The organism is Streptomyces sp. SID8352, from assembly GCF_009862265.1.
GTDB lineage: Bacteria > Actinomycetota > Actinomycetes > Streptomycetales > Streptomycetaceae > Streptomyces.
The window spans coordinates 1-42,207 of the sequence record NZ_WWGX01000053.1 but is presented as its reverse complement, the minus strand read 5'-3'; the positions used below and the strand labels follow the sequence as shown (position 1 = coordinate 42,207).

Genomic DNA, 42,207 nt, shown 5'->3' with positions numbered 1-42,207 from the left:
CGCCGAACTTCTCCGCCACCGCGTCCGCCAGGACCAGCGCCACCATCGCCTCCGCGACGATGCCCGCCGCCGGGACCGCGCACACGTCGGAGCGCTGGTGATGCGCCTGCGCCGGCTCGCCCGTCGCCACGTCCACCGTCCGCAGGGCGCGCGGCACGGTCGCGATGGGCTTCATCGCGGCCCGCACCCGGAGCGGTTCGCCGGTGGACAGGCCGCCCTCGACGCCGCCCGCGCGGGCCGTCGCCCGGCCGATGCCCTCCGGCCCCGGCACGATCTCGTCGTGTGCCTCGGACCCGGGCACCCGGGCCAGCCCGAAGCCGTCGCCGACCTCCACTCCCTTGATCGCCTGAATGCCCATCAGCGCACCCGCCAGCCGGGAGTCCAGCCGCCGGTCCCAGTGCACGTGCGAGCCCAGGCCCACCGGGAGCCCGTAGGCCAGCACCTCGACCACACCGCCCAGGGTGTCGCCGTCCTTGTGGGCCCGGTCGATCTCCTCGACCATCGCCCCCGACGCGTCCGGGTCCAGGCAGCGCACCGGATCGGCGTCCAGCCGCGCCACGTCGGCCGGGACCGGACGGACACCGGGGGGCGCCGCCGCGGCGGCCAGCTCGACCACATGGCTGACGATCTCGACGCCCGCGGTCTCCCGCAGGTACGAGCGGGCCACCGCGCCGAGGGCCACCCGTGCCGCCGTCTCCCGCGCCGAGGCGCGCTCCAGCACCGGACGGGCCTCGTCGAAGCCGTACTTCTGCATCCCGGCGAGGTCGGCGTGGCCGGGGCGGGGCCGGGTGAGCGGGGCGTTGCGGGCCACTCCCGCCAGCACCCCGGGGTCCACCGGGCCGGGTGCCATCACCCGCTCCCATTTCGGCCACTCGGTGTTGCCGATCAGGACCGCCACCGGCGAGCCCAGGGTCAGCCCGTGCCGCACCCCGCCGAGGAAGGACACCTCGTCCCGCTCCAGCCCCATCCGCGCGCCCCGGCCGTGGCCGAGCCGCCGGCGCGCGAGGTGGTCCGCGACGTCCCCGGTGGTGACCGGGACCCCGGCGGGCAGCCCCTCCAGCGTCGCGACCAGTGCGGGGCCGTGGGACTCCCCGGCGGTCAGCCAGCGCAGTCTGCTCACCGGAGCCTGCCGAGACCGCTGTCGGTGAAGCCCCGGTCGCCGTGGAGCCAGGACACCGTGTCGTACATCTCCTCCTGGGTCAGCGCGGAGAGCATGGCGTTGCGGGCCCGCGCCCGCTCGCCCGCCGGGTGGTACAGCTCGCTGCCCATGCGGCGCGCGATCAGCTGGGTGCGGCCCGCGCGCTCCTGGCGCACCGCGTTGAACTTCTCCAGGCGCTGGACGACGTCGTCCTCGCCCATGCCGTCCAGCAGGTCGCCGAGGACCACGGCGTCCTCCAGCGCCTGGCAGGCGCCCTGGGCCGCGTACTGGAGCATCGGGTGGGCCGCGTCGCCGAGCAGGGCGACCCGTCCGTCGGTCCAGTTCCGGACCGGGTCGCGGTCGCAGAGCACCCATTCGCGCCAGCCCTCGCCCAGTTCGAGGAGTTCGCGGGCGGTGGCGCCGACGCCGGGGAACTGCCCGAGGACGTGCGCGGGGTCGGTCTCCCGTCCGGCCACCGGCACGCTCGCGCCGTCGTCGCGGGTCACCGCGAGGTTGAGGTACTTGCCGCCGCCGATGATGTAGTGCACGAAGTGCCACTTCGGCCCGGCCCAGAGGGTGACCGAGTTCCAGCGCAGCGGCTCCGGGACCTTCTCGATCGGGATGACCGAGCGGTAGATGGTGTGCCCCGACACCCGGGGCTCGCCGTCGCCCAGCATCGACGCGCGCACGGTGGAGCGGATGCCGTCCGCGCCGATCAGCGCCGCGCCGCGCACGGTCCGCCCGTCGGCGGTCCGCACCCGCACCTCCCCGTCGCCCTGCTCGTGACCCGTCACCGCGGCCCCGGCGACGAGTTCGACGGCGTCCAGCTCCTGGCAGGCGGTGAGCAGGGCCAGGTACAGGTCGCCGCGGTGCACCACGGCGTACGGGTTGCCGAACCGCTTCCGGTAGGCCCCGGTCAGTTCCATGGCGGCGACCCGCTCGCCGGTGACCCCGTCCATGAACCGCAACTCGTCGATGTACACGGCCTGGCTGCGCACGCTCTCGCCGACCCCGAGTCGGTCCATGGCGTGGAAGGCGTTGGGGCCGAGCTGGATGCCGGCGCCGATCTCCGCGAAGGTGTCGCTGCGCTCCAGCACGGTGACGCGGTGTCCGTGCCGGGCCAGCGACAGTGCCGTGGCGAGTCCGCCGATGCCGCCTCCGGCGACCACTATGTGTGCCATGTTCCATCAAGTCCCTTCTGAGTCAACAGGGTTGGGCCGATGTGCCAGTGCGGTGCCAGTGCCAGTGCCAGTGCCAGTGCCGAGTGCCGAGTGCTCGTGCGTGCTCGTTCGGGAGCCGGGAGCCGGGAGCCGGGAGCCGGGTCGGGACGGTGCGGACGCGGGCGCCCGGCCGGGGGTGAGGGGGCGGCGGCCGGTGCCGGGGCGGGGCGCGGCGGGTCCCCGGCGGTGCCGGGTGGGGACCCGGCACCGCGTCCGGGGGCCGCCCGGAGTCCCGCACGCAGGGAGCCGCACGCGGGGCCCCGCGTCCCGGACCCGCGCGTGGGGCCCCGCCCCGGCCGGTACGGCCCCGCCCCGGCGGGTTCAGGCGCCGTCCGGCTCCAGGGCCAGGCCGCGCCCGGCCAGCGCGGCCAGGGCGAAGGCGCCCTCCACGGTGGCCTCCACGTCGAAGGCGTGCCGCTCGGCCGGCGGGCCGCCGATCAGCGGGGCGGCCAGGTCGGGCAGCACGGCGGCCTCCGCCGCCTCCCGCGACTCCCAGAGCAGGACGGCTCCCCACCGGTCGGTGGCGGCGTCGGAGATCCAGAACTTCAGCCGCAGCCCCTCGATCCCCGAGAAGCGGGGCACCGCCTCGTCGCGCAGGAACTTCCGCAGGGACCCGACGGTCTGCCGGGAGCCGGACAGGTCCCACCACACGATCACCGCGTGCACGCGAGGGCCACCCCCCGGAGCAGCGAGCCGATGATGCCCGGCCCGTCCACGGTCAGCACGGACTCGGCGTGGAACTGCATCGAGGCGAAGGCACCCGCCCGCAGCGCGTGCACCTCGCCCGTCAGCGGGTCCCGGCTCACCTCGACCGTGCCGTACTCGGGATGATCGAGGAAGTCCCCGTCCCACCGGGCGGCGAAGGTGTTGTAGAAGCCGACCCGCGCCTTCCGGCCGAACAGGTCGATCTCGTGCTGGGCGCCCTGGTTGGGCACGGGGCGGCGCACCATCTCCAGGCCGAGCAGGGTGCTCAGCACCTGGTGGCTCAGGCAGACGGCGAGGAAGGGCCTGCGCTCCTCCAGCAACTGGGCCACCGCGGACCGCAGATGGGCGATCTTCGGATGGGCCGTCTCCCGCGGGTCGCCCGGCCCCGGACCCATGACCACGAGGTCGTACGCGTCCAGGTCGTACGGCTCGTCGAAGCGGCGCACCTCCACCTCGCAGCCCAGCGACCGGATCTGGTGGGCGATCATCTCGGTGAAGGTGTCCTCGGCGTCGATCACCAGGAGCCGCCGCCCCGCCAGTGGACCGGCGGTCCGGACCGTGTCGTCGGCCTCCCGCAGCCAGAACCGCGCGATGCCCTCGTTGCGCGAGTCCAGCGCCTCGCGCACCGCCGGGTGCGCGCCGAACCGGGTGGGCTCGCTCCCGCCGAGTGCCGCCAGCAGCCCGGCGGCCTTGGCGCGGGTCTCCTGCACCTCCGAGGCCGGGTCGGAGTGGCGCACCAGCGTGGCGCCCACCCCGATCCGCATCACCCCGGCGGTGTCGATGTCGGCGGTGCGGATCAGGATCGACGAGTCCAGGGTGCGCCCGCCGGCCGCGTCCCGTCCGATCAGCGCGGCCACGCCGCTGTAGTAGCCGCGGCCCGTCGGCTCGTGGCGGGCGATGACGCGGGCGGCGCTCTCCAGTGGGGAGCCGGTCACCGTGGGCGCGAAGAGCGTCTCGCGCAGGATGTCGCGCACGTCGCGCCCGGTGCGGCCCTCGATGAAGTACTCGGTGTGGGCGAGCCGGGCCATCTCCTTGAGGTAGGGGCCCACCACGCGTCCGCCCCCGGGGCAGATCCGGCCCATCATCTTCAGCTCCTCGTCGACGACCATGTACAGCTCGTCGGTCTCCTTGGTGTCGGAGAGGAAGGAGAGGACGCCGTCCAGGTCGGGGCCGGACTCGGGGTAGCGGTAGGTGCCGCTGATCGGGTTCATCACCGCCCGGTCGCCCCGGAGGCTGATGTGGCGCTCGGGAGTCGCCCCGACGAAGGTCCGCTCGCCGGTGTGGATGAGGAAGGTCCAGTACGCGCCCGCCTCGCGCTCGACGAGACGGCGGAAGAACGACAGCGCGGCCCGCGCGTCGAAGTCCGGCAACTGGGCGGTGAAGGACCGCTTGATGACGAAGTTGGCGCCCTCGCCGGTGCCGATCTCGTCGGCGACGACCCGGCGCACGGTCTCGGCGTACTCGTCGTCGCCGACGTCGAAGTGGCCCCCGGTCACCTTCACGGGGTGGTCGGGCAGCAGCGCGAGGCTGTCGCGCAGCGGGACCGCGTACTGCTCGCGCACCCGCATCGCCAGCAGCGGACTGCCGTCGTCCGGGGCGGCGAAGCCCCGTTCGGCCAGTTGCCGGTAGGGGATGAGCACCAGCAGTTCGTGGCCCGCGGCCTGCCGCGCCGCGTCGAGCCGGAGGTCGGCGAGGGTGCCGACCCGGGTCATGTCTCCGGCCAGTGCCTCCAGGGTGTCGTCCCCCGCCGCCTCCGGGCGGTGCAGCAGCGCGAACGCCCCGGCCGTGCCGTCCAGGATGCGTGCCAGTAACCCGGACGCACCGTCCTGCCTGGTCATGGGAATCCCTTCGCCTGGGCGCGTTAGCGCGCCGCCACGGTCGCGGTGTCGAGTTCGTGCAGGGCCGCCCCGGTGGTCAGGACCCTGGCGGCCCGCTCGGCGGCGTAGGTGAGCGCCAGCCGGTGGTAGTCGGCGGAGAAGTCCGCCACGGCGTCGCCCACCAGGAAGGGCTGGACATCGTTGGAGTACGCCTCCACCGCCGTCATCAGGACGCCCACGTGCGCGTACACCCCGCAGACGACGAGCTGGTCGCGGCCCCGGGCGCGCATCCGGTCGAGCAGGTCCGTGCGGTGGAAGGCGCTGTAGCGCCACTTGGTGAACACCCAGTCGCCGTCCTCCGGCTCCAGTGGGGCGACCACCCGGCGGTGCTCGGGGCTGGCCCTCATCCCCGGGCCCCAGAAGTCCTTGAGGAGCCCGCGCTGTTCCGGCGTCATGCTGCCGGGCTGGGCGGTGTAGGCGACGGGGATGCCCAGCGCCCTGGCCCGGTCCCGCAGCCGCGCCGTGTTGTCCACCAGGGCCCGGCCGAGGGCGGTGGTGCGGGGGAAGGGGCGCAGGAAGTACTCCTGCATGTCGTGGAGCAGCAGCACCGCGCGCCGGGGCGAGAGCCGCCAGTCCACGGTGTTCTCGGGGAGCTGGTCCGCGGTGGGCGGAGGATAGGGCTCCACCGGGGGGATACCGGGCATGGGGCGATTCCTTCCGTTCTCAGACACCGAGGGTGGCCCCGCCGTCCACGGTGAGCTCGTGCATCGTGATGTGCCCGGCGTCGTCCGAGAGCAGGAAGGCGACGGTGCGGGCGATGTCCTCGGGGCGGGCGACCTTGCCCAGCGGTATGCCGACCCGGTACTTCTCCGGGCTGCCGGCGATGGACGCCTTGGCCGCGGTGTCACCGGTGTGCATCCCGTGCAGCATCGGGGTGTCGGTGGACCCGGGCGCGACGACGTTGCAGCGGATGCCGCGGTCGGCCACCTCCAGGCCCAGGCACTTGGTGAAGGCCGTCGCGGCGGCCTTGGACGCGGCGTAGGCCGCCATGTCCGCGCGGGCCGTGCCCGCCGCGTTGGAGGCGACGGTCACGATCGCGCCGGCGCCCCGGGTGAGCATGCGGTTGACCACGGCCCGCGAGACGTGGAAGACGCCGGTGGCGTTCACCGCGAAGGTGGCGTTCCAGTCCTGGTCGGTCAGGGAGCAGGCGCGGCCCAGGCGCAGCACGCCGGCGGTGTTCACCAGGTGCCGCACCGGTCCCAGCCGGGTCTCGACCTCGTCGACGAGTCTCTCCACGTCGGCGCTGGAGGTGACGTCGGCGGCGAGGCCGGTCACCTCCAGACCGTCCGCGCGCAGCTTCGCGGCGGTGGCCGCGATCCGGACGGGGTCCAGGTCCACGGCCGCCACGCGTGCTCCGCGCTCGGCGAGCAGCCGGGCCACGGCCTCTCCGATGCCGCCGGCCGCTCCGGTGACCAGGGCGAGTGTTCCTTGCACGTCTCCAACCTCCTTGTGCCGTCGGCCTTGTGCCGACACGCGTCGGGTGATGCGGTGCGAGGGGCGAACGGGTCGGTGCTGCGCGGACGCGGTCAGTTGCCCCAGGCCGAGGCGACCTCCACGGCCTGCTGGGGGTTGAGCCGCGGATCGCAGAAGCTCAGGTACTTGTCGCCGATGCGCTCCAGCTCGACCGCCGCCGAGACGCACTCGGTGACCGCCTCGGGGGTCGTCTCCAGGTGCAGGCCCGCCGCGACGCCGCCGCCGGCCTCCACCGCGTCCCGGAACGCCTGGATCTCGCAGACCACCGTCTCGACCAGGCGGGTCTTGAGGCCCTCCGGTCCCGAGACGGTGTTGCCGTGCATCGGGTCCGACAGCCACAGCACGGGATGTCCGGCCGCGGTCACGGCCTCCACCAGGGCGGGCAGTCTGCGCGCGGCGTTGTCGGCGCCCATCCGGGAGATCAGGGTGAGCCGTCCGGGGCTGCGCTCGGGGTCCAGGCGCTCGCACAGGCCGAGCAGTTCCTCGGGGGTCATGCCCGGCCCGACCTTCACGGCCACCGGGTTGGCGACCGCGGCGAGCAGGGCGATGTGGGCGCCGTCCGGCTGCCGGGTGCGCTCGCCGACCCAGGGCCAGTGGGTGGAGGCCAGCAGCAGGGAGCCGTCGGGTTCGCGGCGCAGCAGGGGCAGTTCGTAGTCGAGGAGCAGCGCCTCGTGGCTGGTCCACACCGGGACGCCGAACTCCGCGCGGTGGCCCGCGGTGCCCCGCCAGCCCAGGTAGTGCATGGTGTCGCTGGCGGCGCGGTAGCCCGAGAGCAGGTGGTCGGGGTCGGGGCTGCGCAGTCCGCCGTCGGGCTCGGGACGGTTGACCAGGTGCCCCCGGTAGACGGGGAGTTCGACGCCGTTCACGGTCTCGGTCGGGTTCGACCGGGGCTTGCCGTACTGCCCGGCGAGGCGGCCCACCCGCAGCACCGGCTTCCCGGCGGCGAGCTTCATCGTCCCGGCGAGCACGTCGAGCAGCGCGGTCTTGCGGGCGACGTCGGCGGGGGTGGCCTCGGCCGGGTCCTCGGCGCAGTCGCCGGCCTGGATGATCTGGAGGTGCCCGGCGGCGGCCTCGGCCAGCAGGGTCCGCAGGCGGCGTACGGCCTCGATGTCCACCAGGGCGGGCATGCGCCGCAGATGGGCGCGGGCCGTGTCCAGCCGGGGGTGGTGGGCCCAGTCGGGTTGTTGGAGGGCGGGCAGGGAGCGGAGGTGGGACTCAATCTCGGTCATCGGATTCCCTAGGCGGGCGTGCCGGAGTGGCTCCGGCTGAAGGCGGGCGTGGCCATGGATGAGTGAGCACGGGCGTGTGCGAGCCGGCGGGGGTGGGCCCCGAGGGACTGCGGTCACGGGCATCCCGTCGTGCGTCCTCCAGTGGGCTCGCATCCGGGCCCGGTGGGGCGAGCACCACGTTGGAGGGGGGCGCGCCGGGCGGCAACGCCCCGCCGTGTAGTCCGTCGCGATGGCGGTCAGTCCGTCGGGTCGGGGCGTAGTCCGTCAACTCGCCTGCCGTCGGGGCCGCTTGAGGCCGTTCCGGAGTCCTCCGGAGCCCGGCCGGGCGCGGTCGGCGCGCTCCCCGGCCCGCCCGGGGAGACCGGTGCGCACCGCCCGGGGAGGGGGAGGGAGAGGGTCCGGATCGCCCCCGCGGGCGGCGACTCCGTCATGTTGGCCCGCCACATGTGACGGATTCCGCGGCGCGTGACAGAGTTCGCGGCCGCTCCGTGCGGCGCCGCCCGCCCCTGTGCCAAGAATTTCCCCGTCCGAACCGCCACCCGCCCCGCAGAGCAGGAGCGTTCCGCGATGACCACCCTCCTCCCCGGCACCGCCGCGCACCACGCGACCGACGACGACGTCGTGACCGCGGTGGCCGTCCGGCCGGTCCCGGGGACGGGGACGGCGGCGACCGACGCACAGCCCGGCACCTCCGGGTCCCGCGCACCGGGCCCCGGCGCCCCCGGGCTCCGAGCGGCCCACGCCCCCGGAGCCCACGCCCCCGAGACCGGCGCACCCGCGGGCCGCACACCGGCGTACGGCCCGCCCGCGAACGGCGGCCCGGCGGCAACCGCCCACCGCGCCACCCCCGCCGTCCGCACCGCCCCCGGGCACCCCGCCCGGCACCCCGCCCCGACCTCACCGCGGCACCGCGCCCCCGTGTGCGGGCACCCGGCGCCGCACCCCGTGCCGTGCCACCGCGTCCCGCACCGGCCCGCACGGCCCCGCCGCCGCGCCGACGGCTGAACCGCACGACGGCGGACCGCCCGCCCCCGGGCCCGCGCCCGCGACCGGACCGGCGGACCACCGGCCGGCCGCCGGGGCGCCGCAGACCGACCGATCCCTCCGGGGCCGCCACCGGCCCCCATCGGACCTGGCCGAAAGGAAGCTCTCCGATGTCCGCAGCAGACCCCCTTCTCGAACTGCCCTACGGCACCGCGCCCGACCCCGGCGAGTTCCTCCGCGCCGCGATCCGCTGGCACTTCTCGAAAGAGACCGGAACGCCGTTCTGGCTCGACCGCGTCGGACGGCTGGACTTCGACCCGGTCGAGGACGTCCGGACCTTCGACGACCTGAGGCTCTTCCCGAACTTCGCCAACGAGCTGCGGGAGGTGCGCGCCGAGGACCTGATCCCGCGCGGCTACGGCGAGCGCCCCGGCATCGTCGGCGTCTTCGACAGCGGCGGCACCACCGGCGCGCCCAAGCGCGTCGTGATGCTCCAGGAGTGGCTGGACATGCTGCTCGCGCACAGCGACGCCCAGCTCGACGCGCACGGCGTGCCCCGCGCCGCCAACTGGCTGCTCGCCATCCCGTCCGGCCCGCACATGGTCGGCGCCTCCTTCCAGCAGCTGGTGGCCCGGCGCGGCGGACTCTCCTTCTCCGTCGACGTCGACCCGCGATGGGTGAAGAAGATCATCGCCCGGGGCGACCAGGCCGAGTCCGACCGCTACACCGAGCACCTCATCGACCAGCTCCAGCACCCGCTCCGGTCCCAGGACATCGGCGTCCTGATGCTGACCCCGCCGGTGCTGGAGCGCCTGTGCCGCCGCGACGAACTCGTCGACCTGGTGCGCGAGAAGGTCCGGGCCATCATGTGGGTCGGCACCCAGCTCGACCCCGACACCCGGCACCTCTACCGCACCGAACTGTTCCCCGACACGGTCCTGTGCAGCGGCTTCGGCAACACCATGACCCTCGGGCACGTCACCGAGCGCCCGGGACTGGGCGACGACGACCCCTGCGTCTACGACCCCTTCTCGCCGTACATGACGTACAACGTGGTCGACCTGGAGAAGCGCCGGCCGGTCGGCTACGGCGAGCGCGGACGCGTGGTCATGCACTACGTCGGCAAGAGCCTGTTCCTGCCCAACAACGTGGAGCGGGACGTCGCCACCCGCATCCGGGCGCTGCCGGGCCACGTCGGCGACGCCGTCGCGGACATCGCCCCGGTGCGCGAGTTCGACGACGAGAAGGTCATCGAGGGGGTCTACTGATGGCCGCCCCCGAGCCGTACACGCTGGACGCGCTGGGCCCCGGCGGCCCCTACCGCGCCCGTCACCGCGAGACCGTCACCGACACCGCCGGGAGCGCCGTCGCCGAACTCAGCCTGGTGCCGCGGCTGTTCGTCAGCCGGGCACTCGGCGCCCTGCACCGGGCGGAACCGCTGCCCAGGGAGCGGCGGCTGGCCGCCCTCGCCCGCGCGGCCCGCGTCTTCCGCGAGGACGAGGTCCACGGGCTCGGCTACGACGCGTACGAGCGCACCGTCTCCCGTGTCTCCGGCATCCCGCTGGCCGCCGTGCGCTCGGCCGCCGACGAGATCGCGGACTCGGCGCGCCGCGCCCTGGTCGGCGCCTACGGCGCGCTGCCCGGCGGCGCCGTGCTGGACTGGCGGGACGGGCGCACCCGCACCGGCAGCGCGGTGTGGACGCGGCGCGGCGAGGTGCTCGCCGTGAACGCGGCGGGCAACCACCCGGCCCCGCACGCCCTGTGGCTGGAGGCCCTCGCCCTCGGCTTCCGGGTGGCCGTCCGGCCCTCCCGCCGGGAGCCGTTCACCCCGCACCGCCTGGTCGCGGCGCTGCGCGCGGCCGGCTTCGGCGACGACCACGTGGTGCTGCTGCCCACCGACCACGACGTGGCCGGGGAACTGCTCGGCGGAGCCGACCTGGCGCTGGTGTACGGCGGCGACGACGTCGTCCGCAGGTACGCCGCCGACCCGGGTGTGCTGGTCCAGGGGCCGGGCCGGACGAAGATCCTGGTCACGGCCGGGGCGGACTGGCGGGCCCACCTGGACACGCTGGTGGACTCCGTCGCCCACCACGGCGGGATGAAGTGCGTCAACGCCTCCGCCGTCCTCGTCGAGGGCGACCCCGCGCCGGTGGCCGCCGCACTCGCCGAACGCCTGGGCGCGCTGCCCAGCCTGCCGGCCGAGGACGAGAAGGCCGGGCTGCCCGTCCAGCCTCTCGACCGGGCCCGGGCCCTCGACCGGCACCTGCGGGAGCGCGCCCGGGGCACCGTCGCCCACCTCGGCGGCGACGGCGTCGTGGAGGAACTGCCGGACGGCGGCGCGGTGCTGCGCCCCGCGGTCTTCGAGGCGCCCGACCTCCGGGGCGGCTGGCACACCGCCGAACTGCCCTTCCCCTGCGTGTGGGTGGTGCCCTGGAGCCGCGCCGACGGGGCCGCCGCCCTCGGCGGTTCGCTGGTCGTCGGCGTGCTGGCCGACGACGCCGAACCGGCCGACGGCGAGCTGATCGACGCCCTGGTCGCCGACCGGACCATCGCCAACGTGTACGTCGGCGACCACCCCACCCACTGGATGGACCGCAGCGTCCCGCACGACGGCTACCTCGGCGAGTTCCTGATGCGCAGCAAGACCGTCATCCGCGGCTGACCGGTGGCCCCCGGCCCCCAGCCGACATCCCCGTCACACCCAGAGGAGCAGATTCATGTCCATCACCGACACACATGCCGGAGCCGTCCCCGCGGGCGCGGCCGGGGAGTACGCCCTGGCCGGTGAACTCGTCGTCCGCCGCATGGGGTTCGGCGCCATGCAGCTCCCCGGACCGGGGGTCTGGGGCCCGCCGAAGGACCGGGCGCGGGCGGTCTCGGTGGTCCGCCGCGCGGTGGAGCTGGGCGTCAACCACATCGACACCAGCGACTACTACGGCCCGTACGTCGCCAACGAGGTGATCCGCGAGGCGCTCCACCCCTACGACGACGATCTGGTGATCATCACCAAGGTGGGCGCCTTCCGCACCCCGGACCAGGCGTGGCCGGCGGCCCTGAAGCCGGAGCAGCTCCGCCGCGCGGTGTACGACAACCTGCGCGGCCTGGGCCGCGACCACCTCGACGTGGTCAACCTCCGGATCGTCGAGGAGGCCGGCGGCCTGGGCCCGGAGGACTCGATCGCCGAACCCTTCGGCGCGCTGGCCGAACTGCGGGAGCAGGGGCTGATCCGGCACCTCGGGGTCAGCAACGTGACCGCCGCGCAACTGGCCGAGGCCCGGGAGATCGCCCCGGTCGTCTGCGTGCAGAACGAGTACAACGTGGTGCGCCGCCTCCACGAGGACCTCGTGCGCACCTGCGCCGAGGCGGGGATCGCCTTCATGCCCTTCTTCCCGCTGGGCACCTTCACCCTCCAGCACGAGAAGGACACCTCGACCGACACCAAGGTGCCCCAGCAGGTCCCGCTGGACGCCCGGGTCATCCACGCCGTGGCCGAGCGGCTGGAGGCCACCCCCTACCAGGTGGCCCTCGCCTGGCTGCTCCAGCACTCCCCGAACATCTGCTGCATCCCCGGCACCTCCAGTCCGGGGCACCTGGAGGAGAACGTCGCGGCGGCGGCCCTGCGGCTGTCGGAGACCGACGTCAAGGAGCTGGACGCGCTGTACGGGGGCGGGGAGCGATGAGTCTCGGATTCTTCGCGGGCCAGAACCGCAACGAGGTCGTCATCGTCCCGCCCGGCGAGGGGCCGAGCCGGTGGGCCTTCGGCGACCGGTACACGGTCAAGTCCGGTGAGCACAACACCGGCAAGTCCCTCTTCCTCATCGAGGCCCTGGTGCCGGAGGGCGGCGGTCCGCCGCTGCACATCCACCACTGGGAGGAGGAGGCCTTCTACGTCCTGGAGGGCACCGTCGAGTTCCGGGACCGCCACGGGAAGCACGAGGCGCCCGCCGGCACCTTCGTCTACGTGCCCCGGGGCACGGAGCACGCCTTCAAGAACATCTCGTCGGAGCCCGCGAAGATGCTCTTCCTGACCCTCCCCGGGGGCAAGGAGAGGTTCTTCCTGAACGTCGGGGTCCCGGCGGACGACGACACCCCGCCGCCCTCGGAGGAGCAGCGCCTCAAGGACGTGGCCTACGGCTACGAGGTGGGCCCCGAGTTCGGCGACGAGTACCTGGAGTGATGCGCGGCGCCGCCACGGCGCCGCGCACCGCCGACCCCACCCACCATCGAGGAGTTCCCTTGTCACGTACCGGTAAGCAACCCACCCGCCGCTCCCTCCTCGCCGCCGCGGGGGGCGTGGCCGGCGTCACCGCCCTCGGCCACGCCCAGCCCGCCCTGGCCGCCCCCGGCGGCGCGGCGGGAGCGGCGGCGGCGGCCGACCCCGTCGTCGCGGCCGCCGTGGTGCCCGGCGACCCCCGCTACGGGGACCTCCGGGCCGGGCTGAACCAGCGCTGGACGTCCTCCCCGGACCGCATCCACCTGGTCTCCACCACCGAGCAGGTCGTCCGGATCGTCGCGGAGGCCGCGGCGTCCCGCAGACGGGTGACGGTGCGCAGCGGCGGCCATTGTTACGAGGAGTTCGTCTACAACGCCGACGTCGAGGTCGTCGTCGACATGTCGGAGATGAACGCCGTCTACTTCGACCCGGACCGGAACGCCTTCGCGGTCGAGCCGGGCGCGACCCTCGGCGACGTCTACGACCGGCTGTTCCGCGGCTGGGGCGTGACCGTGCCGGGCGGCATGTGCTACTCGGTGGGGGCGGGCGGCCATGTCGCCGGAGGCGGCTGGGGACTCCTCTGCCGCCGCGACGGCCTGATCGTGGACCACCTGTACGCGGTCGAGGTCGTGACGGTCGACGCGGCCGGGAACGCCCGCGCCGTGGTCGCCACCCGCGACGACACGGGCCCCCTGCACGACCTGTGGTGGGCGCACACCGGGGGCGGCGGCGGAACCTTCGGGATCGTCACCCGCTACTGGTTCCGCTCGCCCGGCGCCGCGGGCACCGACCCCTCCGCCCTGCTGCCGAAGCCGCCGGCCGAGGTCCTGGTCAGCGCCCTGTCCTGGCCGTGGGCCAAGCTGACCAAGGCGGACTTCACCACGCTGGTGCGCAACTTCGGCACCTGGCACGAGGCCCAGTCGGCACCCGGCGGCACCACGGCCGGCCTGGTCACCCTGCTCAACCTCAACCACGTGTCCGCCGGTGAGATAGGGCTGCTCACCCAGGTCACGGGGGACACCCCGAACGCCGAGGCGGTGCTCCAGGACTGCCTGGACCACATCACCCGGGGCGTGCGCATCGCGCCCACCCGGCCCTCGGAGAACTCCAGCGAGCACGGGCCGCTCGCCAACTTCTTCGTGCCGCGCCGCTGGAGCTGGCTGAAGGCCACGCACTACCTCGGCACGAGCAACCAGGTGATGACCAACCCGCTGCTGCGCGGCGACCAGAAGTCCGCCTACCACCGGCGGGGCTTCACTGCGGCCCAGATATCCACCCTCTACCAGCACCTGCGCTCGACCCAGCTCGACAACCCGATGGCCCAGGTCGTGGTCAGCTCCTACGGCGCGCAGGTCAACGCCCTGGCGCCGGGGGACACCGCGCAGGTGCACCGCGACTCCGCCTTCAAGGTGCTGTACCAGGCCAACTGGACGGAGACGGAGGACGACGCGGCCAACCTGGCGTGGCTGCGGGGCCTGTACCGGGAGACGTACGCGGACAAGGGCGGCGTTCCGGCCCCCGACCGGCAGACCTCGGGCTGCTTCGTGAACTACTGCGACATCGACCTGAGCGACGCCCAGTACAACTCCTCCCCGGTGCCCTGGCACGACCTCTACTGGGGCGGCAACTACCCGCGCCTCCAGCGGACCAAGGCGCACTGGGACCCGACCGACTTCTTCCGGCACGGCCAGTCGGTCCGGCTGCCCTGACGCCCCGCGGCCCCGGGTCCGGGTCCGCCCGGACCCGGGGCGCCCGGCGGCTACCGGGTCCCGGCGGCCCGCAGCACGCTCGGCAGCAGTCCGGGGAAGCGCCGCTCCAGGTCGTCGCGGCGCAGCGTCAGGGTGTACTCCCGGCCCACGGCCTCCTGCCAGATGAGCCCGCCCTCCCGCAGCACCCGCCAGTGGTGGGTGAGGGTGGACTTGGGGACGCCTTCCAGGAGGCTGCCGCACGGCGTCGGGCCGGCCTCGGCGAGGGTGCGCACGACCTTGAGGCGCGTCGGGTTGCTCAGGGCGGTGAGGACGTCCTCGAGTCGGATCTCTTCGGCTTTCGGGTGACGGAGTGCCATGGCAGCCATAGTACGAACATACGCGGATCGTGGCCCGGCCCGCCTTGCGATCCACGCATCTACGATGGTACGAGTATGTACGTAGCAAGGCTCCGGCGGGCCCCAGCCGTCCGGGTGCGGTGAATCCCCCGGCCGACACCCGGCGATCAGAGTGGGTGCGGGCGGCCATCCGCCCGCACCCACCCCGTTCGGCACGGACCGCCCAGGTCACGAAGGTGAGGAAAGCGCAGTGAACCAACCCTCAGCCGCCTCCGCGGACGAGCCGGTCACCCACGACGTGGTGATCGTGGGAGGCGGCCCCGTCGGGATGCTGCTCGCCCACGAACTGGCCCTCCAGGGCGTACCGCCCCTGGTCGTCGAGAAGCTCCCGGTGCCCTCCGGGGTGTCGAAGGCCGGGACCCTGCACGCGCGCACCGTGGAGAGCCTGCACCGCCGGGGGTTGCGCGAGGCCGTGCAGCCCCGCCCCGCCCGCGGCGGCCGGGACAGCGTCCCCTTCCACTTCGCCGGGATGTTCGACCTCGACCTCGCGGAGGTGAGCGGAGAGGGCCCCGTCATCGTCGGCAGCCCGCAGGCGTACGCCGAGCAGGTCTTCGCCGACCGGGCCCTGGCCCTCGGCGCGAGGATCGTGCGCGGCCAGGAGTGCACCGGCGTCCGGGACGAGGGGGACCGCGTCCGCGTGGACCTGCTGGGCACGGACGGGACGCGGTCCCATGTCACCGCGCGGTGGGTGGTCGGCTGCGACGGGGTGCGCAGCGCCGTGCGCCGGACCGCCGGAATCCCCTTCACCGGGACCCCCGCCACCGTCTCGGCCCTGATGGGCGAGGTGCGCCTGCTCGACCCCTGGAGCGCCCCCGCCGGCTGGCAGCGCACCCCGCGCGGCTGGACCCTGATCTGGCTGAACCCGGCCGGGCACAGCCGGGTGTGCACCTACGACTTCCGCGGACCGGCCCGGGACCGCCGGGCACCGGTGACCTTCGGGGAGCTCCAGGGGGAGATGGACCGCATCGCGGGCCGGCCCGTGCCGATGGCGGACCCCCACGACCTCACCCGGTTCAGCGATGCCGCCCTCCAGGCCGAGCGCTACCGGGCCGGCCGGGTGCTGGTGGCCGGGGACGCGGCACACGCCCACTTCCCGATGGGCGGCCAGGGGCTCAACACCGGCCTCCAGGACGCGCTGAACCTCGGCTGGAAGCTCGCCGCCGAGATCAGGGGATGGGCCCCGGCCGGGCTGCTGGACAGCTACGACGGCGAACGGCGCCCGGTGGCGGCCCGTGTCCTGTACAACGTGCGGGCCCAGGTGGCGCTGATGAACCCCGAGGTGCTCACCGACTCCCTGCGCGGGCTGTTCCGCGAGATGATGCATCTGCCGCAGGTGAACGACCTGCTCACCGGCATGATCAGCGGCACCGCCATCCGCTACGACGTCCACGCCCCCGGCGACCCGCTCGCCGGCGCCTTCGCGCCGGACGCCCGGCTCAAGACCGCCCGGGGTCTGACGAGCCTCGCCGCCCTGCTGCACGACGGGCGCCCCGTGCTGGTCCACACCGCCGCGGCGGCGCACTGGGCCCGGTCGGCCGAGCCCTGGTCGGACCGGCTCTCGATCGTCGAGGCGGTACCGGAGCCGGCCTCCGCCCTGGCGGCCCCGGCGCTCCTGGTCCGCCCCGACGGCTATGTGCTCTGGAGCGCGCGCGAGGACGGCGCCACCCCGGACTTCGCCGAGGTGGCCACCGCGTGGCTGGGTGCTCCGGCCTGACGCGGCCGGGAGCCTCAGACCGGTTCCGCGGGTGCGGGCCCGAGGGTCCGGATCACCAGATCGATGGTGGTGGTCAGCCGCTCGATGTCGTGGCCCGCGCGCTCCCGCACCCGCAGGCCGAGCACCGTGGTGAACAGCAGTTCCACGGTGTCGTCGATGTCGAGCCCGGCGGCCAGCTCACCGCGGTCCCGGCCCAGTTCCAGCGCCGCGCGCAGGGCCTGCCGGGTGACCTCGAAGGCCGCCTCGGTCCGGCGGCGGACCTTCTCGTCGGTGGTGCCCAGTTCCGTGGCCGTGTTGACCACGAAGCAGCCGCGGCCGGACTTGCCGTCGGCCGGACAGGTGACCAGCCAGAGCATCCACTCCCGCAGCGCCTCCTGGACGGGCCGGTCCGTCGCGTCGAGCCGCTTGCGCGCCTCGGCGGACTCGGTGGCCCGGTAGTGGTCGAGGGCGCGCAGGAACAGCGTGTGCTTGTCCGTGAACGTGCGGTACAGGCTGCTGGGCGTGAGCTTCAGCTCGTCGCCCAGATCGCGGACCGAGGTCGCGTGGTACCCGCGTCGCCAGAACAGCTCGGTCGCCGAGGTGACCGCGTTCTTCTCGTCGAATTGTCGGGGGCGTCCCATGTATTCACCTTACCCAACTTGTGGAGCGAGCGCTCCCATACTACTCTTCTCTTACGGGAGCGATCGCTCCCGAATGGTGAAGGAGGCCCCCGTTGACGACCGCAGAACAGACCCCCGCCCTGACAAAGGAGCCCGAGGTCCCGGAGAAGAGCCGCTGGCTGGCGGTCTCCGCGGTGGCGCTGGGCACCTTCCTGCTGGTGACCGCGGAGCAGTTGCCGATCGGCCTGCTGACCTCCGTGGGATCGGCGCTGTCGGTCTCCGAGGGCACGGCGGGCCTGATGGTGACGGTGCCCAGCATCGTCGCGGCCTTCGCCGCCCCCCTGGTGCCGATGCTCGTGGGATCGCTGGACCGGCGCGTCCTGCTGATCGCCCTGATGACCCTGATGACCGTCTCCAACCTGGCCACGGCGCTGGCGCCGAACTTCGGCATCCTGGTCGCCTCCCGCGTCGTCGTCGGCATCGCGATCGGCGGTTTCTGGGCCGTCGCCAGCGGTCTGGCCATCCGGCTCGCCTCGCCCGACGACGTGCCCCGCGCCACCGCGGTGATCTTCGGCGGCGTCGGCGCCGCCAACGTGTTCGGCGTCCCGCTCGGCACCCTGCTCGGTGACTTCACCGGCTGGCGCATCGCCTTCACCTCGCTGAGCGTCCTGGCCCTGATCACCCTCGTCGCCCTGCTCGTGGTGCTGCCGAAGCTGGTGGCCGCGCAGATCATCCGGCCCAAGCTGCTGATGGAGCAGTTCCGCAACCCGGGCGTGCGGGTCGGCATCATCGCCACGGTGCTCATCGTCTTCGGACACTTCGCCGCCTACACCTTCGTCAGCCCGGCGCTGCAGAAGCTCTCCGGGATCGACGAGAGCTACGTCGGACCGCTGCTGTTCGGCTTCGGCGTGGCCGGCCTGATCGGCAACTTCGCCGCCGGGTCCGCCCTGTCCCGCCAGGTCTTCCGGACCGTGCTGATCATCTCCGTGGCCCTCGGCATCGCGATGCCGCTCTTCCTCCTGCTGGGCCAGAACAAGGTCGGCGGCGCCATCCTGCTGATCATCTGGGGCCTCTCCTACGGTGGTGTCTCGGTCGGCCTCCAGACCTGGATGATCAAGTCCGCCCCGAAGGCGGTCGAAGCGGCCTCCTCGCTCTGGGTCGCCGTGTTCAACCTCTCCATCGGCCTCGGCGCCCTGGTCGGCGGCTTCATCGTCGACATGCTCAGCCTCAACGGGGTCCTCTGGCTCGGCGGCGCCTGCGCCCTCCTCGCCGCCCTGACCGTCTGGACCGCCCGCGGCAACCAGGCCTTCCGCTGACCGGCCCCCTCACCAGGGCCACCCGAGGCGCCCCGCACCACGGCGCCGACCGGCGTGCCGTCGCCCCACCGGCGACGGCACGCCGTTCGCGTGTCCGGGACACCGCCCGGCCGCCGCCCCCGCGCGGCGCCGCCCGCACCCCTTGTCCCCGCCCGCTCCCGCGCTCCGCGCGACCGGGCCCGCCCGCACCGGCCCCGCGGCGCTGTCGGCGGGGGATGGGAAGATGCCGGGGCCGGGGAAAGGGGCGGGTGTGGGGCGTGCGGAACGGGAGGTGCTCGCACGGGCGGCGCGGCTCGCGGACGCCGCGCGGGGCCTGGTGGAGGACCACGGCAGGGCCGTCGGCGCCGTGCGCGACGCCTGGGCGCCGATCCGGGACGCGGAGGTGGAGCGGGAGCTGCGCACCCTCCCCGTGGGGCGGCTCCAGGACGTGACCGAGGGCCGGCTGCGGGTCGGGCCCGTCGAGCAGGGCGGCCTGGACACCGTCGGCGCCGTGCTCGCGGCCGGGCCCCACCGGCTGCGGCAGATCCCCGGCATCGGCCGGCAGACCGCCGACCAGATCATCGCCGCCGCCCGGCGGCTCTCCGACGCCGTGCTCGACACGGTCGCCGTCCCCATCGACGTGGACCGGCCGACCCCCCGCACCACGGCCCTCGTCGCCGCCCTGCACGTCCTGGTCGAGGCGGGCCCCGGGGCCCGGCGGGCGGTGACGGCGGCCGAAGCCCTCACGGCGCGCCTCGGCCCCCCGCTGGCCGACGCCGGGCCGGCCGCCGGGCGGCTGCGCATGCTCGTCGCGGGCAAGGAGGGGCGGGCCCGCGCGACGGCGGCGGTCACCGGGCTCCGCGCGCTGCTGGAGGAGGCGGAGGGGGCCGGGCTGCCCGCGCTCCTCGCCCAGACCTCGGTGGACCTGCTGCGCCCCGCGGACGAACTCGCCGCCTGGACCGGCTTCGAGCTGCGTTCCGCCGAGTACCACGGCCTGCTCGCGGAGGTCTCCGGGCTGCTGCCCGACGCCGCCGCCGCGGAGGGCTTCCTGCCCGAGGACGTCGCCGAACGGGTGCGCGGCCAGCGCCTGGACGACATCCACCGCCGGGTCTCGCTCCGCGGCTACCAGGCGTTCGGCGCCCGGTTCGCGCTGGCCCAGCGCAAGGTGATCCTCGGCGACGAGATGGGCCTCGGCAAGACGGTCCAGGCCATCGCGGTCCTCGCCCATCTGGCCGCCGAGGGGGAGAGCCGCTTCATGGTCGTCTGCCCGGCGAGCGTCCTCGTCAACTGGATCCGCGAGATCGAGACCCGCAGCTTCCTGCCCGTCTCCGTGCTGCACGGACCCGAGCGGTGGGGCGCCTTCGCGGACTGGCGGACCCGCGGCGGCGTCGCCGTCACCACCTACGAGGCGCTGCGCGGCTTCCCGGCCCCGGAGGACGACGGGGAGGGGGCCGCCCTGCTCGTGGTCGACGAGGCGCACGCCGTGAAGAACCCCGAGGCCCAGCGGTCGCGGGCGGTCGCGGACTGGACCCGGCACAGCGAGCGCGCCCTCTTCATGACGGGCACGCCGATGGAGAACCGGGTCGCCGAGTTCCGCAATCTGGTCGCCATGCTCGACCCCGGGATCGCGGACTCCCTCGCCGAGCGGAGCACCCTGGCCGACTCCGTCGCCTTCCGCCGGGCCGTCGCCCCCGTCTATCTGCGGCGCAACCAGAAGGACGTCCTGGCCGAGCTGCCGAGCCTCCAGCACACCGACGAGTGGGAGGAGCTGAGCCGGTCGGACGGGGCGGCCTACCGCGAGGCGGTGCGCGAGGGCAACTTCATGGCGATGCGCCGGGCCGCCTACGCCCGCCCCGAGCGGTCGGCCAAGCTGGAGCGGCTGCGCGAGATCGTCCGGGAGGCCGGGGAGAACGGGCGGAAGACGGTGGTCTTCTCCTACTTCCGGGACGTGCTCGACACGGTGGGCGGGGCGCTCGCCGCCGAACCCTCCGGTGCTCCGCCGCTGTTCGGGCCCCTGTCCGGGAGCCTTCCGGCCGGGCGGCGGCAGTCCCTCGTCGACGACTTCACCGCGGTCCGGGGCCCCGCGGTGCTCCTGGCGCAGATCCAGGCGGCGGGCGTCGGCCTCAACATGCAGGCCGCCTCCGTCGTCGTCCTGTGCGAGCCCCAGGTCAAGCCGACCCTGGAACACCAGGCGGTGGCCCGCGCGCACCGCATGGGCCAGGTCAGACCGGTGCGGGTGCACCGGCTGCTCGCCACCGGGGGAGTGGACGAGCGGCTGGTGCGGACGCTGGAGCGCAAGACCCTCCTGTTCGACACCTACGCGCGCCGCAGTTCGGTAGCCGAGGCGACCCCGGACGCGGTGGACATGGCGGACAGCGAACTGGCCCGGCGCATCGTGGAGGAGGAGCAGGCACGGCTGGGCATGGCCCCCGCCCCGGCCGACCCCGCGTCCGCGCCGCCGCCGGGGGGACCGGCGCACCCCGTGGCACCGGGGGAGCGGGCGGAACCGGGCGTCGACGGCGGCCCTGTCCCGCCCCCACCGGAGGCGCCCGGTCCGGCGGCGGTGGAACCGGGGGCACCCGAGCGGGGAGGGCCCGGCCCGGGGGCGCCCGGACCCGCGACGCGCGCCGTGGAGGCGGCGGCCGGGACGGCAGCGGTGCCCGAGCCGGGCGGCTCCGGTACGGGGCCCGTGGCCGGGGTGGGAGCGTCCGTCCCGGATACGGCACTTGAGGTGGTGAACTCCGGTCCGGGGCCGGTGGCCGGGCCGGGAGCACCGGCTGTGAGTACGGCAGTTGAGGTCGTGGCGCCCGGTCCGGTGCGGTCGGGATCGGCGTCGGTGGCCGGAGCGGAAGTATCCGTGGCGGATGCGGCGGTTGAGACGGCGGCGTCCGGCCGTGAGGGGGAGCCCGGGGCGGGAGCGACCGTTCCGGAAACGGCACGTGGGGCGGTGGCGTCCGGTCCGGAGGGGGCGCCCTGCCCGGGGGCGTCGGGGCCGGAGCCGGTGGCCGGGCCGGGAGTGCCCGGTGCGAGGGCGTTCGACGCGGGAGCGGCGGTCGGACCGGAGGCGCCCGGGACGGGAGGCGTTCGCGCGGACGCCTGAGTCTCCGGTGTTCCAACGCCCTTTCCCGGCACGGGAGATGACCGGGAGTCCCCGGCGTCCGGGCTCGCCGTGCCGCGCCGCCACCGGCCCCCGGACGACCGCCCCGCAGGGCCCGTACCCCCGCCGTCCACGGGGCCCCGTACCCGCGCCGTCCGCAGGGTCCCGTACCCGGCCGGCCCGCCCCGCGCTTACGATGCGCCCAGTCACCGCTCGAACACCGGTGCGCCCGGAGCCGTTCCGCCCCGTTCCGCACCCCGCCCGAACCAGGAGCACCCCTGCCCGTGTCCACGCCGCCGCCCCCCGGACCCCACGGGCCGTACCCGCAGGGTTCCCCCGCCGCGCCCTGGGGCCACCCCTACGGGCCACCGCCGCCCCCGGAGGCCCCGGTCAACGGCGTGGCCATCGCCGCGCTGGTCCTCGGCATCCTCTGCTTCCTGCCGGCGGTCGGACTGGTCCTCGGGATCATCGCGCTCCGTCAGATCGGGCGGCGGGGCGAGCGGGGCAGGGGGCTGGCCGTGGCCGGGTCGGTGCTCTCCGGCGTGGGCATCGGGCTGTGGGCGATCGCGCTGGCCACCGGCGGCGCCGCCGACTTCTGGGAGGGCTTCCGCGAAGCGGCGGGCGACCGGTCCGGCACCCCCTTCACCCTGAGCAAGGGCGACTGCTACAACTCCCCGGGCGGATCCGTGGAGGGCGAGATCGACGAGGTCGACGAGGTGCCCTGCGACTCGCCGCACGACGCCGAGGTGGTCGGCTCCTTCCGGATACCCGGCCGGACCTACCCCGGCGACGACGGGATCGCCGAGCTCGCGGACGACCGCTGCTACCGGATCGCCGAGACGTACGCGATGGACTCCTGGGCCCTGCCCGACGAGGTGGACCTGTACTACCTGACGCCGAGCCCGGCGAGCTGGCGCCTGGGCGACCGGGAGGTCACCTGCGGGTTCGCGCGGACGGACGCGGAGCCCCTGACCGGCTCGCTGCGCGCCGACGAGACCGTGCTCGACGAGCACCAGGTGGCCTACCTGAGGGCGGAGGCCGTGCAGTACGCGGCCCTGGACGAGATGCCCGAGGACGACGACTTCGACGAGGACCCGGCCGCCCAGCGGGCCTGGGCGGACCGGGTGGCGGACGCCCTGGCCGAGCAGTCGGAGACGCTGAGCGGACACGACTGGCCCGCCGCGGCCGACGGGCCGGTCGCAGCGCTCGTCGCGGACCTGGAGAAGGCGCGGAAGGAGTGGGGCCGGGCCGCCTCGGCCGAGGACGCCGACACGTTCTACGGGCACGAGGACAACGGCTGGCAGCTCATCGATCCCGAGGACACGGTGACGGTCCGCGAGGCCCTGGGGCTCGCCACGACCCCGCCGGACACCGGGGAGGGCGGCGGAGACGGCGGGGACGCCGGGGGCGGCTCCGGCATCGAGGTGTGACGGCGGCCTGAGCGGGGAGAAAGTGCCTGCGTAAAGCCACCGTCCCCTCTGGGTAATCACTTCGAGTGATTCTCTGGCCTTTGCTTGCCTGGTACAACCCTGGGTTGCGACGCTGTAGCTGTCCGTACAAGCTGATGGGAGCGGCGAGTGACTTTCGGTGAGCAGCCGGCGTATCTGCGGGTCGCGGGGGATCTTCGCAGGAAGATCGTCGATGGTGCGCTGCCGCCGCACACCCGGCTGCCCTCCCAGGCGAGGATCCGCGAGGAGTACGGGGTCTCGGACACCGTCGCCCTGGAGGCGCGCAAGGTGCTGATGGCCGAGGGGCTCGTCGAGGGCCGCTCCGGCTCCGGCACATATGTGCGCGAGCGCCCGGTGCCCCGCCGCGTCTCGCGCTCCGGGTACCGGCCGGTGGGCGGGTCCACCCCGTTCCGGCAGGAGCAGGCCGAGGCGGGCGGCCGGGGCACCTGGGAGTCGCGCAGCGAGCAGACCGAGGCGAGCGTCATGGTGGCCGAGCGGCTCGGGGTCAAGCCGGGGGACCGGGTGATGTGCACCCGGTACGTCTTCCGGGAGGCGGGCGAGGCGATGATGCTCTCCACCTCCTGGGAGCCGCTGGACCTCACCGGGCGGACACCGGTGATGCTGCCCGAGGAGGGGCCGCTCGGCGGCATGGGCGTGGTCGAGCGCATGGCCGCCATCGAGGTCGTCGTGGACAACGTCACGGAGGAGGTCGGCGCCCGCCCCGGTCTCGCGGAGGAGCTGCATGTGCTGGGCGGGGTGCCCGGCCATGTGGTCCTGGTCGTCCAGCGCACCTTCTACGCCTCGGGGCGGCCCGTCGAGACGGCCGACGTGGTCGTCCCGGCCGACCGGTACCGGGTCGCTTACCACCTGCCCGTCCGCTGATCCCGGGCCCCACCGGCTCCGGTGTGTGAGATGGCGCACTCGGCCCGTGCGCCCCCCACGCGCTCGCCCGTGCCCGCCCCGGCGGGCGGGCCGCTCGCACCGCCCCGCGCGGAGCGGAGGGACCGGTCGTCGCCGCAGGTGGCGTCCGCCGTGCTCGCGGGGCCCCGAACCCGGCGCACCGGTGCGCGGGGAGGGCGCGCGGATGGTTGTGCGCCCCCCGGTGTACTGGCTGGTTGCGTACCTCTTCGTGAAAAGCCGTATTCGCTGCGTAAAGGTTGGGCGTAGGCTCAGGCATATGCGGATTGCGGTTTCCTTAGCAGACGGAACGCGACACGCGCCGCGGACGGGACGTGGAGGGGCGCGATGAACGACGGCACGATCACTCTTCCCTGGCTGGTCCTCCGCCAGGACGACAACGGCAATCGCTACCGGGTGGGCCGGTACGCGACCAGAGCCGAGGCCCAGAAGATCGCCGACAGCCTGGCGGACCGCGGTCAACGGCAGGACTACCTGGTCGAACGGCTCGGCCAGCCGGAGCCGGGCGCCGCGGGCTGACGGACCCGGGCCGGGCACCCGACATCGGGTGCCCGGCCCGGTCCGGTTTCGGCGGACCCGCCGGGTGCGGGGCGCGGAGGTGCTGGAGTTCCGGGGCGCCAAGGGCTCCGGGGCGATGGATCGGCGGCGTTCCGGGGCTCCGGGCCGCCCTGTCCCCGCTCCCGAGGTACCCGGTCCGGCGGCCGGGTCCGAAGGCCGGTCCGGACGGGCCGCACCGGCTCGCCGGGGCCATCGGGCGGCCGGTCCGTCCGGAGCGCCGGTTCACGGCTCCGCAGGGTCCGTCGGTCGGCCCGGTGCACCGGCCCACCGGATCCGCCGGGCCGTGACGGCTCCCGTTTCGGCCGACTTCCCCGACCTCGGCTCATCGGTTCCCGGGTCGTACGCGCCCCGGTCCGTCCGGATGCCCCGGGGTGACGGCCCCGCCTGCTGACGGGGCGTCGGTGGCGGGGGTGCCGGGGTGCGGGGGCGTGGAGGGCCCCGGGTCCGGCGCGGTGCCTGCGGGGCCGGCGCGGGGCGCGCGTGGTCCCGGCCCGACGGGTCCGTCCTCCACCGGGTGCGTGCGGACGCCGTCCGCCGGGGCACTAGGGTCCTGCCTGACCAGGGTTCCGGAGGGCGGAGGCGGAGTGATGTCGGGCCTGATCGACACGGTGGCGTGGGTGCGGACCGAGAACGGCCGCATCCTGTGCGCCCGGCCGCGGGGCAAGGACGTCTTCTACATCCCCGGCGGCAAGCGGGAGGGCGACGAGAGCGATCTCCAGACCCTGCTGCGCGAGATCGAGGAGGAGCTGACCGTGCGCCTCGACCCGTCCACCGCCGTGCACGTCGGCACCTACGAGGCGGGGGCGCCCGGACTGCCGCCCGGCACGGTCGTGCGCATGAGCTGCTACACCGCCGAGTACGAGGGCACCCTGTCGGCCAGCAGCGAGATCGAGGAGACCGCCTGGTTCTCCTACGCGGACCGTCCCCTGGTCCCGCCCGTCGACCAGCTCCTCTTCGACGACCTCAGGGCCGACGGGGAGTTGGCCTGACACCAGGCCGGGGCTGGAGTCGGGGCCGGAGCCGGTGTCAGGGCTCCCGGCCGGGTCCGGCCCCGACGACCGCCCCGGGCCGCCGGAGCCGCCCTGGGCCCCCGACGACGGCCCCGAGCCTCCGGAGCCGTACTGGGCCCGGAGCCGTACTGAGGCCGATCCGGGCTCCCGGAACCTGATCCGAGGCCGCGGCGGGAGCCGGGGCAGGGGGCCGCCGAAGGGGCCGGGGCCGGCCCGGCACCCCGCGCCACCCGGGCCCACCGCGCGACCTCTGTGTCCCCGGCCCCGCCGGCACCGCCCGGCGCGGTCCCCGCACCCGCCCGGCGTCCCTCCTCCGCTCCACCCGCCCCGCGCCCGGCTCCACCCCGCCCGCGCCGGAACGAGGATGACGGGCCGTCGAGCGGTAACCCGCCCGAATATGGGGTATGGGCCCATTAACCCCACAAAATCGGACAAGGGTGGGGGTTCGTCGGCCGGGGAGGTGAGGCGTGTGACCGACATGGGGGACGGCTGCGCGGAGTGGGTCTTTCCCGCGGCGCCGGACGCGGTGCGGACCGCCCGCGCGTTCGTCCGCCGTCAGTTGCGCGACTGGGGGCTGGCGCCGGTTGGGGATCTGACCGTCCTGCTCGTCAGTGAGCTGGTCACCAACTCGCTGCGGCACGCCACCGGTCCCATCGGGGTGCGCCTGGTGCGCCCCTCGGGTCCGGCCTGGGTGCTGCTCGTCGAGGTCTCCGATCCGCAGCCCGAGCTGCCCCGCGAACGCGTCGCCCGCCCCGAGGACGAGGGGGGCCGGGGGCTGTTCCTGGTGGCCACCGCCTCCCGTCGCTGGGGCGCCACACCGGGCGACGCGGGCAAGACGGTCTGGTTCGAAGTCGCGGCGCCGCGATGACCGCCCCGTCCGCCCGGCCCCGGACCGCCCGCCCCGTGCCCGCCCGGCTCCGAGCCACCGGCTCCGGGACCGCCCGCCCCTTGTCCGCCCGCCCCGTGCCCGCCCGGCTCCGAGCCGCTCGCTCCGTGCCCGCGCGCCCCCCGGTCCGCGTCCGCCCCGCCCCGCGGCCCCCGGCCGCCGGCCCCGCGTCCGCCCCGCGCCCGGTCGCCCGCTGCCCCGCGCCACCCGCTCCGGGGCCGCTCATTCCCGTCCCGCCCCGCGGCCGTTCCGGGCCGCCGCCGGGCGCCGCGCGGGTCCGTCCGCCGCCCGGGGGTACCCGGTCCGGCGGCCCCGAGGGGTACGTGGAATGGTTCAGGCCAATGGCAGTTGTGGCGCCGCGTGATTCGACGGCGCTTCCGTTGGTTAGAAGACTGGAAGTGCTGTCGCGGTCCGGACCGAAAATCATCGGGACCGTGCTGTGATCGTGAACACCGTGTTGCGCGGCCCCGTAGTGCTGGATACTGCGGGCAGCCGCCCTCGGTGACCGGTGCCGGACGCGGTGAGCTGGAGGGGACGGTTCGCGTGAGCGAGATACCAGCGAGGGCCACGGGCTCCGAGGGCCCGTCGGGCGCCGCGCCGCCCGGTGACGCCGTGTGGCGGAGCAGCCCACCCGGCTCCATCTACGACTACGTCAAGGTCGCCTCCTTCTCGATCGGCCCCGACGGACTCGTCGACCAGTGGAGCCTGCGCGCCGAACAACTCCTCGGCATCCCGGCCGAGCACGCCATCGGCCTGGACCCCATCGAGACCTTCATCGATCCCGATCTGCGCGGCCGGGGCCGGCGCAAGATGGCCGAGATCCTGGACGGGCGGGAGTGGACCGGCGTCGTCCCGTTCCGCGCGCCGCCCGCCGACGGGGAACCGGCCCGGCCCGGACCGCGCGGCCGCCGCGAGCCCGTCGGGGCCAGGGGGCCGCGGGACCGCCGGGCGTTCCGGGAGGGGCGTGCCGAGCGAGGGCAGCGGGGGCTCGCCGAGGTCTATGTGATGCCCACGCTCACCGAGAGTGGCGAGAGGGCCGCCGTCTGCATCGTCGTCGACGTCCGCGGGCTGCGCAGCATCGAGACCGATCTCGCCGCCTCGCAGGCCGTTTTCGGCCAATCTCCGTTCGGCTTCCTGCTGATCGACCCCGACCTGCGGGTCCGCCAGGTCAACCAGCAGTTCGCCTCCGTCTTCGGCGGCACCCCGGACGACCACCGGGGCAGGGGGGTGTACGACTACCTGCCGCGCACCGAGGCCGACCGCGTCTGCGCCACCCTGCGCCGGGTGCTGGAGAGCGGCGAGTCCGTCACCGACATGCACGTCACCGGGCACCTGCCCGGCACCGACGAGCGGCGCCACTGGTCCGTCAACCTCTACCGCGTGCACAGCGGTTCGGGGCGCCCCATCGGCATCGCCTGGCTCGCCACCGACATCACCGCCCGCCGCGCCGCGGCCCGCGAGGCCGCCGCCGCCCGCCGCAACCTCGCCCTGCTCAACGAGGCGGGCGCCCGCATAGGCAACTCCCTCGACCTGGAGACCACCGCCCGCGAACTCCTCGACGTGGTCGTCCCCGGCTTCTGCGACCTGGCCACCGTCGACCTCTACCAGGGGCTCCTGGTGGGCGACGAGACCCCGCCCGGCCTCGCGGACGGCAGCGCCGAACTGCGCCGCGTGGCCTTCTCCAGCGCCGTGTCCGACGTCCCGTTCCTCGGCACCGGCCAGCGGGTCAAGCTCGGCGCGGTCCACCACTACCCGTTCAACTCGCCCTGCGCGGACGCCCTGCGCACCGCCCGGCCGCGCTCCGTGCCGGCCGAGGACGGCGGACTGGTGCAGTCCAGCCTGGCCGTTCCGATGGTCGCCCACGACACCGTCGTCGGACTCGCCCAGTTCGCCCGGACCAAGGGCAGCGAGCCGTTCGGCGACCGGGACCGAGACCTCGCCGTGGAACTCGCCGCCCGCGCGGCGGTCTGTATCGACAACGCCCGCCTCTACCGCCGTGAGCACGAACGGGCGCTGATCCTCCAGCGCTCCCTGCTCCCGCCCGGCGACCCGGAGGCGTCCGGCCTGGACATCGCCTGCCGCTACCTGCCCGGCAACGCGGCCACCGGACGGCCCAGCGAGGTCGGCGGCGACTGGTTCGACGTCATCGAACTCCCCGGCCACCGCACCGCCCTCGTCGTCGGCGACGTGATGGGCCGCGGACTGCGTGCCGCCGTCGCCATGGGGGAACTGCGCACCGCTGTGCGGACCCTGGCCCAGCTCGACCTGGAACCGGCCGAGGTCCTCTCCCACCTGGACGAGATCGCCCGGGGTCTCGGCGCCCCCGGCGGCCCCGCCCCGGCCTTCGGCTCCGCGCCGGGCGTCCGGCAGGCCACCCGGTCCGCGCGCCGCCCCAGGGAGGCCGACCTGGCCGAGGTGTACCTGGCCACCTGCGTCTACGCCGTCTACGACTCGGTCACCCGCCGCTGCACCTTCGCCAACGCCGGCCACCTCCCGCCCGTGCTGGTCGAGCCCGGCGAACCCGCGCTGATGCTGGACGTGCCGCCGGGCATGCCGCTCGGCGTCGGCGGCGAGCCCTTCGAGGAGGTGGAGGTCGAACTGCCCGAGGGCTCCCTGCTCGCCCTCTACACCGACGGCCTGGTCGAGAGCCGGGACCATCCGCTCGACGAGGGTCTCCAGGCGTTCGTGGGGGCGCTCACCGATCCGTCGCGGCCCCTGGAGGACGTCTGCGACCACGTCCTCGACACCCTCAACACCCATCACGGCGAGGACGACATCGCCCTGCTGATGGCCCGGGTGCAGGGGCTGCCCAGCGAGTCCGTCGGCGACCGGACCCTGCCGCGCGAGCCGCGCAGCGTGGGCCGGGCCCGTGAGTACGCCCGGGAGAAGCTGTTGGCCTGGGGCCTTGAACCCCTGGTCGACACGACCGAGTTGCTGGTCAGCGAGCTGGTCACCAACGCCCTGCGCTACGGCGAGGGCGAGATCAGGCTCCGTCTGCTGCTCGACCGCACCCTGGTCTGCGAGGTCTGGGACGCCGGGCTGGTCCAGCCGCGCCGCCGCCGGGCCCGGGACACCGACGAGGGCGGCCGGGGCCTGCAACTCGTCGGACTGCTCAGCGCGGCCTGGGGCTCGCGCCGTACGCCGCGCGGCAAGACCGTGTGGTTCGAACTCCCGCTCCCCGGCGGCGACACCCGCCTGGCGGACCCGGCCGAGGCCCTGATGAGCCTCTTCTGACCCTCCGTCGCAACCGGAACACCCCGCCGCCCCGTCCTCACCCGTACCACGGGGCCGAGGACGGGGGAGGACGGGTCATGACGGAGCACACCGGACCGGGCACGGACGGGGAGGGCGCCGCCGACGGCCGCCTCCCGCTCCCCCCGGGCCGCTCAGGCCCCGCTCCCGACCGCGCCCCGGAGCACACGGCCCCCACCGGAGCCCCGGCCGACGACACCGGGACGACCGCCCCGAAGGCCCCCGCCGAGCACGCTGCCCCCGCCCCGGCCGACAGCGCCCCCGGGGAGGCGGTCTTCTCGGTGGCGTCGGCCCGGTCCGGGGTCGGTGACACCGCGTCGGGTGTCCCGGCTTCCGTCGCCGACGCTGCGGCCGTGGCCCCCGCTCCCGCTGCCCCCGCCCCGGCCGACAGCGCCCCCGGGGAGGTGGCCTTCTCGGTGGCGTCGGCCCGGTCCGGGGTCGGTGACACCGCGTCGGGTGTCCCGGCTTCCGTCGCCGACGCTGCGGCCGCGGACACTGCTTCCGCCCCGGCCGACGCCGCCCCGGGGGGCGGTGCGCCCCGCTCCGGAGCCCCCGCTCGCGCCGGGGCCGGTGACACCGGGCCGGATGTCCCGGCGCCCGCCCCCGCGCCCAACGCGGCGCCCGCCACCGGGACGGCCGCCGTGCCCGCCGATGACGGACCGGCCGTCCCCGCCCCGGCCGACGGCGCCCTTGGAGCCGCGAGGCCCGCCGGGTCCACCGCCGAGGACACCCCGGGGGCGCCTCCCCGCACCCCGGACCACGGGACCGCGGAAGCCACCGCCCCCGAGACCGACGGGGCCACCGCCTCCGCCACCGCAGCCGCCGACCCGGCCCGTGGGACCCCGGAGCCCGGCGCCGGGGCCGTCCCGGGGGACACCCCCGGGAACGCCGACGCGCCTCCCCCTTCCGGCGGCCCCGAGGACACCCCCGCCGGGAGCGCCCCCGCACCCCGGCGCCGCCCCCGGCTCCGCCTCCTGCGGCGGATCGCGCTCGGCGCGGTGCTCGTCGTCCTGCTGCCGCTCCTCGCCGTCGAGACGGCCCTGTACGCGAACGGCACCGGCACCCCCGCCGACGGCACCCTCACCCGCGGCCGGGACGCGCTCTGGCTCGGCCACGCCTGGGTCGACGGGCGCCGGGACGCCGCCGACCTGGACGCCCTCGCCCGGCGCCTGAAGGGCACCGGCATCCGCGACCTGTACGTCCACACCGGGCCGCTGGAGCACGACGGCACCCTGCCCCGGGACCGCTACCCGGCGGCCCGCCGGCTGACCGAGGCGGTGCACCGCCGGCTGCCCGGCGTCCGCGTCCAGGCCTTCCTCGGGGACGTGCTCGCCACCGAGGATCCCGACGGGATGCGGCTGGAGCGGGCCGCCACCCGCGCCGGGATCGTCCGCTCCGCCCGCGAGGTGCTGGACGGCGCCGGATACGACGGCGTCCACCTCGACCTGGAGCCCCTGCCCTCCGGCGACGGGGACTTCCTCGCGCTCCTGGACGACCTGCGCGCGCTCACCCGCTCCCGGGACGCCCTGCTCTCCGTCGCCGCCCACCAGATCGACCCGCTCCCCGGCCTCCACGTCCCCTGGAGGGCCGTCACCGGGCACCCCAAGTGGTGGACGCAGCGCTTCTTCGGCCAGGTCGCCCGTCGCGTCGACCAGATCGCCCTGATGTCGTACGACACCATGCAGCCGCTGGCGGCCACCTACCGCGGCCACCTCGCCCAGCAGACCGCGCTCGCGCTGGAGGCCACCCCGCCCGGCACCCACCTGCTGATGGGCCTGCCCTTCTTCCACGAGAACCGGTTCGGCCACTGGAACCACGCCGAGACCGTCCCGGCCGCCGTGCGCGGCATCCGGCTCGGGCTGTCCCGCACGGACCCCGACCGCGCCCTCTTCGGGGTCGCCCTGTACATCGACTTCGCCGCCACCGAGGCCGACTGGGCCGGGTACCGGGACGGCTGGCTGGGCTGACCGGGCGTTCCCCGTTCCGCCGCACGGGTGGGGTTGCCCCGGGCCCCCGCCGTGCCTCCCCGGCCGGCGGAACCGTTTCCTCTTCAGTGGGCCGCACAACCGTCCGGATACGAATGATCAACTCCTCGTACCGCCGGCAGTGGTCACGCCGGAGCCGCCCTCCGCGCCCGTGGCCACCCCGGGGCCGGTCACCAGGCAGTGATCAGCACGCCCGCGGCCCTCGGAGGTAGCGCAGATGTCCCACGTCGGTGTCGGACCGCGAACGGTGTCGCGCCCGGTCGTCCTCCTCACCGCGGGAGTGCTCGCGGTGCCCGCGCTGGCCGGCTGCGACTCCGGGAGCCCCGCCGCCCGCCCGGCCGCCCGGCAGGACATCGCCTCCGCCGACCGGGCCCGGATCGCCGACGGCGGCACCCTGCGCTGGGCCGTGGACTCCGTGCCGGAGACGCTGAACACCTTCCAGTCCGACGCCGACGCGACCACCGGCCGCATCGCCCAGGCCGTCCTGCCCGCCATGTACCGGACGGACGCCGCGGGCCGCCCGGTGCGCGACGCCGACTACCTGGAGTCGGCCAGGGTCGTCGCCACCGAGCCGCAGCAGGTCGTCCTCTACAAGCTGAGCCAGCAGGCCGTCTGGAGCGACGGCCGGGAGATCGGCGCCGCCGACTTCGCCGCCCAGTGGCGCGCCCTGTCAGGCAGGGACAATGCCTACTGGACGGCCCGCAACGCCGGGTACGACCGCATCGAGAAGATCGAGCGCGGCGCCGGGGACCTGGAGGTGAAGGTCACCTTCAGCCGCCCCTACGCCGACTGGAAGTCGCTGTTCACCCCGCTCTACCCGAAGGACGTCATGGGCACCCCGGACTCCTTCAACGACGGGGCCCGGCGCACCCTCAGGGTCACCGCCGGGCCCTTCGCGCTCAAGAAGGTCGACACCGGGCGGGACGAGGTCGTCCTCACCACCAACCCCCGCTGGTGGGGCGCCCCGGCCAAGCTCGGCTCCATCGTGCTGCGCGCCCTGCCCCGCGAGGACCGCGTCGCCGCGCTGATCGCCGGGGAGGTCGACCTCGCCGAGGTGGACGCCGGCACCGCCGACCAGGTCACCGGCGCAGCCGCGCCCCCGGGCCCCGCCCCGGACACCCCGCTGATGGGCCCGCGGGCCACCCCCGCCGCCGGGTCGGGCGGCTCCCCGCAGGCGGGTCCGGAGCGCCGGACGGCGGCCGAGGACCTGCGCTCCTGGGCCGTGGCCAACGGCTCCGACGAGGAGGCCGCCGAGCGGGAGGCGCTCGCCCGCGAGGAGCGCGGCCGGGTCCTCGCGGCCCACGAGGAGCGGCGGCGGGCCCTGAGCGGCTTCGAGATCCGCAAGTCGCTGGAGCCCGCCTACACCCAGCTCGCCCTCAACGGCGCCGACGGTCCGCTCGCCGACGAACGCGTCCGCCGCGCCGTCGCCCGCGCCCTGGACCGGGGGCAGCTCGCCCGCGCGGTGCTGAAGCCGCTGGGCCTGCCCGCCGAGCCGGTCGGCAGCCATCTGGCGCTGGCCGGGCAGCCCGCGTACGCGGACAGCAGCGGCGCGCTCGGCGGCCCGGACGTCAAGGAGGCGCGGGCCCTGCTCGCCGCCGCCGGATGGGTCCCCGGCGGCCCCGTGGAGGAAGGGACGGAGAAGGGCGAGAACGCGGCCGGGGCCGAGGGCCGCGGGACCCGGGACGGCAAGGACGGCGGGAAGGACGCGGACGACGGCGGCGACGACGGCACGTACATCGTCGGCGAGGACGGCACCGACGACCGCGACGGCGACCGCCCCGGCCGCGGGGCGGCCGGGGGAGAGGCCGGGACCGGGGGAGAGCCGGCCGACGGCGGGACCGGCGGCACCGGCGACGGCAAGAGCGGCACCGACGACAACGACGGCGACCGCGCCCGGAACTCCGCCCAGGGCGGCGCCCCCGGCGCCTACGCCCCGCGCGGCACCGCCGCCCCCGCCGGTTCGGCGAACCTCCCGCTGGCCAAGGACGGCAAGGCGCTCACCCTGCGTTTCGTCGTCCCCTCGGGACCCGGCTCCGAGGCGCTGCGCACCGTCGCGGACCGCATCTCCGGGATGCTGCGGAGGATCGGCGTCGGCACCGACATCACCAAGGTCCCGGACGAGAGCTACTTCAAGGACCACGTCGCGGCGGGCCAGTACGATCTCGCGCTCTACTCCTGGCCCACCACCGCCTTCCCCGCCACCGACGCCCGCCCCATCTACGCCAAGCCCGTCCCCTCCGCCGACGGCTCGCTGAACGTCGCGCAGAACTACACCCGGGTCGGCACCGACCAGGTCGACCAGCTCTTCGACCAGGCGCTGACCACGCTGGACGACAAGGCGCGCGGCGCCCTGCTGCGCAAGGCCGACGCGCGGATCTGGGCGGCGGCCGGGTCCATCCCGCTCTACCAGCGCCCCCAGCTCGTCGCGGCCCGCAAGGACCTCGCCAACGCGGGCGCCTTCGGCTTCGTGACCCCCGCCTACGAGGACATGGGCTATCTGGCCAAGGGCGCCGGGGGCCCGGCCCCGTCGGCGGGGGGACGGACCGGGGCCGGGGGGTCCTGACGGCCCCGCCGGGGCACCCGCACCGCCCGCGACCTGCGCGCATCCGCCCCGGCACACCCCATCCGGCGATGCCCCGTACCATGGGGTGAGGCCGTGGCATGTTCTGCCCGGCAGGCTCCGGCACAGGGATGTGCGCGCGGGCCGACATCACACTCCGGGAGTACGCCTCATATGGCCACGCGCCACGACATTCGTAACGTCGCCATCGTCGCCCACGTCGACCACGGCAAGACCACCATCGTCGACGGGATGCTGAAGCAGGCCGGCGCCTTCGCCGCGCACCAGCTCGATACCGTCGACGACCGCATGATGGACTCGAACGACCTGGAGCGTGAGAAGGGCATCACGATCCTCGCCAAGAACACGGCGGTGAAGTACCACCCGAAGGACGGCGGGGACCCGATCACGATCAACATCATCGACACCCCCGGCCACGCCGACTTCGGCGGCGAGGTCGAGCGCGGTCTGTCGATGGTCGACGGTGTCGTGCTCCTCGTCGACTCGTCCGAGGGCCCGCTGCCGCAGACCCGCTTCGTGCTGCGCAAGGCGCTCCAGCGGCGGCTGCCGATCATCCTGTGCATCAACAAGACGGACCGCCCCGACGCCCGCATCGACGAGGTCGTCAACGAGACCTACGACCTCTTCCTCGACCTGGACGCGGACGAGGAGCAGATCGAGTTCCCCATCGTCTACGCCTGCGGCCGGGACGGCATCGCCTCGCTCACCAAGCCCCAGGACGGCCAGGTCCCGCCGGACTCCGACAGCCTGGAGCCCTTCTTCAACACCGTGCTCCAGCACATCCCGGCCCCGGTCTACGACGAGGACGCCCCGCTCCAGGCCCACGTCACCAACCTGGACGCCGACAACTTCCTCGGCCGCATCGCGCTGCTGCGCGTCCACCAGGGCGAGCTGAAGAAGGGCCAGACCGTCGCCTGGATGAAGCGCGACGGGTCCGTGCAGAACGTGCGGATCTCCGAGCTGATGATGACCGAGGCGCTCACCCGCAAGCCCGCCGAGCGCGCGGCCCCCGGTGACATCTGCGCCGTCGCCGGCATCCCGGAGATCATGATCGGCGAGACCCTGGCCGACGTGGAGAACCCGGTCCCGCTGCCGCTGATCACCGTCGACGAGCCGGCGATCTCCATGACCATCGGCACCAACACCTCCCCGCTGGTCGGGCGCGGCGTCTCCGGCAAGGGCGCGGACGGCAAGGGCTCCGTCAAGGACCGCAAGGTCACCGCCCGTCAGGTCAAGGACCGCCTGGACCGCGAGCTGATCGGCAACGTCTCGCTGCGCGTCCTGGACACCGACCGCCCCGACGCCTGGGAGGTGCAGGGCCGCGGTGAGCTGGCGCTCGCCATCCTCGTCGAGACCATGCGCCGGGAGGGCTACGAGCTGACCGTCGGCAAGCCCCAGGTCGTCACCAAGGAGGTCGACGGCAAGGTCCACGAGCCCGTCGAGCGCATGACGGTCGACGTGCCCGAGGAGCACATGGGCGCGGTCACCCAGCTCATGGGCGTGCGCAAGGGCCGGATGGACAACATGTCGAACCACGGCTCCGGCTGGGTGCGCATGGAGTTCGTGGTGCCCTCCCGCGGTCTGATCGGCTTCCGCACGGAGTTCCTCACCCAGACCCGCGGCACCGGCATCGCCCACTCCATCCACGAGGGCCACGAGCCCTGGTTCGGCAACCTCACGACCCGCAACAACGGTTCGCTGGTGGCCGACCGCTCCGGTGCCGTCACCGCGTTCGCGATGACGAACCTCCAGGAGCGCGGCGTCCTCTTCACGGACCCGGGCACCGAGGTGTACGAGGGCATGATCGTCGGTGAGAACTCCCGTGCCGACGACATGGACGTCAACATCACCAAGGAGAAGAAGCTCACCAACATGCGGTCGTCCTCGGCCGACATGACGGAGACGATCGTGCCGCCGCGCAAGCTCTCCCTGGAGCAGTCGCTGGAGTTCTGCCGCGACGACGAGTGCGTCGAGGTGACCCCGGAGGCCATTCGCATCCGCAAGGTCAAGCTGGACGCCCGCGAGCGCGCCCGCGCCGCGAGCCGCGCCAAGCACGGCTGATCCCACCCGCCGCCGGAACCGGCGGCGCGCGGTGGAGCCCGGGTACCCCCCGCGTGGGGGTGCCCGGTTTTTCCTGCCCGCGCCCCGGCCCCGGCTCCGCGCCCGTCGTCCGCCCCGGCCCGCGCCCGTCCGCCTCCGAGGGCCGCGCCCCCGGCCCGGTGCCCGCCCGCCCCCGGTTCCGGCCGCCGCGCCGCGCCGCCGCCGCGCCGACGTCCGCCCGCTCCCCGCTCCGGCCGGTGGCCGCGCCGCCGCGTGCGCCGTCCCGGGGCCGGTGCGCGCCGGGCACCCGCCCGTACCAGGGCAACGGACCCGATTCCGTCGTCTTCGCGTCACAAACACTTTGTCCAGATTGGGGAAGGGATCCCCGCCGTCCGTGACGCAATTGAGATTTTCAGACGGGTGGTCGGCCTTCCGCTCATGGCAGATAGTTAGCCGCGTACCGCTCGGGTCAACGGGTCGCGCGCTGCGGGGACAGTGCCGGACCCGCGAGCACCAGGGGGCGTCCGGCCGTCCGTCAGGGGCGCCGGGAGCAAGGCGCCGCCCCCTCCCTGTCGGTGAGCACGTGGAGTCCTGAGGAGGAGCCATGCGTGGTGTCCCGCACAACGGACGGGTGACCCGGGCCCGGTCGGCCACCGCCCCCCACGGCGCCCCGGACGGCGCCCGGTCCTGAGCGGGCGCGCGGGCCCTCTGCCCCGGACCGCCGACGTCCGGCCCCGGCTACGCGCGTCCGGCTGCGGGAACACCCCCTTCCCCGGCGGCCCCCGGCATGTCTTCCCGGTCCGTTCCGCGGTCCCGCGCCCCCCGCGGCGACCGGCGGTTCGGCACACCCGCATCGGCGAGATGGGCGGATCGTGACAAGTCCCACCGACATCGAGGGCGGCGCGGCCCCGGCCGGCGGCGCGCCGGAGCCGGACGGCCGGTCCGCCGGACCCGGAGACTTACCGGGCCGTTCGCCCGGCCGGCTGATGTGGCTGCGCTTCCGGCGCGACCGCGTCGGCGTCGTCTGCTCCTGGATCGTGCTGGCCTACTTCGCCGTCGCGGCGCTGGCGCCGCTGATCGCCCGGGCCTACGGCAAGAACCCGTACACGCTCTACGGCCAGGACCCCGAGTACAGCACCGGCCACCCGGTGCTCGACGAGTTCGGGCTGCCGCTGGGGTACTTCGGCGGGGTGTCGGGGGAGCACTGGTTCGGCGTCGAGCCGCAGTTCGGCCGCGACGTGTTCACCATGCTGCTCTACGGCATGCGCACCTCGCTGTACATGGCGCTGGGCGTGACCACCCTGCTGATGGTGACGGGGGTCCTGGTCGGCCTGGTCGGCGGCTACTTCGGCGGGCGGACCGACTACCTCCTCGGCCGGGTCACCGACTTCTTCCTCTCCTTCCCGCAGCAGTTGTTCTTCATCGCCTTCATGCCCGTGGTGACCTCGTTCTTCGTGGACCCGCGGAGCGAGACGCCCACCTACTTCCGGGCGCTGGCCATCCTGATCGTGCTCTGGCTGCTGGGCTGGACGGGCATGGCCCGGCTGGTGCGCTCGACCGTGCTGTCGCTGCGGGAGCGGGAGTTCGTGGAGGCCGCCCGGGTCGCCGGGGCCTCCCCCTGGCGGATCATCCGCAAGGAGATCCTGCCCAACGTCGTCTCCCCGATCCTGGTGCAGTTCACCTACCTGCTGCCCAGCACCATCCTCAGCATCGCGTTCCTCTCCTTCGCCGGGGTCGGCTTCGTCGAACCCACCCCCGACTGGGGCCGGATGTTCGCCACCGGGGCCAAGGTCGCCGAGCAGGACCCGGCGTTCATGTTCTTCCCGGGCGTGGCCCTGGTCGTCTTCGTCCTCTGCTTCAACCTCCTCGGGGACTCCGTGCGCGACGCCCTCGACCCCAGGTCCGGCCGCTAGCGGGGGCGGTGGCGCGGGCCCGCGCCCGGTGTCCGCCGCTCCACGCCGGAGGTACCGCCGCCCGTCCCGCCGCCCGCGCCGGGCCCCGAGGGGCCGGGCCCCTTCCGTACCGCCCCCTCCCGAGCCGGGCCGTACCCCGTTCCGGGACGCCGGGCCGTGCACAGCGCAGCTCCAGTGGCCAACCCACCCGACAGGAAGGTGCACCCACCCCATGAAGACGCTCCACTCCCGCGCCGCGCGCGCCGTCGTGGTCGCGCTGGCGGCCGGTTCGCTCGTCCTCACCGGCTGCTCGGAGAACAAGGGCGGCGGCTCCGGCAAGGACGCGAGGAAGGACCAGAAGGAGGCGGCCGTCCAGTCCAGGGCCGTCGTCTACGGGGACGCCGCCGCCTCCGCCGGCCCCGCCGAGGAGGTGCCCGGCGCCAGGAGCGGCGGCACCATCAAGGTCTACCAGGAGCAGGGGCTCTCCCACCTCGACCCCGGCCAGATCTACGTCTCCGACGCCCGCCAGCTCTCCGACCTGATCTTCCGCGGACTCACCGGCTTCCAGGAGGACGACCGGGGCAACGTCTCCGTCGTCGGCGACCTCGCCACCGACGCCGGCACCTCCTCGCAGGGCGGCCGGACCTGGACGTACACCCTGAAGGAGGGGGTGAGGGACCAGAACGGCGCGGCGATCACCTCCGCCGACGTCCGGCACACCGTCGAGCGGATGTACGCCAAGTTCGTCTTCGACGGGCCGACCTACCTCCAGAACTGGCTGAGCGGCGTCGGCTACCGCTCCCGGCTCCCCGGCGGCGGCTACGACGGCAAGCACCTGCCGGACTCCGTCCTGGAGACCCCGGACGCCCGGACCGTCGTCTTCCACTTCGACCTTCCGCGCCCCGACCTGCCGCAGACCCTGGCCATGGCGGGCTACTCCGTGGTGCCGCGCAGGACCGACACCAAGGAGAAGTACGACAAGGCCCCGGTCGCCACCGGCCCGTACCGGATCGCCGAGTACAAGCCCGGCAAGTCCCTCCGGCTCGTCCGCAACGAGCAGTGGGACCCCGCCACGGACGCGATCCGCCACCAGTACGCCGACGGCTTCGACTTCGACTTCGGGATCACCGAGTCCACCCAGACCAAGCGCCTGATCGCCGACCAGGGCGAGGCCAGGAACGCCATCCAGTTCACCAACGGCGTGGAGGCCACCCGGATCCAGGACGTCATCGGCGACCCGTCCGTCCGCAGGCGCACCGCCAAGGGCTACCAGCCGTTCGTCATGACGCTGACCTTCAACCTCGACCGGGTCGGGAACAAGAAGGTCCGCGACGCCGTCACCCACGCCGTCAACTCCAAGTCGCTGATCGCGGGCGAGGGCGGCGCCTACGGCGGCGACGTGGCGCCCAACCTGTTCGCCCCCACCCTGCCCGGCTACGAACCCGGCTACGACCCCTACGGACGGCTCAAGGCGCCCGCGGGCGACCTGGACCGGGCCCGGGAGCTGCTGAAGGACGTGCCCGCGGCCGAGAAGAAGCTCGTGCTCGCCTACCGCAACACCGAGGTGGGCCAGAAGCGCAAGGTCGCCGTCGAGGACGCGCTGCGCAAGGCCGGGATCGAGGTCGTCGCCAAGGAGATCGACGGGGCCAGCTTCTACGAGCAGATCGGCCGGCTGGACAACCCGTACGACATGTACATCACCGGCTGGGCGCAGGACTGGCCGTCCCCCGGCACCGTCGTGACCCCCATCTACGACGGCGAGCAGGTCGCCGACGGCAACTCGAACTACTCGCACCTGAACGACCCGCACGTCCAGGCGCTCATCAGGAAGGCCCTCACCCAGGAGCCGGCGGAGGCCGCGGCCACCTGGCGGGAGGCGCACCACTACATCCTGGAGAAGGTCAACCCCGCCGCACCGCTCTGGTACGCCAAGCAGTTCCAGCTCTTCGGGTCGAACATCGGCGGGGCCCGCTACGGCGTCGTGGCCAGCTACATCGACGTCAGGCGGCTGTACCTGAAGTCGTCCTGACCCCGCGGCCGAGTGCGGGGGCGCGCGCCGGGCCGGGCGCGCCCCCGGGTTCCGTGACCGCCTCCGACCACCTTCCGAGAGAGCAGCCGCCCCGCCATGCTCCAGTTCATCCTCCGGCGCGTCGCCGGCGCCGCCGTCACCCTGTTCCTGATCGGTGCCGCGACCTTCTTCCTGTTCGTCGCCGCCCCGTCCGACTACGCCTCGCTGGCCTGCGGCAAGGACTGCTCACCCACCCGGCTGGCGGAGATCCGCGAGGCCCTGGGCCTCGACCTGCCCGTCGTCCAGCAGTTCTGGCACTTCATGTCCGGCATCGTCACCGGCCGCGACTTCCCCGACGGCCCCTGCCCGGCGCCCTGCCTGGGGGAGTCCTTCTACTCGGGCGAGCCGGTCTGGGACATCATCAAGGACCGCTTCCCGCTCACCCTGTCGCTGACCGCGGGCGCCACCGTCGTCTTCCTCGTCGTCGGACTGGGCACCGGCACGCTCGCCGCCTACCGCCGGGGCTCGGCCGTCGACCGGGCCGCCACCGGCGCCTCCATGGTGCTCAGCTCCTTCCAGATCTACTTCCTCGGCCCGATCGCCCTCTCGGTCCTCGTCTACGGCACCGGCCTGATGGAGGACCCGAAGTACGTCCCCCTCACCGAGGACCCGGTCGGCTGGCTGACCGGGCTCTCCATCCCCATGGTCGTGATGGCGACCATCTTCACCGCCCAGTACACCCGCATGTCGCGCTCCTCGCTGATCGAGCAGCTCGCGGAGGACCATGTGCGCACCGCCCGCGCCAAGGGCATGGCGCGGCGCCACGTCTTCCTCCGCCACGCCTGGCGCGGCTCGCTGATCCCGATCGTCACCATCCTGGGCATCGACCTGAGCAGCCTGCTCGGCGGCGCCGTCGTCACCGAACTCACCTTCTCCCTCCAGGGCATCGGGCGGCTCGCGGTGGACGGGGCGACCACCAAGGACCTGCCCCTCACCATGGGCGTCATGCTCGTCGGCGCGCTGGTGATCCTCGTCGTGAACATCGTCACCGACGTCGTCTACGCCTGGATCGATCCGCGCGTGCGGCTCTCCCAGGGGGCCGGGGAGCGGTGACGGCGGCGACCGGGGGTCTGGGGAGGGCCCCGCGCGGGCACCCGTGGAGGGAGGACCGTCCCGCCCGGCGCGCGGGACGCGCCCGGACGCAACGAGGCGTCAGGAATGAGGAGTCATGAAGGAAGAACGCGTCCTCCCCGCCCCGCGCGGGTCCGCTCCCGGCACCCCGGGGGAGCCGCTGCTGGTGGCGGAGGGCCTGACCAAGCACTTCCCGGTCAAGGGCGGCTTCCCGGTCCGGCGCACCGTGGGCCGGGTGCAGGCGGTCGACGGCATCGACCTGACCGTGCGCACCGGCGAGAGCTTCGGGCTGGTCGGCGAGTCGGGCTGCGGCAAGTCGACCACGGGCCGGCTGATCACCCGTCTGCTGGAGCCCACCGCCGGGAGGGTCGTCTACCGGGGCCAGGACATCACCCACGCGAAGCGGCGGGCGCTGGCGCCGATCCGGTCCGAGATCCAGATGATCTTCCAGGACCCGTACGCCTCGCTCAACCCGCGCCAGACCGTGGGCAAGATCATCTCCGGGCCGATGGAGATCAACCGGATCGACCCGCCCGGGGGCCGGGAGAACCGGGTCCGGGAACTGCTGGAGATCGTGGGCCTCAACCCCGAGCACTACAACCGGTTCCCGCACGAGTTCTCCGGCGGCCAGCGCCAGCGTATCGGCGTGGCCCGCGCCCTGGCCCTGGAACCCAAGCTGATCGTCGCCGACGAACCCGTCTCCGCCCTGGACGTCTCCATCCAGGCCCAGGTCGTCAACCTCCTCCAGAAGGTCCAGCGCGAACTCGGCATCGCCTTCGTCTTCATCGCCCACGACCTCGCCGTCGTCCGCCACTTCTCCGAACGCGTCGCGGTCATGTACCTCGGCAAG

Annotated in this window: 28 protein-coding genes and 2 pseudogenes; 21 read left to right on the top strand and 9 right to left on the bottom strand. The window is 74.5% G+C overall.

The window, feature by feature from the left end; translation table 11 throughout:
* The 7 genes from aroC to GTY84_RS18175 form a co-directional block, all read right to left on the bottom strand.
* On the bottom strand, positions 1 to 1,120 hold a 1,120-nt coding region (gene aroC / locus GTY84_RS18205; RefSeq protein ID WP_161227342.1), incomplete at its 3' end, for a chorismate synthase.
* Positions 1,117 to 2,319 (bottom strand): 3-hydroxybenzoate 6-monooxygenase, encoded by a 1,203-nt coding sequence (locus tag GTY84_RS18200; protein ID WP_161227341.1) that lies wholly within the window; start codon positions 2,317 to 2,319, stop codon positions 1,117 to 1,119. The genes GTY84_RS18200 and aroC, both read right to left, overlap by 4 nt.
* A gap of 360 nt (positions 2,320 to 2,679) precedes the next feature.
* Complete coding sequence (locus GTY84_RS18195; protein WP_161227340.1) at positions 2,680 to 3,024, bottom strand: hypothetical protein; 345 nt, start codon at positions 3,022 to 3,024, stop codon at positions 2,680 to 2,682.
* Positions 3,012 to 4,901: an anthranilate synthase family protein gene (locus GTY84_RS18190; protein ID WP_161227339.1), complete on the bottom strand. Its 1,890-nt coding sequence runs from the start codon at positions 4,899 to 4,901 to the stop codon at positions 3,012 to 3,014. The genes GTY84_RS18195 and GTY84_RS18190 overlap by 13 nt, the downstream gene beginning before the upstream one ends.
* A gap of 23 nt (positions 4,902 to 4,924) precedes the next feature.
* A complete protein-coding gene (locus tag GTY84_RS18185) occupies positions 4,925 to 5,584 on the bottom strand; it encodes an isochorismatase family protein (RefSeq protein WP_161227338.1) in 660 nt (219 codons plus the stop codon).
* A gap of 19 nt (positions 5,585 to 5,603) precedes the next feature.
* Positions 5,604 to 6,374, bottom strand: a complete 771-nt coding sequence (locus GTY84_RS18180; RefSeq protein WP_161227337.1) for a 2,3-dihydro-2,3-dihydroxybenzoate dehydrogenase — start codon at positions 6,372 to 6,374, stop codon at positions 5,604 to 5,606.
* A 92-nt stretch (positions 6,375 to 6,466) separates the two neighbouring features.
* Positions 6,467 to 7,642, bottom strand: coding sequence for a 3-deoxy-7-phosphoheptulonate synthase (locus GTY84_RS18175; RefSeq protein WP_161227336.1), 1,176 nt, complete (start codon positions 7,640 to 7,642; stop codon positions 6,467 to 6,469).
* Between the two features lie 1,154 nt (positions 7,643 to 8,796).
* On the opposite strand from GTY84_RS18175, the gene GTY84_RS18170 reads away from it, so the two are divergent.
* From GTY84_RS18170 to GTY84_RS18150, 5 genes are read left to right on the top strand one after another with little or no spacing between them, the layout of a single operon-like run.
* Positions 8,797 to 9,894, top strand: a complete 1,098-nt coding sequence (locus tag GTY84_RS18170; protein WP_161227335.1) for a long-chain fatty acid--CoA ligase — start codon at positions 8,797 to 8,799, stop codon at positions 9,892 to 9,894.
* Entirely contained in the window at positions 9,894 to 11,288 is a 1,395-nt protein-coding gene (locus GTY84_RS18165) for an aldehyde dehydrogenase family protein (protein ID WP_161227334.1), read from the top strand. The genes GTY84_RS18170 and GTY84_RS18165 overlap by 1 nt, the downstream gene beginning before the upstream one ends.
* Positions 11,289 to 11,343: 55 nt before the next feature.
* Positions 11,344 to 12,306, top strand: a complete 963-nt coding sequence (locus tag GTY84_RS18160) for an oxidoreductase (RefSeq protein WP_161227333.1) — start codon at positions 11,344 to 11,346, stop codon at positions 12,304 to 12,306.
* Positions 12,303 to 12,803, top strand: coding sequence for a cupin domain-containing protein (locus GTY84_RS18155; protein ID WP_161227332.1), 501 nt, complete (start codon positions 12,303 to 12,305; stop codon positions 12,801 to 12,803). Before GTY84_RS18160 ends, GTY84_RS18155 begins: the two co-directional genes overlap by 4 nt.
* Before the next feature lie 59 nt (positions 12,804 to 12,862).
* Positions 12,863 to 14,548: an FAD-binding protein gene (locus GTY84_RS18150; protein WP_161227331.1), complete on the top strand. Its 1,686-nt coding sequence runs from the start codon at positions 12,863 to 12,865 to the stop codon at positions 14,546 to 14,548.
* A 50-nt stretch (positions 14,549 to 14,598) separates the two neighbouring features.
* Here the strand turns inward: GTY84_RS18150 and GTY84_RS18145 are convergent, their stop codons facing one another.
* On the bottom strand, positions 14,599 to 14,904 hold the full coding sequence (locus GTY84_RS18145) for a helix-turn-helix domain-containing protein (RefSeq protein WP_161227330.1): 306 nt from the start codon (positions 14,902 to 14,904) through the stop codon (positions 14,599 to 14,601).
* A gap of 229 nt (positions 14,905 to 15,133) precedes the next feature.
* On the opposite strand from GTY84_RS18145, the gene GTY84_RS18140 reads away from it, so the two are divergent.
* A complete protein-coding gene (locus GTY84_RS18140) occupies positions 15,134 to 16,657 on the top strand; it encodes an FAD-dependent monooxygenase (RefSeq protein WP_345943478.1) in 1,524 nt (507 codons plus the stop codon).
* 14 nt (positions 16,658 to 16,671) lie between these two features.
* Here GTY84_RS18140 and GTY84_RS18135 read toward each other — a convergent pair whose 3' ends face one another.
* Positions 16,672 to 17,277, bottom strand: coding sequence for a TetR/AcrR family transcriptional regulator (locus tag GTY84_RS18135; protein WP_161227329.1), 606 nt, complete (start codon positions 17,275 to 17,277; stop codon positions 16,672 to 16,674).
* 92 nt (positions 17,278 to 17,369) lie between these two features.
* On the opposite strand from GTY84_RS18135, the gene GTY84_RS18130 reads away from it, so the two are divergent.
* The 15 genes and pseudogenes from GTY84_RS18130 to GTY84_RS18060 all read left to right on the top strand — a co-directional run.
* Positions 17,370 to 18,572 carry an MFS transporter gene (locus tag GTY84_RS18130; protein WP_161227328.1) on the top strand — a complete coding sequence of 401 codons (1,203 nt, stop codon included), beginning with the start codon at positions 17,370 to 17,372 and terminating at the stop codon, positions 18,570 to 18,572.
* A gap of 223 nt (positions 18,573 to 18,795) precedes the next feature.
* Positions 18,796 to 20,976 (top strand): annotated as a pseudogene (locus GTY84_RS18125) (SNF2-related protein); the annotation flags it as partial.
* Between the two features lie 956 nt (positions 20,977 to 21,932).
* Positions 21,933 to 23,078 carry a DUF4190 domain-containing protein gene (locus tag GTY84_RS18120; protein WP_161227327.1) on the top strand — a complete coding sequence of 382 codons (1,146 nt, stop codon included), beginning with the start codon at positions 21,933 to 21,935 and terminating at the stop codon, positions 23,076 to 23,078.
* A 147-nt stretch (positions 23,079 to 23,225) separates the two neighbouring features.
* The gene (locus GTY84_RS18115; RefSeq protein ID WP_161227326.1) at positions 23,226 to 23,978 is read left to right on the top strand and encodes a GntR family transcriptional regulator; all 753 of its coding nucleotides are present in this window, start codon (positions 23,226 to 23,228) and stop codon (positions 23,976 to 23,978) included.
* 363 nt (positions 23,979 to 24,341) lie between these two features.
* The gene (locus GTY84_RS18110; protein ID WP_161227325.1) at positions 24,342 to 24,533 is read left to right on the top strand and encodes an SPOR domain-containing protein; all 192 of its coding nucleotides are present in this window, start codon (positions 24,342 to 24,344) and stop codon (positions 24,531 to 24,533) included.
* 626 nt (positions 24,534 to 25,159) lie between these two features.
* Positions 25,160 to 25,561 carry an NUDIX domain-containing protein gene (locus tag GTY84_RS18105; RefSeq protein ID WP_161227324.1) on the top strand — a complete coding sequence of 134 codons (402 nt, stop codon included), beginning with the start codon at positions 25,160 to 25,162 and terminating at the stop codon, positions 25,559 to 25,561.
* Between the two features lie 499 nt (positions 25,562 to 26,060).
* Positions 26,061 to 26,450 (top strand): ATP-binding protein, encoded by a 390-nt coding sequence (locus tag GTY84_RS18100; protein WP_237532353.1) that lies wholly within the window; start codon positions 26,061 to 26,063, stop codon positions 26,448 to 26,450.
* 561 nt (positions 26,451 to 27,011) lie between these two features.
* A complete protein-coding gene (locus tag GTY84_RS18095) occupies positions 27,012 to 29,702 on the top strand; it encodes a SpoIIE family protein phosphatase (RefSeq protein WP_161227322.1) in 2,691 nt (896 codons plus the stop codon).
* A gap of 968 nt (positions 29,703 to 30,670) precedes the next feature.
* Positions 30,671 to 31,687: pseudogene (locus tag GTY84_RS18090) on the top strand (glycosyl hydrolase family 18 protein); the annotation flags it as partial.
* A 235-nt stretch (positions 31,688 to 31,922) separates the two neighbouring features.
* Positions 31,923 to 34,268 carry an ABC transporter family substrate-binding protein gene (locus GTY84_RS18085; protein ID WP_161227321.1) on the top strand — a complete coding sequence of 782 codons (2,346 nt, stop codon included), beginning with the start codon at positions 31,923 to 31,925 and terminating at the stop codon, positions 34,266 to 34,268.
* A 171-nt stretch (positions 34,269 to 34,439) separates the two neighbouring features.
* Positions 34,440 to 36,347: a translational GTPase TypA gene (gene typA, locus GTY84_RS18080; protein WP_161227320.1), complete on the top strand. Its 1,908-nt coding sequence runs from the start codon at positions 34,440 to 34,442 to the stop codon at positions 36,345 to 36,347.
* Between the two features lie 851 nt (positions 36,348 to 37,198).
* On the top strand, positions 37,199 to 38,239 hold the full coding sequence (locus GTY84_RS18075; protein WP_265295294.1) for an ABC transporter permease: 1,041 nt from the start codon (positions 37,199 to 37,201) through the stop codon (positions 38,237 to 38,239).
* Between the two features lie 211 nt (positions 38,240 to 38,450).
* Positions 38,451 to 40,247 carry an ABC transporter substrate-binding protein gene (locus GTY84_RS18070; protein ID WP_202551324.1) on the top strand — a complete coding sequence of 599 codons (1,797 nt, stop codon included), beginning with the start codon at positions 38,451 to 38,453 and terminating at the stop codon, positions 40,245 to 40,247.
* A gap of 96 nt (positions 40,248 to 40,343) precedes the next feature.
* Positions 40,344 to 41,339 (top strand): ABC transporter permease, encoded by a 996-nt coding sequence (locus GTY84_RS18065; RefSeq protein WP_161227319.1) that lies wholly within the window; start codon positions 40,344 to 40,346, stop codon positions 41,337 to 41,339.
* Between the two features lie 115 nt (positions 41,340 to 41,454).
* A partial coding sequence (locus GTY84_RS18060) for a dipeptide/oligopeptide/nickel ABC transporter ATP-binding protein (protein ID WP_161227318.1) occupies positions 41,455 to 42,207 on the top strand: 753 nt, incomplete at its 3' end.

Excerpts from the sequence above, each read along its gene's own strand:
- GTY84_RS18065 (WP_161227319.1), top strand. The coding sequence starts at position 40,344 with ATGCTCCAGTTCATCCTCCGGCGCGTCGCCGGCGCCGCCGTCACCCTG.
- GTY84_RS18135 (WP_161227329.1), bottom strand. The coding sequence starts at position 17,277 with ATGGGACGCCCCCGACAATTCGACGAGAAGAACGCGGTCACCTCGGCG.
- GTY84_RS18190 (WP_161227339.1), bottom strand. The coding sequence starts at position 4,901 with ATGACCAGGCAGGACGGTGCGTCCGGGTTACTGGCACGCATCCTGGAC.
- GTY84_RS18100 (WP_237532353.1), top strand. The coding sequence starts at position 26,061 with ATGGGGGACGGCTGCGCGGAGTGGGTCTTTCCCGCGGCGCCGGACGCG.
- GTY84_RS18105 (WP_161227324.1), top strand. The coding sequence starts at position 25,160 with ATGTCGGGCCTGATCGACACGGTGGCGTGGGTGCGGACCGAGAACGGC.
- GTY84_RS18200 (WP_161227341.1), bottom strand. The coding sequence starts at position 2,319 with ATGGCACACATAGTGGTCGCCGGAGGCGGCATCGGCGGACTCGCCACG.
- GTY84_RS18170 (WP_161227335.1), top strand. The coding sequence starts at position 8,797 with ATGTCCGCAGCAGACCCCCTTCTCGAACTGCCCTACGGCACCGCGCCC.
- GTY84_RS18175 (WP_161227336.1), bottom strand. The coding sequence starts at position 7,642 with ATGACCGAGATTGAGTCCCACCTCCGCTCCCTGCCCGCCCTCCAACAA.
- GTY84_RS18160 (WP_161227333.1), top strand. The coding sequence starts at position 11,344 with ATGTCCATCACCGACACACATGCCGGAGCCGTCCCCGCGGGCGCGGCC.
- GTY84_RS18145 (WP_161227330.1), bottom strand. The coding sequence starts at position 14,904 with ATGGCACTCCGTCACCCGAAAGCCGAAGAGATCCGACTCGAGGACGTC.
- typA (WP_161227320.1), top strand. The coding sequence starts at position 34,440 with ATGGCCACGCGCCACGACATTCGTAACGTCGCCATCGTCGCCCACGTC.
- GTY84_RS18110 (WP_161227325.1), top strand. The coding sequence starts at position 24,342 with ATGAACGACGGCACGATCACTCTTCCCTGGCTGGTCCTCCGCCAGGAC.
- GTY84_RS18185 (WP_161227338.1), bottom strand. The coding sequence starts at position 5,584 with ATGCCCGGTATCCCCCCGGTGGAGCCCTATCCTCCGCCCACCGCGGAC.
- GTY84_RS18070 (WP_202551324.1), top strand. The coding sequence starts at position 38,451 with ATGAAGACGCTCCACTCCCGCGCCGCGCGCGCCGTCGTGGTCGCGCTG.
- GTY84_RS18085 (WP_161227321.1), top strand. The coding sequence starts at position 31,923 with ATGTCCCACGTCGGTGTCGGACCGCGAACGGTGTCGCGCCCGGTCGTC.
- GTY84_RS18155 (WP_161227332.1), top strand. The coding sequence starts at position 12,303 with ATGAGTCTCGGATTCTTCGCGGGCCAGAACCGCAACGAGGTCGTCATC.
- GTY84_RS18165 (WP_161227334.1), top strand. The coding sequence starts at position 9,894 with ATGGCCGCCCCCGAGCCGTACACGCTGGACGCGCTGGGCCCCGGCGGC.